Source organism: Staphylococcus sp. acrmy, from assembly GCF_022690565.1.
Classification (GTDB): domain Bacteria; phylum Bacillota; class Bacilli; order Staphylococcales; family Staphylococcaceae; genus Staphylococcus; species Staphylococcus caledonicus.
Genome location: NZ_JALCVE010000003.1, coordinates 1 through 57,671 on the forward strand (window position 1 = coordinate 1; position 57,671 = coordinate 57,671).

The 57,671-nt window shown below is 32.4% G+C and carries 57 protein-coding genes, 1 other RNA gene and 1 riboswitch (1 of these 59 running past the window's edge); of the genes, 15 read left to right on the forward strand and 43 right to left on the reverse strand.

The window, feature by feature from the left end:
* The coding region (locus tag FH144_RS03475) for a substrate-binding domain-containing protein (RefSeq protein ID WP_242313699.1) at positions 1-434 on the reverse strand (434 nt) is incomplete at its 3' end.
* Positions 435-710: 276 nt separating this feature from the next.
* A complete protein-coding gene (gene cvfB / locus FH144_RS03480) occupies positions 711-1,607 on the reverse strand; it encodes an RNA-binding virulence regulatory protein CvfB (RefSeq protein ID WP_242313702.1) in 897 nt (298 codons plus the stop codon).
* Between the two features lie 154 nt (positions 1,608-1,761).
* Between cvfB and FH144_RS03485 the strand changes: the two genes are divergently transcribed.
* From FH144_RS03485 to lysA, 8 genes are all read left to right on the forward strand, one after another.
* Positions 1,762-3,366, forward strand: coding sequence for an ABC-F family ATP-binding cassette domain-containing protein (locus FH144_RS03485; protein ID WP_107507947.1), 1,605 nt, complete (start codon positions 1,762-1,764; stop codon positions 3,364-3,366).
* Between the two features lie 186 nt (positions 3,367-3,552).
* A riboswitch (Lysine riboswitch) is annotated at positions 3,553-3,729 on the forward strand.
* 116 nt (positions 3,730-3,845) lie between these two features.
* Entirely contained in the window at positions 3,846-4,835 is a 990-nt protein-coding gene (locus tag FH144_RS03490; RefSeq protein ID WP_242313703.1) for an aspartate-semialdehyde dehydrogenase, read from the forward strand.
* Between the two features lies 1 nt (position 4,836).
* Positions 4,837-5,721 (forward strand): 4-hydroxy-tetrahydrodipicolinate synthase, encoded by an 885-nt coding sequence (gene dapA, locus FH144_RS03495; protein WP_242313704.1) that lies wholly within the window; start codon positions 4,837-4,839, stop codon positions 5,719-5,721.
* A complete protein-coding gene (dapB, locus tag FH144_RS03500; protein ID WP_107507944.1) occupies positions 5,721-6,446 on the forward strand; it encodes a 4-hydroxy-tetrahydrodipicolinate reductase in 726 nt (241 codons plus the stop codon). The genes dapA and dapB overlap by 1 nt, the downstream gene beginning before the upstream one ends.
* Before the next feature lie 30 nt (positions 6,447-6,476).
* Positions 6,477-7,196, forward strand: a complete 720-nt coding sequence (dapD, locus tag FH144_RS03505; protein ID WP_242313707.1) for a 2,3,4,5-tetrahydropyridine-2,6-dicarboxylate N-acetyltransferase — start codon at positions 6,477-6,479, stop codon at positions 7,194-7,196.
* Positions 7,197-7,441: 245 nt separating this feature from the next.
* On the forward strand, positions 7,442-8,596 hold the full coding sequence (locus FH144_RS03510) for a M20 metallopeptidase family protein (RefSeq protein ID WP_242313708.1): 1,155 nt from the start codon (positions 7,442-7,444) through the stop codon (positions 8,594-8,596).
* Between the two features lie 3 nt (positions 8,597-8,599).
* On the forward strand, positions 8,600-9,676 hold the full coding sequence (locus FH144_RS03515) for an alanine racemase (protein ID WP_242313711.1): 1,077 nt from the start codon (positions 8,600-8,602) through the stop codon (positions 9,674-9,676).
* 2 nt (positions 9,677-9,678) lie between these two features.
* A complete protein-coding gene (gene lysA / locus FH144_RS03520; RefSeq protein WP_242313713.1) occupies positions 9,679-10,944 on the forward strand; it encodes a diaminopimelate decarboxylase in 1,266 nt (421 codons plus the stop codon).
* Between the two features lie 121 nt (positions 10,945-11,065).
* Here lysA and cspA read toward each other — a convergent pair whose 3' ends face one another.
* Together cspA and msaA are read right to left on the reverse strand one after the other, a co-directional pair.
* Entirely contained in the window at positions 11,066-11,266 is a 201-nt protein-coding gene (gene cspA / locus FH144_RS03525) for a cold shock protein CspA (protein ID WP_002433901.1), read from the reverse strand.
* Positions 11,267-11,470: 204 nt separating this feature from the next.
* Positions 11,471-11,779 carry a regulatory protein MsaA gene (gene msaA / locus FH144_RS03530; protein ID WP_242313715.1) on the reverse strand — a complete coding sequence of 103 codons (309 nt, stop codon included), beginning with the start codon at positions 11,777-11,779 and terminating at the stop codon, positions 11,471-11,473.
* Between the two features lie 164 nt (positions 11,780-11,943).
* On the opposite strand from msaA, the gene FH144_RS03535 reads away from it, so the two are divergent.
* From FH144_RS03535 to FH144_RS03545, 3 genes are read left to right on the forward strand one after another with little or no spacing between them, the layout of a single operon-like run.
* The gene (locus tag FH144_RS03535; RefSeq protein WP_242313717.1) at positions 11,944-12,213 is read left to right on the forward strand and encodes an acylphosphatase; all 270 of its coding nucleotides are present in this window, start codon (positions 11,944-11,946) and stop codon (positions 12,211-12,213) included.
* A 21-nt stretch (positions 12,214-12,234) separates the two neighbouring features.
* A complete protein-coding gene (locus FH144_RS03540; RefSeq protein ID WP_242313719.1) occupies positions 12,235-12,861 on the forward strand; it encodes a 5-bromo-4-chloroindolyl phosphate hydrolysis family protein in 627 nt (208 codons plus the stop codon).
* Positions 12,862-12,886: 25 nt separating this feature from the next.
* Complete coding sequence (locus tag FH144_RS03545; protein WP_242313721.1) at positions 12,887-14,071, forward strand: toxic anion resistance protein; 1,185 nt, start codon at positions 12,887-12,889, stop codon at positions 14,069-14,071.
* A 46-nt stretch (positions 14,072-14,117) separates the two neighbouring features.
* Here FH144_RS03545 and FH144_RS03550 read toward each other — a convergent pair whose 3' ends face one another.
* The 26 genes from FH144_RS03550 to FH144_RS03675 all read right to left on the reverse strand — a co-directional run bounded on the left by FH144_RS03550 (position 14,118) and on the right by FH144_RS03675 (position 39,955).
* Positions 14,118-15,530, reverse strand: a complete 1,413-nt coding sequence (locus FH144_RS03550; RefSeq protein WP_242313723.1) for a DHA2 family efflux MFS transporter permease subunit — start codon at positions 15,528-15,530, stop codon at positions 14,118-14,120.
* Between the two features lie 115 nt (positions 15,531-15,645).
* Positions 15,646-16,095: a winged helix DNA-binding protein gene (locus FH144_RS03555; protein ID WP_242313726.1), complete on the reverse strand. Its 450-nt coding sequence runs from the start codon at positions 16,093-16,095 to the stop codon at positions 15,646-15,648.
* Positions 16,096-16,253: 158 nt separating this feature from the next.
* A complete protein-coding gene (brnQ3, locus tag FH144_RS03560) occupies positions 16,254-17,597 on the reverse strand; it encodes a branched-chain amino acid-like transporter carrier protein BrnQ3 (protein ID WP_242313728.1) in 1,344 nt (447 codons plus the stop codon).
* A gap of 127 nt (positions 17,598-17,724) precedes the next feature.
* The gene (locus FH144_RS03565) at positions 17,725-19,614 is read right to left on the reverse strand and encodes a vWA domain-containing protein (RefSeq protein WP_107507932.1); all 1,890 of its coding nucleotides are present in this window, start codon (positions 19,612-19,614) and stop codon (positions 17,725-17,727) included.
* 12 nt (positions 19,615-19,626) lie between these two features.
* Positions 19,627-20,418: an ATP-binding protein gene (locus FH144_RS03570; protein ID WP_242313730.1), complete on the reverse strand. Its 792-nt coding sequence runs from the start codon at positions 20,416-20,418 to the stop codon at positions 19,627-19,629.
* 144 nt (positions 20,419-20,562) lie between these two features.
* Entirely contained in the window at positions 20,563-20,766 is a 204-nt protein-coding gene (locus tag FH144_RS03575) for a DUF6501 family protein (RefSeq protein ID WP_107507957.1), read from the reverse strand.
* Between the two features lie 67 nt (positions 20,767-20,833).
* Positions 20,834-21,643 (reverse strand): VOC family protein, encoded by an 810-nt coding sequence (locus tag FH144_RS03580; protein WP_242313733.1) that lies wholly within the window; start codon positions 21,641-21,643, stop codon positions 20,834-20,836.
* 702 nt (positions 21,644-22,345) lie between these two features.
* Entirely contained in the window at positions 22,346-23,638 is a 1,293-nt protein-coding gene (odhB, locus tag FH144_RS03585) for a 2-oxoglutarate dehydrogenase complex dihydrolipoyllysine-residue succinyltransferase (protein ID WP_242313735.1), read from the reverse strand.
* Positions 23,639-23,649: 11 nt separating this feature from the next.
* Positions 23,650-26,457 (reverse strand): 2-oxoglutarate dehydrogenase E1 component, encoded by a 2,808-nt coding sequence (locus FH144_RS03590; protein ID WP_242313737.1) that lies wholly within the window; start codon positions 26,455-26,457, stop codon positions 23,650-23,652.
* A 287-nt stretch (positions 26,458-26,744) separates the two neighbouring features.
* A complete protein-coding gene (locus FH144_RS03595; protein WP_242313739.1) occupies positions 26,745-28,106 on the reverse strand; it encodes a HAMP domain-containing sensor histidine kinase in 1,362 nt (453 codons plus the stop codon).
* The gene (locus tag FH144_RS03600; protein WP_107507926.1) at positions 28,103-28,762 is read right to left on the reverse strand and encodes a response regulator transcription factor; all 660 of its coding nucleotides are present in this window, start codon (positions 28,760-28,762) and stop codon (positions 28,103-28,105) included. Before FH144_RS03600 ends, FH144_RS03595 begins: the two co-directional genes overlap by 4 nt.
* Before the next feature lie 835 nt (positions 28,763-29,597).
* Positions 29,598-30,221 carry a phosphatase PAP2 family protein gene (locus FH144_RS03605; RefSeq protein WP_198611413.1) on the reverse strand — a complete coding sequence of 208 codons (624 nt, stop codon included), beginning with the start codon at positions 30,219-30,221 and terminating at the stop codon, positions 29,598-29,600.
* 18 nt (positions 30,222-30,239) lie between these two features.
* A complete protein-coding gene (locus FH144_RS03610; RefSeq protein ID WP_242313743.1) occupies positions 30,240-31,307 on the reverse strand; it encodes an undecaprenyldiphospho-muramoylpentapeptide beta-N-acetylglucosaminyltransferase in 1,068 nt (355 codons plus the stop codon).
* An 18-nt stretch (positions 31,308-31,325) separates the two neighbouring features.
* Entirely contained in the window at positions 31,326-31,829 is a 504-nt protein-coding gene (locus tag FH144_RS03615) for a GNAT family N-acetyltransferase (protein WP_242313745.1), read from the reverse strand.
* A gap of 23 nt (positions 31,830-31,852) precedes the next feature.
* Complete coding sequence (locus FH144_RS03620; RefSeq protein ID WP_242313748.1) at positions 31,853-33,325, reverse strand: S41 family peptidase; 1,473 nt, start codon at positions 33,323-33,325, stop codon at positions 31,853-31,855.
* 161 nt (positions 33,326-33,486) lie between these two features.
* Positions 33,487-33,708: a YozE family protein gene (locus tag FH144_RS03625; RefSeq protein ID WP_242313750.1), complete on the reverse strand. Its 222-nt coding sequence runs from the start codon at positions 33,706-33,708 to the stop codon at positions 33,487-33,489.
* On the reverse strand, positions 33,708-34,208 hold the full coding sequence (locus FH144_RS03630) for a PTS sugar transporter subunit IIA (protein ID WP_107507920.1): 501 nt from the start codon (positions 34,206-34,208) through the stop codon (positions 33,708-33,710). Before FH144_RS03630 ends, FH144_RS03625 begins: the two co-directional genes overlap by 1 nt.
* Positions 34,209-34,220: 12 nt before the next feature.
* Positions 34,221-34,649 carry a peptide-methionine (R)-S-oxide reductase MsrB gene (msrB, locus tag FH144_RS03635; protein ID WP_107507919.1) on the reverse strand — a complete coding sequence of 143 codons (429 nt, stop codon included), beginning with the start codon at positions 34,647-34,649 and terminating at the stop codon, positions 34,221-34,223.
* Positions 34,642-35,169, reverse strand: a complete 528-nt coding sequence (msrA, locus tag FH144_RS03640) for a peptide-methionine (S)-S-oxide reductase MsrA (protein WP_242313752.1) — start codon at positions 35,167-35,169, stop codon at positions 34,642-34,644. Before msrA ends, msrB begins: the two co-directional genes overlap by 8 nt.
* A 109-nt stretch (positions 35,170-35,278) precedes the next feature.
* The gene (locus FH144_RS03645) at positions 35,279-36,124 is read right to left on the reverse strand and encodes a DegV family protein (RefSeq protein WP_198611417.1); all 846 of its coding nucleotides are present in this window, start codon (positions 36,122-36,124) and stop codon (positions 35,279-35,281) included.
* A 30-nt stretch (positions 36,125-36,154) separates the two neighbouring features.
* Positions 36,155-36,631 carry a dihydrofolate reductase gene (locus tag FH144_RS03650; protein WP_198611418.1) on the reverse strand — a complete coding sequence of 159 codons (477 nt, stop codon included), beginning with the start codon at positions 36,629-36,631 and terminating at the stop codon, positions 36,155-36,157.
* 53 nt (positions 36,632-36,684) lie between these two features.
* Positions 36,685-37,641, reverse strand: a complete 957-nt coding sequence (locus tag FH144_RS03655; protein WP_064137603.1) for a thymidylate synthase — start codon at positions 37,639-37,641, stop codon at positions 36,685-36,687.
* Between the two features lie 238 nt (positions 37,642-37,879).
* The gene (gene brxA, locus FH144_RS03660; RefSeq protein WP_242313754.1) at positions 37,880-38,314 is read right to left on the reverse strand and encodes a bacilliredoxin BrxA; all 435 of its coding nucleotides are present in this window, start codon (positions 38,312-38,314) and stop codon (positions 37,880-37,882) included.
* A gap of 27 nt (positions 38,315-38,341) precedes the next feature.
* Positions 38,342-39,469 (reverse strand): conserved virulence factor C family protein, encoded by a 1,128-nt coding sequence (locus FH144_RS03665; protein WP_242313755.1) that lies wholly within the window; start codon positions 39,467-39,469, stop codon positions 38,342-38,344.
* A 26-nt stretch (positions 39,470-39,495) separates the two neighbouring features.
* The gene (locus FH144_RS03670; RefSeq protein WP_198611422.1) at positions 39,496-39,747 is read right to left on the reverse strand and encodes a NifU N-terminal domain-containing protein; all 252 of its coding nucleotides are present in this window, start codon (positions 39,745-39,747) and stop codon (positions 39,496-39,498) included.
* A 13-nt stretch (positions 39,748-39,760) separates the two neighbouring features.
* Positions 39,761-39,955, reverse strand: coding sequence for a zinc-finger domain-containing protein (locus tag FH144_RS03675; protein ID WP_103165854.1), 195 nt, complete (start codon positions 39,953-39,955; stop codon positions 39,761-39,763).
* 449 nt (positions 39,956-40,404) lie between these two features.
* On the opposite strand from FH144_RS03675, the gene FH144_RS03680 reads away from it, so the two are divergent.
* Both FH144_RS03680 and FH144_RS03685 read left to right on the forward strand, forming a co-directional pair.
* Positions 40,405-41,109, forward strand: coding sequence for a queuosine precursor transporter (locus tag FH144_RS03680; RefSeq protein WP_242313756.1), 705 nt, complete (start codon positions 40,405-40,407; stop codon positions 41,107-41,109).
* A gap of 111 nt (positions 41,110-41,220) precedes the next feature.
* Entirely contained in the window at positions 41,221-41,616 is a 396-nt protein-coding gene (locus tag FH144_RS03685) for a ribonuclease HI family protein (protein ID WP_107507910.1), read from the forward strand.
* A 105-nt stretch (positions 41,617-41,721) separates the two neighbouring features.
* On the opposite strand, the gene FH144_RS03690 is transcribed toward FH144_RS03685, so the two are convergent.
* The 8 genes from FH144_RS03690 to FH144_RS03725 form a co-directional block, all read right to left on the reverse strand.
* Positions 41,722-42,600 (reverse strand): 5'-3' exonuclease, encoded by an 879-nt coding sequence (locus FH144_RS03690; protein WP_107507909.1) that lies wholly within the window; start codon positions 42,598-42,600, stop codon positions 41,722-41,724.
* A 16-nt stretch (positions 42,601-42,616) separates the two neighbouring features.
* Positions 42,617-46,060, reverse strand: coding sequence for a dynamin family protein (locus tag FH144_RS03695; protein ID WP_242313759.1), 3,444 nt, complete (start codon positions 46,058-46,060; stop codon positions 42,617-42,619).
* Positions 46,061-46,363: 303 nt separating this feature from the next.
* Positions 46,364-47,002 (reverse strand): SDR family oxidoreductase, encoded by a 639-nt coding sequence (locus FH144_RS03700; protein WP_242313761.1) that lies wholly within the window; start codon positions 47,000-47,002, stop codon positions 46,364-46,366.
* 206 nt (positions 47,003-47,208) lie between these two features.
* Positions 47,209-48,339 (reverse strand): THUMP domain-containing class I SAM-dependent RNA methyltransferase, encoded by a 1,131-nt coding sequence (locus tag FH144_RS03705; protein ID WP_198611428.1) that lies wholly within the window; start codon positions 48,337-48,339, stop codon positions 47,209-47,211.
* Between the two features lie 120 nt (positions 48,340-48,459).
* Positions 48,460-48,843: RNase P RNA component class B (gene rnpB, locus FH144_RS03710), an RNA gene on the reverse strand.
* A 128-nt stretch (positions 48,844-48,971) separates the two neighbouring features.
* On the reverse strand, positions 48,972-49,307 hold the full coding sequence (gpsB, locus tag FH144_RS03715; RefSeq protein ID WP_107508464.1) for a cell division regulator GpsB: 336 nt from the start codon (positions 49,305-49,307) through the stop codon (positions 48,972-48,974).
* A gap of 10 nt (positions 49,308-49,317) precedes the next feature.
* Positions 49,318-49,881 carry an SLOG family protein gene (locus tag FH144_RS03720; protein ID WP_107508465.1) on the reverse strand — a complete coding sequence of 188 codons (564 nt, stop codon included), beginning with the start codon at positions 49,879-49,881 and terminating at the stop codon, positions 49,318-49,320.
* A 10-nt stretch (positions 49,882-49,891) separates the two neighbouring features.
* Positions 49,892-50,230: a DUF1798 family protein gene (locus FH144_RS03725; protein WP_242313763.1), complete on the reverse strand. Its 339-nt coding sequence runs from the start codon at positions 50,228-50,230 to the stop codon at positions 49,892-49,894.
* A 322-nt stretch (positions 50,231-50,552) separates the two neighbouring features.
* Here FH144_RS03725 and recU point away from each other — a divergent pair, with 322 nt between their 5' ends.
* Both recU and FH144_RS03735 read left to right on the forward strand, forming a co-directional pair.
* On the forward strand, positions 50,553-51,179 hold the full coding sequence (gene recU / locus FH144_RS03730; RefSeq protein ID WP_242314117.1) for a Holliday junction resolvase RecU: 627 nt from the start codon (positions 50,553-50,555) through the stop codon (positions 51,177-51,179).
* On the forward strand, positions 51,176-53,485 hold the full coding sequence (locus FH144_RS03735) for a transglycosylase domain-containing protein (protein WP_242313765.1): 2,310 nt from the start codon (positions 51,176-51,178) through the stop codon (positions 53,483-53,485). The genes recU and FH144_RS03735 overlap by 4 nt, the downstream gene beginning before the upstream one ends.
* A 151-nt stretch (positions 53,486-53,636) precedes the next feature.
* Here FH144_RS03735 and FH144_RS03740 read toward each other — a convergent pair whose 3' ends face one another.
* From FH144_RS03740 to FH144_RS03760, 5 genes are all read right to left on the reverse strand, one after another.
* Complete coding sequence (locus tag FH144_RS03740; RefSeq protein WP_107508468.1) at positions 53,637-53,966, reverse strand: YpoC family protein; 330 nt, start codon at positions 53,964-53,966, stop codon at positions 53,637-53,639.
* 19 nt (positions 53,967-53,985) lie between these two features.
* Entirely contained in the window at positions 53,986-54,630 is a 645-nt protein-coding gene (gene nth, locus FH144_RS03745) for an endonuclease III (protein WP_107508469.1), read from the reverse strand.
* Positions 54,620-55,306 (reverse strand): DnaD domain-containing protein, encoded by a 687-nt coding sequence (locus FH144_RS03750; protein WP_198611433.1) that lies wholly within the window; start codon positions 55,304-55,306, stop codon positions 54,620-54,622. Before FH144_RS03750 ends, nth begins: the two co-directional genes overlap by 11 nt.
* Positions 55,307-55,443: 137 nt before the next feature.
* Positions 55,444-56,736, reverse strand: a complete 1,293-nt coding sequence (gene asnS / locus FH144_RS03755) for an asparagine--tRNA ligase (RefSeq protein ID WP_242313767.1) — start codon at positions 56,734-56,736, stop codon at positions 55,444-55,446.
* A gap of 111 nt (positions 56,737-56,847) precedes the next feature.
* Positions 56,848-57,671 carry the final stretch of a helicase C-terminal domain-containing protein gene (locus FH144_RS03760; RefSeq protein WP_242313769.1) on the reverse strand. Its footprint extends 1,879 nt past the window's final position, so only the last 824 of its 2,703 coding nucleotides appear in the window; the start codon falls outside the window, past its right edge — the gene reads right to left on this strand; its stop codon occupies positions 56,848-56,850.

The window sequence follows — 57,671 nt, forward strand, 5'->3', positions numbered from 1 at the left end:
AAGATTATATTCAATTGGTCTTTAGATAATTCATTTACGAAATCATTATCTTTGTTAACTGTAACTGTTACACCATCTTGTGCAATTTTGAATTCTTTATATTTAATACCTTTATCTTCTAATTTTTGTTTTTCTTCATCTTTAATAGGTCTAGAAGCTTGTGAGAAATCAGTTTCACCGGCGATGAATTTTTCAAAGCCAGCACCAGTACCTGCTTGACCAGATGAGATAGTTGCGTTTGGATGGTCTTTTGCCCATTTTTCATTTAATTTTTCAACGATTGGAGCTACTGTAGATGAACCTTCACCTTTTGCTTGACCTTTAAGATCTTTGCCATCTCCTGAACCGCTACCACTACTATCGCCACCGCCACATGCGCCTAATAATACCGAAGCGCCTAAAACAGTTGTACCGACTAATTGCCATTTTTTCATTGAAACATCCTCCTAATATAAATAACCCAAATTGTTATATGTATTTCTTACAATGCCTATATTACATACCTTTTGTTAATATAAAATAGATTAAATGTAAAGGTTTTGTTAAGATGATAGAAAATTCAATATGGTAAATAAAAAAACTTTATAAAATAAAAAACATTCACTGATTAAGCTATAACTTAAACAATGAATGTTTTGTAATAATAGTAAATTGTTTGTATTTGTTTGTAGCGGCGAAACTTAATAATAGAAGAAAACCGTCTCTATTCATTATTGTTCTGCATGACTCCAACCTTTTTTGGTTAGTGAAATTTTGCCAGTTTCAATGTTGATCATTTTTTGTTTATAAAGATGACCAATCGCTCGTTTAAAAGAACCTTTACTCATGTTAAAGACTTCTTTAATCGCCTCAGGACTAGATTTATCCCAGAATGGAAGCTCTCCTTCGTATTCAACTAATAAATCGAAAATAATTTGACCATCTTCATCTAATCGTTCATGTGCTAAAGGTAAAAATGAACCATTTAGTTCACCTTTCTCATTGTGACCGATAATTCTTACTTCTACTTCCTCACCTAGGCGAGGTTCGTATTTACGCTCTGATTCATGCACAAAAATTTTATAACCATCTTCTGATAATAGGAAACTTCCTACACGTAATAAGCGATAAGGACGTGCTTTGATTAATTTATTTTGTTGGCTATCGTCAAGTACTGGAGTAAACATACTCTCAACGATAGTTTCGCTTGCTAAACGTGCGAACATTTGATTTTCTCTATCTATTCTCATAGTTACTAATACATAATCGCCTACTTGAGGCCATAATGATTTAACTTTAGGGAGGTCTTCCCAAGGAATTAATACTTCTCTAGGTAATCCTACGTCAACACGAGCGCCGTCACGATCTGTTTTTAGCACTTTTGCAAAATCATATTTATCTTTAGTAATGTCAGGCATGTTTTGAGTAGCAAATAACTCGCCTGAACGGTTAGGGTAAATAAAGAAACTATATTCTTCTCCTACTTCTAATTCATCTTCATCATTGATTTCAGATTGATTTAATTTAACTTGTTCATTGTTAGGCCCTTTTAAAAGGTAAGTAGAACCTTCTAAGCCGGTTACTTCTAAGAACTCTATTGAACCAACGATATCTTTATCTAATGCCATAATATTCTCCTTCAAGGGTTTGTATTCTTACCTATTATAACACGCTTGATAGAAACTAGCATTTCACTCTTTCAGTTTTAGATTAGGTCGAAACTCAAAAGATAATATGATATAATTTTTCCGTTAGATAAACGATTAATAAAGGAGTAAATGCATGTTACAAGTAACTGATGTAAGTTTACGTTTCGGCGATCGTAAACTATTTGAAGATGTAAATATTAAATTTACAGAAGGTAATTGTTATGGACTTATTGGGGCAAATGGTGCTGGTAAATCTACATTTTTAAAAATATTATCTGGAGAATTAGATTCTCAAACTGGCCATGTATCAATGGGTAAAGACGAACGTTTAGCAGTTTTAAAACAGGACCACTTCGCTTATGAAGATGAGCGTGTTTTAGACGTAGTGATTAAAGGCCATGAACGTTTATATGAAGTAATGAAAGAAAAAGATGAAATTTATATGAAACCAGATTTCAGTGATGAAGATGGTATTCGCGCTGCTGAATTAGAAGGCGAATTTGCTGAAATGAACGGTTGGAACGCTGAAGCGGATGCTGGTTCCCTACTTTCTGGTTTAGGAATTTCTGCTGACTTACAAGATAAGCAAATGTCAGAATTAGAAAACAACCAAAAAGTGAAAGTGTTATTAGCCCAAAGTTTATTTGGAGAGCCAGATGTATTATTACTTGATGAGCCTACCAATGGTTTAGATATCCCTGCCATCAACTGGTTAGAAGACTTCTTAATTCATTTTGATAATACTGTAATTGTGGTATCCCACGATCGTCACTTCTTAAATAATGTGTGTACGCATATTGCAGATTTAGACTTTGGTAAAATCAAGTTATATGTCGGTAACTATGATTTCTGGTATCAATCAAGTCAATTAGCCCAAAAGATGGCTCAAGAACAAAATAAGAAAAAAGAAGAAAAAATGAAAGAATTACAAGACTTTATCGCTCGTTTCTCTGCTAACGCTTCTAAATCAAAACAAGCGACTAGTCGTAAAAAACAATTAGAAAAAATTGAATTAGATGATATTCAACCATCTTCTAGACGTTATCCATACGTTAAATTCACTCCAGAACGTGAAATTGGTAATGATTTATTGACTGTTGAAGGTCTTTCAAAAACAATTGATGGTGAAAAAGTATTAGATAATATTTCGTTTACTATGAATCCAAATGATAAAGCTATTCTAATTGGAGATAGTGAGATTGCTAAATCAACATTATTAAAAATACTAGCTGGCGAAATGGAACCTGATGAAGGTTCATTTAAATGGGGTGTCACAACTTCATTAAGCTATTTCCCTAAAGATAATTCAGAATTCTTTGAGGGTGTAGACATGAACTTGGTTGACTGGTTACGTCAATATGCACCTGAAGACGAACAAACAGAAACATTCTTACGTGGTTTCTTAGGTCGTATGTTATTTAGTGGCGAAGAAGTTAAGAAAAAAGCGAGTGTGCTTTCAGGTGGTGAGAAAGTACGTTGTATGTTAAGTAAAATGATGCTTTCAAGTGCTAATGTATTATTACTTGATGAACCTACGAACCACCTTGATTTAGAAAGTATAACTGCTGTCAACGATGGTTTGAAATCATTTAAAGGTTCAATCATCTTTACTTCATATGACTTTGAATTCATTAATACGATTTCAAATCGTGTCATTGATTTAAATCAACCTGGTGGTCTATCTAAAGAAGTACCTTATGAAGAATATCTTCAAGAAATTGGTATATTACAAAAATAGTCTTTTAAATAAATATAGCTTGTCCCCTTTTAGATTAAGTTTAAGGGAACAAGCTATTTTTCTATTTAGGCAAATAGTTTTTCTCATATAATAGCACAGACTAATTTTCAGTCTTTTCCAAAAAATCACAATTATCTGTTTACATAAATATTTAGCTTATGTATAATGTAACTCATAACAATTAAATAAAATCGATGAGGCGCATCAATCATCAGTATATATTAGGTTAACTGTCTGCAACAGCTAATATTGAAAGGGTGCGATGCCGAAGTAAATTATAAACGCAGTTATAATTTATTGGACTTTATGGTTAAGAGCTAAGAGTTTGTCATTATTATTTGATAATGGAGTGCATCACTTATATATATTATGAGTAAGTTCGTGCATTTCGAACTTACTTTTTTTATATCGCATGTCTCCACATAATATTTATAATTAATTTTTCGAAAATTCAAAAAAGAACAATGGAGTGACTTTTCATGACAAGAATAGCAGTAGTTGGTGCAACAGGATTAGTTGGAACAAAAATGTTAGAAACTATCGATCGTAAGCATATTAAATTTGACGAATTAGTATTATTTTCATCTGCAAAATCTGCAGGTAAAGAGATTAGTTTCCAAGGACAAACATACATTGTTCAAGAACTTACTGAACAAGCGGCAGGTGAAAAATATGATTACGTTTTAATGAGTGCTGGTGGCGGAACAAGCGCACAATTCGCCCCTATCTTTGAACAAGTGGGAGCAATCGTGATTGATAACTCTAGCCAATGGCGAATGACTGAAGATATTGACTTAATTGTTCCTGAAGTCAATGAACCTCAATTTAAACGTGGAATTATCGCTAATCCTAACTGTTCAACAATTCAATCAGTAGTACCTTTAAAAGTATTACAAGATAAATTTGGCTTGAAACGTGTGGCCTATACAACATATCAAGCAGTTTCTGGTTCAGGTGTTAAGGGTAAAAGAGATTTAATTGAAGGCGCAAATGGTAAAGCTCCAGAAGCTTATCCCCACCCTATTTATAACAATGTGTTACCACATATTGATGTGTTCTTAGAGGATGGCTATACCAAAGAAGAACAAAAAATGATTGATGAAACACGTAAAATTTTACATGAGCCAGACTTACGAGTAACAGCAACATGTGCGCGTGTGCCAGTTCAAGATAGTCATAGTGTGGAAATTGACGTGACACTCGATAAAGAAGCAACGGTTCAAGAAATTAAAGATTTATTTGAAAATGACAACCGAGTAGTTCTAGTAGATAATCCTGATAATAATGAATATCCTCAAGCGATTAATTCAACTGGTAAAGATGAAGTGTTCGTGGGTAGAATCCGCCGTGATGATTCTTTAGATAATACATTCCACGTATGGTGTACATCTGACAACTTACTTAAAGGCGCGGCATTAAATGCAGTACAAGTATTGGAGCAAGTCATTAATTTAAAAGGAGCTAGATAATATGACGCATATCTTTGAAGGCGTAGGTGTAGCATTAGCTACTCCATTTACAAATAATGAAGTTGATTATAACGCATTAGAAAAACATGTAGACTTTTTATTAGAAAATAATGTACAAGCTATTATTGTTAATGGGACTACGGCAGAAAGCCCTACTTTGACGGAAGATGAAAAAGAATCAGTACTTGAAGCGGTCGTTAAACAAGTTAATCACCAAGTTGCTATTATTGCGGGAACTGGGACAAATAATACTGAAAAATCTATCCAAGCCTCATTACGTGCTAAAGCGCTCGGTGCTGATGCGATTATGTTAATCACTCCGTACTATAATAAAACGAATCAACGAGGACTTGTTAAGCATTTTGAAACGATTGCTAATAAAGTTCAGTTGCCTGTGGTGTTATATAATGTGCCTTCAAGAACGAATATGACGATTAATCCAGAAACTGTTGAAACACTAAGTCATCACCAATATATTGTAGCAATCAAAGATGCCACTAATGATTTTGATTACTACGAAGAAGTTAAAAAACGTATTAATCAAGATGAATTTGCTTTATATAGTGGTAATGATGATAACATTGTAGAGTTTTATAATCGCGGGGGTAACGGTGTTATTTCAGTAATTGCAAATGTGATTCCTAAAGAGTTTCAAGCGCTATACGATGCTAAACAAAGTGGAGAAGATATTTCAAAAGAGTTTGAAGCAGTTGGTAAATTATTAAACGCATTATCAGTAGATGTTAACCCAATTCTAATTAAAGCGTTAACGAGTTATTTAGGGTTCGGTAACTATGAATTACGTTTACCACTCTTGCCTTTAGAAGTTGAAGATACAAAAGCATTAGTAAATACGTATAAACAGTTTAAAGCGGGTGAACTTTAATGAGAATTTTATTAATTGGTTACGGGGCAATGAACCAACGTGTTGCACGACTTGCCGAAGAGAAAGGTCATGAAATTATTGGTGTAATAGAACCTGAACATAATGAGGCTACACCATATACACATTTTGATCATATCGCTGATGCTCAAGACAAAGCAGATGTAGCTATTGATTTTTCTAATCCGAACTTACTATTACCTCTTTTAGATGAAGCGTTTGAGTTACCTTTAGTGATTGCAACTACAGGTGAAAAAGAAGCTATTGTAAAAAAACTTGAAGAATTAGCGTCACGCATGCCAGTATTCTTTAGTGCCAATATGAGTTATGGTGTCCATGCACTTACTAAAATATTAGAAGCTGCAGTTCCCCTATTACAAGATTTTGATATTGAGTTAACTGAAGCGCACCACAATAAAAAGGTAGATGCACCAAGTGGTACGTTAATTAAATTGTATGATGCGATTAAAGAAGCACGAGAAAACATTACTCCAGTTTATAATAGACATGAACGTAATGAAAAACGTACTAAAGATGAGATCGGTATTCATGCAATTCGCGGCGGTACAATCGTCGGTGAACATGATATCTTATTTGCCGGTATTGATGAAACAATCACTATTTCTCATAAGGCACAATCTAAAGACATTTTCGCTAACGGTGCAATTAATGCCGGTGAAAAATTAATTAAATTACCTAATGGTTATTATACATTTGATAATCTATAAAAATATAATTTTCAAGGAGAGACTAAACTTATGGTACAACACTTGTCAGCAGAAGAAATCATTCAATATATTAGCGATGCTAAGAAATCAACACCATTAAAAGTATATGCAAATGGTAATTTTGAAGATGTAACCTTTCCACAAACATTTAAAGTATTTGGTTCAGAAAATTCAAAAGTAATTTTCTGTGAGGCAGATGAATGGAAAGAATTTTATGATAGCTATCAAGCTAATATTGACGAATTAGAGATAGAAATGGATCGTCGTAATTCAGCGATTCCACTTAAAGATTTAACGAATACCAACGCACGTATTGAACCAGGTGCGTTTATTCGTGAACAAGCTATTATTAAAGATGGCGCTGTAGTAATGATGGGCGCAACAATTAATATCGGTGCTGTTGTCGGTGAAGGTACTATGATAGATATGAATGCTACATTAGGTGGCCGTGCTACAACTGGTAAAAATGTCCATGTTGGCGCAGGCGCAGTATTAGCGGGTGTTATTGAACCACCAAGTGCCTCTCCAGTAGTTATTGAAGATAATGTTTTAATTGGAGCCAATGCAGTTATCCTTGAAGGTGTGCGTGTGGGTGAAGGTGCGATTGTGGCTGCAGGTGCAATTGTAACCCAAGATGTTCCCGCTGGTGCTGTTGTTGCTGGTACCCCTGCTAAAGTAATTAAACAAACTTCTGAAGTTGAAGATTCGAAACGAGAAATTGTTTCAGCTTTAAGAAAGTTAAATGACTAAAAGTTAATTTAATAGAAAATTATTTTGAGTTAAGAACTATATTGAATTAATCCCTACTAATTATAAGATTAAGAGCCTAGAACATTTGACTAAATAAATGTTTCGGGCTCTTAACCATATTTATATTTTTGTGACATTAATTTTATCAGTTTTCCAGACACATTATTGATGCCTCACTCTCCCATGATTAAGCTAAGCTTTACATATAAAATTTTTAACGAAAAATAAGTTAAAGGAATGATATTATGAGCGAATTAGAATTTGTAACTAAACATAGAAGACATTTACATCAACACCCTGAGTTAAGTCTTCACGAATATGAAACAACACAACATATTATTCAATTTTTAGAAGAATTAGATGTGCCACATCAACGACCTTTAGAAACTGGCGCAATTGCATATTTAGAAGGTAATAGTGATCACACTATCGCTTTTCGTGCTGATATCGATGCTTTACCTATCTTTGAAGAAAATGAAGTGGACTACCGCAGTCAAACAGATAATGTGATGCATGCTTGTGGCCATGATGGTCATACAACAGCGTTAATGCTATTTATGAAACGTTGTAAAACTATGGCAGACCGTAATGAACTACCTCATAATGTTGTCTTTATCTTTCAACCTGCTGAAGAAACTGGCGGTGGCGCACATCGTTTAATTAAAGCAGGTGCATTTAAAGATTACCCTATCGAAGCGGTCTTCGGCATTCATGTGAATCCTTTTGCAAAAGAAGGACAAGTAGTCATTAGAGATGAAGAAATTACTGCTAGTGCTACTGAATATAGATTCTTTTTAAAAGGATTATCAAGCCATGTTGCCGATAAAGAACAGGGACACTCATGTGGTGAAGCACTGTTACATGTACTTAACCAAGTTGGACAAATTCAACAATATCATTTAAATGGATTAAAACGAAATATTGTTCATATGGGGCACTTTGAAGCTGGCGAAGCCATTAATACAGTACCTAGTAATGGTTATCTTGAAGGCACAATTAGAACATATGATCCTGAAGACTTAAGAGTTGTAACTGCTCAAATGCAAAAGATAGCTGACAGTGTGAGCTTATTGTTTAATGTAGAATGTGAAGTTAAATTTGAAGAAGGATATCCACCTACTATGAACAGCCCAAAATTGCGTGCTAGCGTTGAACGAGCTATTCAAGATGCGAATTTAGAGGTTATAGATAAACCTCTACCTTTCTTGTTCGGGGAAGATTTTAGTTTTTATGGTCAACATTTAGCGCCCTCTTATTTTGCTTTTGTAGGTACACGAAATGATGATAAAGGCTTTGTAACAGGTCTACATACTCCTACCTTTAATTTTGATGAAAAGGTTTTAATTTATGTAGCAAATTATTATGAACAATTATTAAAAAATTACGGAAAGGAGTCATAGACTGTGACAGCAACTTGGTCAGTGGATACAGAACGATTTTATCAAAATGTAGTTAAAGTAAAAAATGGTAATTCAATCATGGCGGTAGTTAAAAATAATGCCTACCATTATGAATTAGAATTTGCTGTAAAAACTTTTTTAAAAGCTGGGATAACTACATTTAGTACTACATCTTTAAAGGAAGCAGTGAAAATACGTTCACTTGCTCCTAAAGCAACTATCTTTTTAATGAATGCAGTATATGATTTTGAAACGGTTAGAAAGTATCAAATTCAAATGACTTTACCTTCACTAGAATACTATTATCAATATAAAAGTGATTTACAAGGGATTAATGTCCATTTAGAATTTGAAAATTTATTACATCGCTCTGGATTTAAATCATTAGATGAAATTAAAGAAGTAATCGTAGATCATCAAAATAACCAAAGTCATCAAAAAATGAATATTGTAGGATTATGGACTCATTTTGGTTATGCTGATGAGTTTGATGTGCCGGAATATACGGTGGAACGAGAAGCGTGGTTGAATGTAGTTAACACTTTATTAAATGAAGACTATCATTTTGATATGATTCATTCACAAAATAGTGCAAGCTATTATCGTGAAGGACGCGCCCTTCTTCCTCATCATACACATGCACGTGTGGGCATAGCGTTATATGGTTCTCGTCCGTATAGCAATTTAGATGAACAAGAAATTAATCAGGCACTCACAGTTAAAGCTAATGTAATTCAAGTACGAGAAGTTAATCATGGTGACTATTGTGGTTACAGCTTTGCTTTTGAGGCAACAAAAAATCATACACGTTTAGCAGTTGTGGATATTGGCTATGGAGACGGTATTCTTAAGTCTCGCGCAAAACATGAAGCATTAATAAATGGCAAACGTTACCCTATCCGAGCTTTAATGATGAGTCATATGTTTGTAGAAGTAAATGATGAAGTCCATGCACAAGATGAAGTGATATTATATAATGAAGATATACGCATTGATGAATACACTTTCAAGGGCGTAGGCGCTAACTCAGAACAACTTAGTGCAATGAATCATGATTCTCTCATAAAGGAGTATAGATAAAGATGGCAGTTAAATATAATGAGTATGGTGAATTAACAATGGCGGGCACAAGCTTAAAAACGCTTGCTCAAAGTTTTGGGACACCTACTATTGTGTACGATGAAGACGAAATTCGCAATCAAATGCGTAGATATCATAAAGCTTTTCAAGAAAGCGGATTAAAATATAATATTTCTTATGCATCTAAAGCATTTACTTGTATTCAAATGGTAAAACTTGTGCAAGAAGAAGACTTACAGTTAGACGTGGTGTCTGAAGGGGAATTATACACAGCTCTAGAGGCTAAATTCGATCCTAGCAAGATTCATTTCCATGGTAACAATAAAGCTAAACGTGAGATTCAGTACGCGTTAGAAAATGGCGTAGGTTATTTTGTAATTGATTCGCTTGAAGAAATTGATTTAATTGATAGATATGCGAGTGATACTGTTAATGTTGTAATTCGTGTAAATCCTGGCGTAGAGGCTCATACACATGAATTTATTCAAACTGGACAAGAAGATAGTAAATTTGGCTTATCAATTCGTCATGGTTTAGCACTTGAAGCAGTTAATAAAGTGCGTGATTCTAAACGTTTACATTTAAAAGGTGTGCACTTCCATATAGGCTCTCAAATCGAAGGCACTGAAGCAATGATTGAAACTGCGAAGATTGTATTAAATTGGTTACATGAAAATGACATTAAAGTCGAGTTGCTTAACTTAGGCGGAGGATTTGGAATTAAATATCTTGAAAGCGATGTAAGTTTCCCTATTGAAGAAGGCATTGGTGAAATTACTAACGCTATTAAACATGAAGTTGAACGTTTAAATTATGACATGCCAGAAATTGGTATCGAACCAGGTCGTTCAATTGTAGGTGAAGCCGGTATTACATTATATGAAGTAGGAACAATTAAAGATATTCCAAATGTAAATAAATATATTTCAATTGACGGTGGTATGAGTGATCATATTAGAACTGCTTTATATGATGCTAAATATCAAGCCTTATTAGTAAATCGTCATGAAGAAGCGGATGACACTGTAACGATTGCAGGTAAACTATGTGAATCTGGAGATATCATTATTCGTGATGCGCAGTTACCTTCATCAGTTGCACGCGGTGATTATTTAGCTATATTATCTACTGGCGCATATCATTACTCAATGGCTTCTAATTATAATCAAATGCAAAAACCACCTGTCTTCTTCTTAAAAGATGGAAAAGCACGTGAAGTTATTAAACGTCAATCACTAAGACAATTAATCATTAATGATACAAAATAAATTGATGAAAAGCCTTATTCTACTATTTCAGTAGAATAAGGCTTTTTATAATTGTAGAAATAAAAAAACACCTTACATCTTGGTAAGGTGTTACTAAAGTCAATATTTAACAATCTATTTATTATAGTTTAACAACGTTTGCAGCTTGAGGACCGCGGTCGCCTTCAACTACTTCAAATTCAACTGATTGACCTTCTTCTAATGATTTGTAACCATCTTGGTTAATTGCTGAGAAGTGTACGAATACGTCGTTTTCTCCTTCAACTTCGATAAAACCAAAACCTTTTTCAGCGTTAAACCATTTTACTGTACCTTGTTTCATAATTCTGAAACCTCCAAGACTAAAATTCATTCAATATGCATTATTCGCATATTACAAAAAATACATGTGACAATTATGTATTAATAACACAACCTATAAATAACTCTTACAAATATTCTTTGCAATATGGAATAAAACCATTGCTTATTAGTTATTATATGTTAATTCGTACTAAATTGCAATACAATTATAGAAAATTGTCATTTAATTAATTTTTGGGAGATTATAATAAACATCTTTATTATTTAAAACAATAAAACTATAAAATATTTGCAAATCTTCATCGCAATCCTCACAAAAATTTAAATCACAATTATTATAAAAAGCGTGAATATTGTATTTCCCAACTACATAATTATCATAATATTGCATACTTTGTTTAATCAATTTCTCATAATTTTCAATCATAGTTTCGTAATCATCAAATTGATGTTTTTCAATAATTTTATCTGTCCAGTCGCTAAATAACCACCATCCCTCATAGTCAGCTCGAATCTTTGCAACTGTCCACATTGTAAATTCCCCTCTCAAATTAGCCTATAACAAGTATTTTAACTTTTTTACATTTGAATTCAAGTTTAATGGCTCATACTTTTGACCGATGTAGAGCGAAATGTGATAGTAAATATTAGTTTTTTAATACAAAAATTCGTATAATATATTTAAGAGGTGATACTATGCAACATAAGCATTTACGAGTTTTTGGAACAGTTCAGGGAGTAGGCTTCCGTTACTATACACAAAGATTAGCACACAAATATCATATAGTAGGAACAGTTGAAAATGTAGAAGACTATGTAGATATATATGCTCAAGGTGAAAAACAAGACTTAGAGCAATTTATTGATGCAGTAAAAAATGGTGCCTCACCTGTTTCTTCGGTGACTGACTATGATATCGAAGATTTAAATTCCAACGATCAATATTCAGATTTTAAATCGATTTAATTATATAAAGGAAGATGAATTTTGAAATATAATATTTCTCGACTTTTAGGTGTAATTGTAGGCGTTCCAGTAGCATTTGTTTCCTGGATGGTCAGCGTCTTTGGGTTTGACCTTTCATTTATAATAGATGGATTAATAGGCGTCGGCATGTTTTTCGTCTCTTACTTCCCTACTCAAAGAATTACATCTAATAAGTATTTAGCTGAAATTGGATTATCGCGTAGAGATTATCGTTTTGTGAGAACTCACTTAAACCAGGCACAAGATAAAATTAGAAATATCTTAAAATCATTTATCAATGTGAGATCTCTAAAAGATTTTCGCCAAATTAATGATATTTATAGAATTTCTAAATCAATTCATTTCGCAGTCAAGCAAAGACCTGCTTTATTTTTTAAAGTAGAAAGCTTCTTTTACTCACATATAGATAACGCCTTAAATTTAATCGATTCATATACGCGTCTTTCAAAAATGCCTAAGAAAACTATCGAAGAGAAACAAAAATTAGAACAAACACGTATTACTCTAGATGAGGTAAAACGTACATTAATTGCAGATTTAAAACGCATTAACGAAGAGGATTACGAGCGATTAGATGTAGAAATGGAACTCAATCGTTTAGAACAATCACGTCGTAAAGATTCTTAAATAAAGAAATGGAGCGAATTTTTAAATGACTCGAGAAGAACAATTTATCAACTCACATCCATTAGATGATTATATAGAGCAACAGGATTTAAATCAATCTAATAAAAATGAGGTTACTCCAAATGCTATAGCTGAAGAAACTGAACTTCAATTTAGTGATAAAGAGCTTCAAAAGATTGAAACTATCAGTCAGCAAATTAAACCACTAGATGACGAAGGCTTATTATCATTCGGTTCCCACTTACAACAAAATATGTCTAAATTTTCTCATCGTATGTTAGATGAGGTGCAAACTAAAGATGTAGGACCTATTGGTGACACGCTTGATCAACTTATGTCTAAGCTTAAAGCGGTCAACCCTGATGAGTTGAATCCTGAAAAACAATCTAAAATTAAACGTTTATTTAAAAGAACGAAAGCTTCTATAAATGAAGTGTTTTCTAGAATGCAATCAGTAAGTTCACAAGTTGATCGTATTACAATTCAATTAGATAAACATAAAGCAAATTTATCTAAGGATATTCAACTATTAAATAGTTTATATGACCAAAACAAAGAATATTTTGATGATGTGTCATTATATATTGCAGCTGCGAAACACAAAAAGCGTGAAATACAAACTAACGATATTCCTAAATTGCAACAACATGCTGAACAAACAGGCAATCAAATGGATATTCAGGCAGTCGCTGATATGGAACAATTCGTAGACCGTTTAGATAAACGTATTTATGATTTACAATTATCAAGACAAATAGCAATTCAAACTGCTCCTCAAATACGAATGATTCAAAATGTAAATCAGGCATTAGCAGAAAAAATTCAAAGCTCAATATTAACAAGTATTCCATTGTGGAAGAATCAGATGGCAATAGCACTTACATTGATGAGACAACGAAATGCAGTATCTGCTCAACGTGCGGTTACAGATACGACTAATGATTTATTAACTCAAAATGCAGCGATGCTAAAACAAAATGCTATCGAAACAGCCACTGAAAATGAACGTGGCATTGTTGATATTGAAACATTGAAAACAACTCAAAGTGATATCATCGAAACGATTGAACAAACCTTACAAATTCAAGCAAATGGTCGTCAAAAACGCCAAGAAGCTGAAAAAGAATTATTAGGTCTAGAGAATGAGTTAAAACAACATGTTTTATCTATTAAAGAACCTAATATGCAAAAACTTGATAATAAATATTAATATAAAACAGCAATTTCTATTGAAATATAATAGAAATTACTGTTTTTTAATCATTTTTGGACGTATTCTTTTTTACAAATAGTGAACAAATCAATCCTATAACCGTTAAGACGGTTAAGTACCAAAAAGTATGTTCTGCTCCATATGCTATAAGTGAAGGCCCAGATAGTTGAGTAGTTCCTTCTGATACACTTTTCATAGATATAATATAAATTGTAATAGCGATAGTCGTTCCAGCAGAGCCCCCTACTTGAATTAAAGTAGTAATAGTTGCGGAACCATCTGGATATAATTCTTTTGGCAATTGATTCAATGCATTAGTTTGAGCTGGCATCATAATCATTGTGACGCCAATAAACATCACTATAAAAGTGAGGATAATTACCCATATAGGTGTTGTTGCAGAAATTGTTAATGCAAAAATAAGCATGGCAATAAAAAGAATGACGAATCCTAGCGTTCCAAATAATTTTGCTCCTAGCTTATCGAATAACTTGCCTATTATGGGTGAAAGAACTAGATTGATCGCGTTTCCAGGTAGAAGAATTAAACCAGCCATTATGGAACTAAAGAACAATGCTCCTTTAATGTAGATTGGAAGTATAATACCTGTTCCTAAAATACATAAAATAACTAGAAAGACCATAGCAGCACCCAAATTAAACATTGGATATTTAAATACTCGTAAATTTAACATTGGGGAAGAAATACTGAATTGTCTTCTAACAAATAATGCTAATGAGACTATACCGATTAATAATGGGCCCCATACTGCCATTTGAGCGAATGACATTTCTGCCATCATATTTAATCCTAAAATAATACCTGAAAAACTAATCGTTGATAATATAATTGAGAAGATATCCACTTTAGGTTTAGTGATTTTAGCTACATTTTCCACTTTAATAAAGGCAATAAATAATATAATTATATATAATAAGGCGCTAATCCAAAATATATAATGCCAACTTAAACTAGAAATAATTACCCCTGCGATTGTCGGTCCTAACGCTGGGCCTGCAGTCATCACTAGCCCCATCATCCCCATGATAACTCCTCTTTTTTCTATAGGGAAAATGAGCATCAATACGGTTACCATTAATGGTAGTAGTATGCCTGTGCCTAGCGCTTGAATAATGCGTCCTAACAATAATATTGAAAATGTAGGAGCTACTGCAGCAGTTAAAACCCCTATCAATGACAATGTAACGCCTGAAACGATTAATGTCTTAGTACTAAACCATTTCATTAAATATACTGATATGGGTACTAAGCACGCCATCGTTAATAAGTAGCCTGTTGTAAGCCACTGAGCTAAAACTGCGGTAATATGAAAATTTTTCATGATGTTAGTTAAAGCCATGTTTAAAGCTGTTTCACTAAAAAGCCCCATAAACCCGCCTAACATTAATACGAAAGCAAACATTTTTGGACTACGTACTTTTACTTGAGCTGTCATTTCATACCTCTTTCTTTATATTCTTCCTTTAAAAGACTTACTTAATATAGCAAAGAGGTTTTCATTTTGTCAACTTAGTTGACAAAATTAAGGGATCAGAATCAACAATATATATCTAGTTAACTTTAAAATCTTCTAAATGCCAATCTGTTCCTAGATAGGTTTTTAATAATTTCATATTTTCGGCACCAATTTGTGTTTGAATATAAAGTTCGATTTGATGTTTTATATTTATATATTTCTCACAACAACTTTCTCCATATTGTGTCAATGCTACGCTTTTTTCTTTTTTATTGCCTTCAACATCACTAACAGTAACGATATTTTTTTCTTGTAAATTTTTAACTGCTTTATGAATGGCTTGACGAGATAAATTCATCCAGTCATTTAATTGAGACAAGCTAGACGTTCTTTTATAAATGATTGTAATTACGTACCATTGTGAACTTGATAAGTGATTGTCTATTATTTCATCATTAGTTAATTTTTCTATCATTGTTCTTAGCTCACCGTGACGCTCACTCATTAAATCTACGAAATCTAAATTTTCATGTATTTTCTTCATATCAGTCACCTTTTTATTTACTTTAATTTTTATTATAAGCTCTTATACTTTAAAATTCCCGTCAAAGCTGTGTGTAATTTTAGACATATTAAAACCAGTCTAGAACACTGTAAATGTACTAGACTGGTGAGATAAAAGTATATTCTCAAATAAAAAGCTTACTCTTTTTGGTATACAATATAATCTTGTTTAACAAATTTAGCTACGATATATCCGACTATAGTCGCTAAAATAGCAATTGGGAACCATTCTAAAGAATATTGCTTTAACGGTAACGCATCTATAAATGACATCTTTATCCAACCACTTGTATTAATTACACTTAATACTGAGACAATCGTCACTATTACAATGGGTATTTGTTGTGCAATAGGTTTTGTAGGTATTAATCGAGCCATTAAAATAAGCAGAACTACAGTGATTGCCACTGGATAAATGATACTTAAAACTGGCACAGACATTGTAATCACAGAATTTAAACCTAGATTTGCTAAAATAAAGCTGATTAAAGTAAAGAATACAGCATAAATTTTATAGGAAATTTTAGGGAAGATTCTATGGAAATATTGACTTACTGATACGATTAAACCACAAGCTGTAGTTAAACAAGCCAACGCTACAATAATTCCAAGCATATATTTTCCGAATACACCAAAGCCATTTGCAGCAATGGTCGTTAAGAGATAAACGCCGACATTTTGATCTTTAGATACAAGGTCTTTCAACGTACTCTCTGGTACATGCATGTGATTTCCAATATAACCTAAGGAAACATAAATAAAAACAAGCGCTACAGCTGCAATTAAGCCAGCCATCACAGTTTGTTTAAAGATATTATCTGCATGTTGAACACCAGTTGCTTTAATAGCATTAACCACAATCATAGAGAAAGCGATAGCCGCAATAGCATCCATGGTTAAATAACCTTCAGTAAAGCCCTTTGAAAAGCTTTCCAATCCAGAACTATATGCTTCCGGATTACCATGAGACGAGCCATTTCCACTAAAATCTACAAATCCTTTAACAATCATTGCTAAGATAGTAAGTAATAACAATGGTGTTAAAAGTGAGCCAATGCGGTCAACTATTTTCCCGGGATTAATACATAAATATAAAACGACTAGGAAATAAATGAGTGTAAATATAAATAAAGCTAATTTACTATTAGTATGTGCAATAGGCGTAATCGTCATCTCAAACGATGTCGAAGCCGTACGCGGTATTGCAAATAAAGGACCAATAGTTAAATAAATTATAATTAAAAAAGTAATTGAGAATTTAGGTGAAATTTTATTAAGTGAACCTACGTACCCTTGTTTATCAAGCGCGCCTACAATAACACCCAGTAATGGTAAACCAATACCGGTAAGGCAAAAGGCTACAACTGCGGGCCAAAAAAATTGTCCACTATCTTGTCCTAAATTCGGTGGAAAAATGAGATTACCTGCACCAAAGAACATGGCGAACAAAGTAAAACCAATTATCCAAGTGTTCTTGTTCATAGAATTGCTCCTTTTTATGTATATGTGTGCAATATTTAACATTCTAGCACAAAAAGGAATTACAAGTCTATGTAATTTCAGAAAATTTGAAAATCTGAAATATATATAATTTATATAATATCCATAATTAGAATGATTTTAATAATAATTTTTTCAGCAATGGAGATAAATGACTTGGTAAATTCTCTACACCTTCAACAAATAGCGCATATTGACCATAAATATTGTGGATAGTTTGTTCAATGTCTTCAGTAATTGCGTCTTGGCTTAAAAAGACATTAAATACTTCGATACCATATTTACGAGCCATTTCTACAGCCTCATAAGTATCTAAAATTCCATCTTGCGCATAATTATAGGCAGATGGCTCTCCATCAGAGAATACAATTAAGAAGCGTTGATTGTGACTTCTTCTTAATAAACGTTCACTTGCTACCCTTATAGCGACACCATCACGATTGTCGTCTTGAGGGCTTAATGACATAATACGTGGCCCATTTTTCTCCATAGTAGAATAATCATAACCGATAATTTCATCGATAATATTCGGTTGTTTATTATCATCAGCTTCAAATGCGTCTTCATTAAAAGCTAAAATCTCATGTTTTACATTGAGTGATTTTAAAGTTTCATGGAAGAGTACTACACCTTTAATTGTTTCTTCCATTTTATCGAACATACTCGCTGATGCGTCGATCAATAATGTGAAAGTGGCATCGAACGTCTTACTTAAGTCTTGTTTTTTATAAAATAGCTTGTATTGATCATCTATAAACCAATTAGTTAAATCACGTTGTAAACGGCCTTTAGTTAAATTATGACGCTCATCGACATGTTCACGGTCGATAGTTTTTTTAATAATTTGAATTAAATCCTTAGTTTCAAATTGAACGTCATTTTTAGCATTTTGATATTCACTGAGATATTCTGGCTCAATATCAGGTACTTTCCATTCTATTTCAACGTTATTATTAATCCCTTTAAGTGCAAAAGCAGCATTTTGACCTACTGCGCCGCCCTCTTCATTATCTAATGTACTCTCAGATCCACGTCCTTTTTTAGTCATCATATCAGTCATATCATCTGTAGAATCGCCTTCACGGGCAGTGTCATTATCGCCAATAACGTCACTATTTTCGCCTTCGTGTAATTCCATTTCAAGATAAGCGCCACCTTCAGACTTACTATCTTGAGCATTAGTTTCAGCCTCAGCCGTTTCAGCTTCAGATTCTTCATTTGTATTATCTTGTCCATCTACGTTACTTGCATCCGTACGTTTAATATCCTCAAATGTTAAGTCGTGAATTGCTTCGTAGACTCTACGTGGAAGATGATAATATTCATTAAGCATATCTTTGGTTAACATATCATCGATTTGAAACATGATTCGTTGAGCGAGATACATATTGTCTTCTGATGTTTCATTTTGGAAAAAGTTAGGCAAATACTGAAACATATGATTTAAGATATCATCTAATTGTGGATGAATCGTCGGGATATCAAAGAAGTTTTGACTTAAAAATGCGCGTTCCAAATATAAGAATAATAAATCAGTATATACTGTTTTAGTCTTGTAAAATTTGATTTGAGACTCCGTATATGATAAACGCGTTTGTAGACGTAAATCGATTAATTTAGCGGTACTTGGACGTTCATTTTTAATATGGTTAAATACACGCATATCTTCTAATAAACGAAAAATTTGATGATATAACTTTGGATGAGCAAATTCATCCTCATGTAAGACCTCATTAACGATTGATTCATCCATCATTTCATAGCCGTATGCTGCTAGCATGACATCGGTTTTCAATCCAGCACTTTCAATCTCTTTTGGACGATGAGACCAGAACCAACTAGTGATAAGTGTATTATTGATAGGATCATAATAAGGGAATTTTTGTATTTTAACTTGTGTTTGTTCGTTTTTTAGTAGCAAGCGAGCTAAGTCTTGTAACATCATGACTTGTTTGGCGTCTAATTGCTCATCATTAAATTTTATAAAACGATCACTCATAATAGCCCCTCTTTAAAAGTTTAATTCGATAGCATTTTTAATTGCTTGTTGTTCACGTTCATCTTCTAATTTATCGATAATTGTACGTTGAATTGCACGTTCGATTGGCATAACCGTAATTAAATCACTTAAGTCGATTAACGCACGTATACTTGCTGCTTCTTCTGAAATTTGACCTTGTTTAGACATTGTACGTAAATCTTCGTTAAATTTGATAATTTGTTCGATAATTTTATCATCTTGCAATCTACTTTGTTGTTTAATAACGTTTTTCAGAATATCGCCGTCGATGTAATCTACTTGAATTACCACGAAACGGTTTTTCAAGGCTTCGTTCATAGGTAAAGTACCTACATACCCTTCATTAATTGCAGCAATAACGTTGAAGCCAGGTGCAGCTTTGATAACTTCTCCAGTAAATGGGTTAGTTAATTGACGTCTATAGTCGAGCACGCCATTTAAGATAGGTAATGTTTCTGGCTTAGCCATGTTAATTTCGTCAATGTATAGAATATGACCTTCACGCATAGATTTAATAACTGGGCCATCAATAAATACTATTTCTTGTTGACCTTCTTCATTAGTTTTAATCGTTTTAAATCCTAGTAAACTTTCAGCATCTAAATCTACAGAGCAGTTAACTTGATGCATTGGTGTATTGACTTCTTGACCTAATGTTTCGGCTAATTTAGTTTTACCTGAGCCTGTTGGTCCTTTTAATAAAATATTTTTATTTAAACTAAACAATGCTTTAGCATCATTAAATACAGATTCATCTGAATTAATATATTGATTTTGTATCATTTTAAATTTACTCTCTCCTTTTTAACATGAAAAATAGCCCATGAGGCGGAGTTAAAGTGCTTAGGAACGTTAGAATCATTATATAATGATAAACTCCTATCCTCTGAGCATATATTCTAAATGTAGTTACAATGATTAAACTAATTATACTTCTTTAAAATAATCTTTAAAATAGCCGCCAACTTTACCTGAATTATCAATAATTTGATAGTATTCTTCTGTTTCATTAATTACATCATATTGTTGTCCGATAGTTAACATATTAGAAACCGTAAATTTCTTAGCATCAGTATTGACTACTTCTACCTTTTTAATTGGTGTACGTTCCTTCCATGTTTCATGTAACATTGCCATATTAAAATCCTCCATTAATGTTAAAGTAATAATTTATTAAAATTCAGCTCAATGCTGATAATTATTTGTTGTCTAAAGTATAAATAAATGAGATACCACTATTTTCAGTAATCCTTAAAGATTTAGCATCTCCTTGATCCAATGACTGGTAAGGAATGCCAATCTCGTCCAACTCTTGTTGTGCTTTATTAAACTCTTCTATTGAGTTAGCGCTAAATTCAACTTGTTCAACAATGCCTTCTTCTTTTAATTCAACCGATTCGTCAGGTTGATATAGATGAATTTCTCCACCTAAACCTCCTTCACCAATTCGAAATACTTGAATAATTTGGTCTGAGAATTCGGTTGACTCATATTCTGCATAATGAGTTAAGTTAAAAACATTTTTGAAAATTGAAGCAGTGACCGGCAACTCATTAACCTTAATAATTACAGGACCAAGGCCTTGTAACTGATGGAGCGGATTGACTGAACTATCAAAGGTTGGTGTACCTAAACCAACTCCGGTATTATGTTCATTAGAATAAATATCGAAAATTTGATGATTCGCATCTTTAAAATCAAAATGTTTGTTTCCATTTAATTCAGTTACCGGATTAAAATCAATATGATGTTCTTTTAAAATAGATTGATATTCATCCAAACCTGAATCAGTTGGTGTTCTTAACCCTACACTTGAGATATGTTGATTCTCATATTCAGGATTAGCAACCTCTACAAAATGAAGTCTAGTACCTGGATTTAAATCAGCATCCCCGAAACGTAAAGCCTGATTCTTAGATGCAACATTTAATCCTAAAACATCTTTAAATAATTCTTTCGTTTTAGAAAGATCGCTTGTGCCTATCGTGACACTTCTAAGTCCGCTCATTTATTGACACCCCTAATATTTGTCTTTTCCAATATATTATAACGCATTTTAAATACGATTTATATGATGAGGTATTGGGTCAAAGATATAATGATTGTAAAGATTATTAACGAACTATAATTAATTAAAAGTTGTTTAAAGTTCGATAATTTTAAATTGATATTTTGTATAAAGAATTACAAAAATAACTCCCCTACTTTTATTTTATTAGTGAGGGGAGTTGGTCGTTTATTTCTTTTTGCACTAAAGAATAGTGAGTTTGAATTGCTTTAAAGTTCGTTATTTACCATTTTGTAAATATATAAGCTAAATAACTTAATACTTATATTTAGCTTTTAACAACACTAAACAACTATGATTCATACTTTTATGCTAGATAAGTTGTAATTATATTATAAACCATTTTACTTTAATTAAATGAAAGTTTAGTCCCTAACCTGCAGATGTGTATAGTTATGGTTATGTTATTGCAATATTGAAAATTAAGTCTATATTTGCCTTGTTATATAGCATAGACAAGGATAAGACTTTTCAGAAGCCCGGTTCCAGATATCCACTCCTTTAGCTCGAATTATATCTTAAAATAGCATATAGGCTTATCTAAAAGAGTGATAAGAACATAAAAAATCCAATTGAAATTGCGACATCTCAATTGGGTTTTAAGTCATTTATATTTCAAACTTTAATTTGATTATATTTGAATTAGCTTTCGAGTAGTAAGTCTTCAGGGCTTTCAATTAACTCTTTAATTGTTTTTAGGAAACCAACTGCTTCCTTACCATCGATAATTCTGTGATCATAACTTAAAGCGATATACATCATTGGTCTGTTTTCAATAGTATCTTTATCAATCGCGATAGGACGTGTAATAATTGAATGCATTCCCAATATCGCTGCTTGATTACCATTAATAATTGGAGTACTCATCATTGATCCAAATACGCCACCATTAGTGATAGTAAATGAACCATTAACCATGTCGTCTAAGCCAAGTTTTTTATCACGTGCTTTTACAGCTAAATCTGCAATTGCATTTTCAAGTTCAGCAAAATTTTTCTTATCACAATCTCTAACGAAAGGTACCAATAAACCATCGTCAGTTGATACAGCAATACCGATATCATAGTATTGTTTAGTAATCATATCGTCGCCGTCAATTTCAGCATTAACTTCAGGATATTTCTTCAATGCTGCTACTGCTGCTTTTGTAAAGAATGACATGAAACCTAATTTAGTACCATCGTGGTCTTTAATAAATTGTTCTTTTTTACGTTTACGTAATGCCATAACATTTGTCATATCAACTTCATTAAATGTTGTTAACATTGCAGTATTATTAGATACTTCTAATAATTTCTTAGCAGCAGTTTTCTTTCTACGTGACATTTTTTCACGAATTACTGGTTTATTAGGAGCGCTTGATGATTTTTTAGATTCTTCTTTTTTGCTTGGTTCTGATGCTTTATTAGAAGATTGTGTTTGACTAGCTTTTTGATTATTATCGATATCATCTTTGCGTAAAATGTCATTACCTTTTCCAGAAACTGAACTTAAATCAACACCATTTTCGCGTGCGTGACGACGTGCAGAAGGTGTCGCATTAACACGTTGATTAGATGATGTTTCTTCAGTTGATTCATCAGTTGCTTTTTCTGATGTGTCTTTTGATTCTTCTTTAGATTCAGTTGGCGCATTATCTTTATCTTCAGTAGTGTCTTCAGCTTTCTTATCATCTTGATTGTCTGAAGAGTTATTACCACTGCCTTCCCCAACAGTAGCAATGACTTGACCCACTTCAACTGTATCTCCTTCAGAAGCGAGTTGTTCTTGTAAAATACCTTCTTCTTCTGATACAACTTCAACATTGACTTTATCAGTTTCTAATTCAAGAATGGCTTCTCCTTTTTCAACGCTATCTCCTACGTTCTTTAACCATTCTGCAATCGTACCTTCCGTAATAGATTCTGCTAATTCTGGAACTTTTACCTCTGGCATAGTATTTCCCCCTAGTTATTTTTCATACTACTTTCAATAATTTTATTTTGAACAAGCTTATGAATTTCTCCATCACCTTCAGCTGGTGCCGCACGTTGAATTCTACCGTGATAGCTTAGGTTATATTGATCGCCTACAAGAGATTTTAAGTATGGATAAACAAATAACCATGCACCTTGGTTTTTAGGCTCTTCTTGAACCCATGAAACTGTTTCAAGATTTGGTAATTCGTTTAACACTTCTTTAATTTCCTCTTCAGGAAATGGATATAATCTTTCGACAGCTACTAACAAAATAGACTCATCAGAATTTTTAGCTAAATGTTCTTTTAAATCAATTAACATCTTACCTGAAGCTAAAATGACTTTTGTAACTTTATCTTTATTAGCTTCATCAACGATAATTGGTTTAAAACCACCTGATATAAATTGGTCAATTGGTTGAGCCACTGTTTTGTTTCTTAATAAACTTTTAGGTGACATAACAATTAATGGTCTCATAGCCTCTGTATTTAGACTTTTAGCTTGAGCTCTTAATAAATGGAAGTAGTTACTAGAACTTGATAAGTTAACTACTGTACTATTATTTTCAGCTGCAAGTTGTAAAAATCTTTCAAGACGAGCTGATGAATGTTCCGCCCCTTGGCCTTCAAATGCATGAGGTAAAAATAGAGTCAAACCACTGCGTTCTCCCCATTTAGCACGTGCAGAAGACATAAAGTTATCAAAGATCATTTGAGCCATATTTGAGAAATCACCGTATTGTGCTTCCCAAATATTCATACTGTTTTTATTCTCAACATTGTAACCATATTCAAAACCAACAACAGCTGCTTCTGACAACGGACTATTATGAACTTCAAATGTTGCTTTTTGATCCGGCACATGATGTAAAGGAGTGAATGTATCTCCATTTTCTTCATCATGTAATACAGCATGTCTATGACTGAATGTTCCTCTTTCGCTATCTTGGCCAGTTAAACGCACTGATATGCCGTCTTGAACAATAGTCGCAAACGCAAGTTGTTCTGCTTGAGCCCAGTCGACTAAACCATCTTCTTTTTCAAATGGCTCTCTACGTTTTTCAAGAACTTTATTAAGCTTTTTCAAAACATGAAAATCTTCTGGATATGTTAACATCGCATCATTAATTTCTTTTAAATGCTCGAATGAGAAATCTGTATCATCACTTTGTAAAGGAAGTTCAAGTGATTCAGGTTTTTCCATATCTGGATTATCCATTTTATCAGTTTTATCGATTTTATCTTGAGCAGCACGCATTTCTTTTTGCACGTTATCCATTATTTCATCCATTTGTTCTTGAGTTATAACGCCTTCATCTACTAATTTTTTACCGTAGATAATTTCAACAGAATCATGTTTACGAATACTTTGATATTGAACAGGATTAGTGATTGATGGTTCATCCATTTCGTTATGCCCGTAACGACGGTAACCTACTAAATCAATTACAAAGTCTTTATGGAACTCTTTTCTAAATTCCATAGCAATATCAATCGCTTCGATGGTTGCTTCAACATCGTCCGCATTAACATGTAATATTGGAACATCATAACCTTTAGCAATATCTGTAGAATAAGTTGTTGAACGACCGTCGATAGGTTCAGTAGTAAAGCCAATTCGGTTATTCGTAATGATATGTAATGCACCACCAGTAGAATAACCATCAAGATTACTTAAGTTCATCGTTTCAAAATTAATACCTTGTCCTGGATATGCTGCGTCCCCATGGATAATAATTGGCATAGCCTTATGGAAATCAGTCGTAGGACCACCATGATGTTGTGTATTATCTTGTGAAGCACGTGTTCTACCAATTACTACTGGTGCCACGACTTCTAAATGACTTGGGTTATTTGCTAATGAAATACGTTGTTCAATACCATATGAAGATGTAGTTTTAACGCCACCTAAGTGGTATTTAACATCGCCAGTCCATCCAGCAGTTAGTTCTAAACTGCCATCTTCCGGTAAGAATTTCATAGGGTCTGTATGCATAAACTCAGAAATCATCATTTCATAAGGTTTCTCAAGTACATGAGTTAATACGTTTAAGCGACCTCTATGGGCCATACCAATTTGAATATTCTGAATTTCGACTTCTGCAGCACGTTTTAATGTTTGTTGAAGCATTAATACTAATGAATCTACACCTTCAATAGAGAAACGTTTAGCTCCAACAAAGTTTTTGTGTAAATATTTTTCAAAACCTCCAACATGAGCTAAAGTATCAAATAATTGTTTTTTCTCGTCATTATTAATAGTAGCTCGGTAAGGTGTTTCAATACGACGTTTTAACCATGTACGTTCTTTATTATTGTTAATATGGTTATATTCGAATGCAATCGATCCCTTATATCGCTTCTCCATGCGTTCGATTGCTTCATATGCGTTATCATAAATATCACTGAAATGATCTGAGACAATACTTGAAGAAATGTTCTCTAATGTTTCTTTGTCTAAGTTAAAATCTTTCATTGTCAGTTTTGGAACGTTGGTTCTTTCAGGAGTATTTACAGGATAAATAGCCGCCATCAAATGGCCGTATTGACGTATATTATCGATTAAGCGCATAATGCGTTTGATGGTGTCATCACTTGCTGATGAGCCACTCCCTTCAGTGGCAGGCTGTGCCTGAATATTTGCTTCACCATTTTTAATTGTACTAAAAAGAACTTGTAAATCATCTGGTACAGAAGTAGGATCTTGTAAATAATCATCATATAAATCAAGCATAAGTCCTAAATTTGCACCAAAGTTTACAGGAGCTTCCGTAACATCCTTGTTATCCTTTGCCATAATGTACCCTCCACAAAATAGTTAAACCGCTTACATGACAATAATAGCACTATTTACCACTTTGATAAAGTCTATTAACTGAATATTATGGAAAAACAATGAGGTTAAGACAAAACATATAGCTAATAGCAAAATTAAGTGAGAGAGTGGTACAGAAATCTTAATGTCTCACACTCAATTCCTTAAAATGTTTACTATAGCTCTTGCTTCGGTTACCTTAATTAATTGATTGGTTTACAAAGCATTCACGATGATTGTCTTAACCCCATATTTATATATAGATAATATTATTTGAATATAATTTTAAACTTAGTGTATTTATTGACTTCACTTTCAACTAATATATAGCCACCGTATTGTTGAACAATTTTTTCAGCGATAGATAATCCTAATCCATTCCCACCTTGACTTCTCGCTCGGGATTTATCCACCCTATAAAAACGATCAAAAATGAAATCTTGGTCTTCTTTAGGAATACCTAGTCCGTGATCAGTGATTTCAATACTAGTTTGTTTATTACGTAAGTTTGTTTTGATATGAACATGTTTATTATCTTTATCGTATTTCATCGCATTATCTATAAAAATTAATAAGAGTTGTTCAAATTGATGACGATTAATTTTTAACGTTAATGGTTTGTTAGCTAAATCTGTTTCAAATTTATAGTCAGGATGTAATTGTTTCAACGATTTAATACGAGAACGTATTTCATCATTGATATTTATTTCTTCAGATTCTAAGATTTGGCTATTCACCTTATCTTTTGTTAAAAGTAATAATTCCTCAACAAGTTTTGTAATCCGATTCATTTCTTCTAATGAAATATTAAGTGATTCTTCTAAAATTGCCGGGTCTTTTTTACCCCATCTTTGAATTAAATTTAAATGTCCTTGTATAATTTGTAAAGGAGTTCGTAACTCGTGTGAAGCATCCTCAACAAACTGTCTTTGTTGATTAAAAGAGTCTTCAATTTGATACATCATATCATTAAAGGTATCAATTAAATTGTCTGTTTCTTCATAATTCGTATTAAGTTCTAATTTCTTCTGAAAACCATCACGTTTAATCTGATTCATCTTATTAGACATCGTTACTAATGGTTTCGTGATTTGAGTTGAGAAGATGTAACTAATACCGCCAGTAATAATAGTAGCTAGTAACCCAAAAGCAATTGCTACCACGTATAGAGATCGTACTACATTATTGTAGCCTTCTAAGGAGTGTACGAGCACGCTATAACCTTCGAAATAACGTGTGTGAATAGGTTCGGTTAAAATGAGATATTGTACACCTTCATTGCGTTTCACTTGGATATGTTCTATCTTTGTGAAATTAATTGAAGGTTTAAAATTCATACCATTTTCATTTGAAGTTTGCATAATTTGTTTGCCATCTCGATCATAAATGATAGCTTCTTCAAAGTTCTCTAGTGACGCACTTAAGTCTAATGTAGATATATTATTAATGGATTTAGTTTGTATTAAATTTACGATATCACTTAAACTATGCTCAGCTTCATCGATTTCGCCATGTCTTAATGTATCTTTAAGAAAAAAGATAATGATTAAGCAAAACAAAATAATTGTAGTGAACATTATGAGGGTAGTTATCATCATCCATTTGTATTGTAAAGTACGTTTTTTAATCATCTAATCACATACCCTACGCCACGAACTGTTTCGATTGTCTTTTCTTTGCCAAATGGTTTTAATTTATTTCTTAAATAACGAATGTAAACATCTACTACATTTGTTTCAACTTCACTGTCATATCCCCACACATGATCGAGGATTTGCTCTCTTTGTAAAACATGATTACGGTTTGTGGCTAACAAATATAGCAAATCATATTCTGTTTTAGTAAAATCCAATTGTTGACCCTCTATAGTCACTTTAAAGGCATCAATATCTATTTTAATTCCATTTATATCAATAATATCTTTTTGTGGTTGTCGGCGTAGCACGGCACGTATACGGGCAAATAATTCTTCTATTTCGAATGGTTTGACGATGTAATCATCAGCACCATAGTCTAAGCCTGTTACCTTATCATACGTATCACTCTTTGCAGTAATAATGATAATAGGTGTACTTTGTTGTTGACGCACACGACGACATATTTCTAACCCATTAATATTAGGTAACATTAAATCTAATATAATTAAGTCGTAATTATTGCTAAGTGCTTTATCTAGACCAGCTTGGCCTTCATATTCAATATCTACACTGTAGTTATCATGAGTTAATTCTAACTCTAAGAAACGAGCTAAATTTTGTTCATCTTCAACAATTAATATATTTGTCATTGTTTAAAAACACCTCTTATTTAATATGAAAAAAGTTAGGACTATAAGTATGTATAATAGAACGTTGTTAATCCTAAATGATGAGCAAAATTATCACTCAAGATTGGCAATTTATGATTTGTTCTGACAAAACGTCTAATTTTAAAAGCCCTTTTTAAATAAAAGTAAATATAGTGATATCTAAGACTTTTTAAATTGAGTATGGGATACGTCAATCATTTCCATAAAGAGACTGAAACATAAATATAAAAAATGGAGCAGTTGGCAGTAATGGTCTGAAATGAAATTAAGACATTAATAATTTGGACTTTTGAAAACCGATAAACGATGTTTTATAAGTAGGATTCTGTCCCACTCATTAGATTTCTGTCTCGTTCCCACTCTTTTAAGCTATTTTGCATAGACTATATTTTATCACATAAAAGCTTAAAAATAAGCGTTTCATTTGAAATGATATGACAGTTTAACGAAGTATAAGGTATGAAAATTTTAAAATGCAAAATTTAATTGAGAATTTTTCGCATTTATAATTGACAATGATTCTCAGTACTGTATAATAATATTTGAAAATGATTATCAATACCGACTAAGACAATTCCCCCCACATATATTTCGTTCTTAAAGGATTGATCATTTTCAAGTTATTCCCCTTTTATATGCCCGTAAAAGACTAACGTTAAAGTTTTCAAATTAACTTTGAACGTTTTAATTAAAGCAGTGAATCTAATGCCGAGATTCACTGCTTTTTTATATGTTTATTAATATGCATTAGTTACAAATAGAAAAAAGACTGAAACATTGTGAAAATGTCTCAGCCTCGCTCGCATAAAATCTGTTAACTTGATGAAGGATACAATTGCTTTTTCAAAATTAAAGTTGAAAGTACAATACAAAATGCTCCACCAATAATTCCGGCAATTACATCAGTTGGATAGTGAACACCTAAATATACTCTAGAAATAGAAATGAGCATAATAAAGAGTGCGCAAAGTCCAATTAATACACCTTTGTAACTTCCTGACATTCGTCGATTAGCTATAAATATAGCGCTACCGAAGAATGAGGTTGAACCCATAGCATGGCCACTAGGAAAACTAAATCCTGTGATATCAATAAGACGTAATAAAGTAGGACGTTCACGGTCAAAGATATTTTTTAGCACTGGATTAATAATACTAGATAAAATCATGACAATTACAAAAAATAAAGTTTCGATTCTATATTTTTTAAGCATTAGATAGGCCACTAGCATTAATGATAAACAGACCATAGCCCATACTTCGCCGATTTTAGTAGCACCTAGTAAGATTGAAGTTGTTATAAAACTCTCTGACGAGTATATAAATTCATAAACTTCATTATCTACCCATTTGCCTAGGCGTGATTCATGGAAAAAGGCAATAATTCCAAATATTAATGTAAAAATAATAAGTAAGGTAATACGCTTTGTACGATTCATTGTGTGCGCCTCCCAAGCTTATAAAGCATCTTTTAAAATTTTATTGAATAAATCTTCTTTTGTATAACTTTCTTTGTAAGTTTCCATTTGTTTAATTATAGCGTCACGATTAGCTTCTATGTCTTTTAATTGCTCTAATAATTTAATTTGAGTTAATTGATCTTCAGGAATGAATCTTCCGTAACCTTTTGATTCGAAATTCTTAGCGTTATCAATTTGGTCACCACGTGATTGATCTAATCCTAAAGGAATTAACAACATAGGAATGCGTAAAGTTAAAAATTCATAGATTGCATTGGAACCAGCACGACTTACCACAGTATCTGTAATTGCTAATAAGTCTGTAAGTTCTTCTTTAACAAATTCATATTGGATATATCCTTTTTTATCATATGAGTTGTCTACTAAACCATGACCTGTTAAGTGAATGATTTGATAATCGTGTAATAAAGCTTCTAAATTTTCACGAATAGCTTCATTTAATTTTTTACTACCTAAGCTGCCACCCATAACTAGTAAAACTTTTTTAGAATTATCAAAACCAGTAAGTTGATAACCACGATCTTTTTGGCCTTCTTTTAAGTCTTCACGAATTGTAGCGCCCACAAAATCAGCTTTTTCCCGTGGTAAATATTTTAATGTATCTTCAAAGGTAGTATAGATTTTTTTAGCAAATTTCAACGAGATTTTATTTGCTAGTCCAGGCGTTAAATCAGATTCATGAATAATCGTAGGAATATTTAAAGAGCGTGCAGCTATTACAACTGGTACTGAAACGAACCCACCTTTAGAAAATAATATATCGGGCTTTTCACGTTTAAGCACCTTGCGTGCATCGAGTACACCTTTTAACACTTTAAAAATATCCTTTGCATTATCAAAAGATAAATATCTACGTAATTTACCGCTAGATATGGGATGGTATTTAACATTAGGTAATTGAGTTTCTATCATTTCACGTTCAATACCCTCTTTAGACCCAATATAGAACGCTTCGTGTCCTTTTTCGGTAGCAGTTGGTATTAGACTTAAGTTTACTGAAACATGTCCAACTGTACCGCCACCGGTAAATGCTATTTTAGCCATAGTTATTAACCTCTATTCTTATAAGTTTTTATAGTATGCATAGAAAGGTGCGCCTCTATCAAATGGATGATAGTCTATTTCTGCTTCGCCAACCTTTTCAAAACCAAATTTCTCAAAAAGTCCTTGAGCAGGTTTATTTAAAGCAAATGTATCAGTTAATATAACATGGATGCCATGCTCTTCAACTAAATTGACTGCGAAGTCGAAAAGTTGAGTGGCTGCACCTTTATAGTTTTGTGAACCAGCTAATCTATGAATGACATAAGCGCCTTCTCTATCAACTGGCCATTCTAAATCATCATACCATTCTGATTGTTGTTGGTCGACCACTATAAAACCATAAATTGTGCTTTTTTCTTCTAACACGTATAGTGTTTTAGCGTTAATATCTTCTTCAAAATGTTCAGTCACAGGATATTTATCATCCCATTGGTTATTATCAAATTCTTGCATTAATTCTTTTGCTTCTTGGACTAACGTTTCAATTTGGGAGATATCCTCCATAGTACCTAATCTAATCATTTGTTTAAATACACCTCTTTACTTTATTTAAGTTTATCTATTAATTTATCTAATACTGTATCTTCTTTGTTAGATTTTTCAACTAATAACTGTGTGAATTTCTCATTAGTTTTGGTATCAAATTTACCATTTGTTGTTAAATTGTGCTCGTTTTGGAATTGCTTAATAGCTTGTTCTAAATCTGTATCAAATTGATTAGACTCGTCGTTAGTGTGATATCCTAGCGCGTCTAAACCTATTTTTATTGATTTAATATTTTTATTACTGTCACCGACTGAATATGTTTTATCAGTTGGAATGACACTTATAGATTGATATTTAGGAGAGCTAATTTTAACATCTGGTTGGATTCCTTTGCCATGGATATAATGACCATCAGGAGTTAACCATTTCATTTGCGTATATTTTAATAATGAGCCGTCTTTAAATTCACGTGTAGTTTGTACTATACCTTTACCAAATGTTTTAGAGCCATATACTTTCGCTTTATTGTAATCTTTCATGGCTCCAGTAAAGACTTCAGAAGCACTTGCAGAACCTTCATTAACTAATATACTCACTTTCATATCTTTTGCTTCTTTTAATGAGTTGTTTGACGTCGTAATAGGTTCTGTATCATCACCTTTTTTAAGCTTAACGACTGTTTGATCTTTATCAATAAAGATATTAGCCATTTTGACAGCTTCATCTAATAGTCCACCCGGATTATTTCTTAAATCTAATACGATATCACGGACACCATCTTTGTGGGATTTGATAATAGAGGATTTTAATTCTCCGGCAGTGTTTTCTTGAAATTTATTAATTGTAAAGACGCCAACGTTATTTTTCTTTTTGTATTCAACACTTTTAACGTGAATTTTATCACGTTTAATATCGATATCTTTTTCTTGAGAACCACGCTTAATAGTAAGTGTCACTGTTGTACCTTCTTTACCTCTTACCATTTTAACGATTTGGTCTAATGGTTTATCTTTAGTAGATTTACCATTCACTTTAGTGACTACATCTTTTGGTTTAATACCAGCTTTTTCGGCAGGAGAATCTTTCATTGGACTTGTAATCATAATTTGTTTATCTTTCTTTTGCATTTCTGCGCCTATTCCTACGAAGTCACCAGACACATCTTCATTGAAACTTTTAGTTTTATCTTTCGTCATATATTCTGAATATGGATCATCTAATTCTTTAACCATACCGTTAATAGCTGCTTCTGTTAATTTATCAGAATTTTGCTTTTTATAATAATCATTGTTTAAAGTTTTATAAGCATATTCTATTTTTTTCATTTCTTTAGCTTCACTTTTAGTTAATCCACTAATTTTGTGACTAATTCCAATAGTAGCTGCGACTGTTATGCCAGCTGTGATAAGAATAGTAACTAATAATAATAATATGAATTGCCAAACTTTTAAGCGTACTTTTTTATTTGATGATGTCGTTTCTTCTGATTTAGATCTATTATTATCATTATATTCTTCAGATTTGTTACTCATAAAACCACTTCCTCTTGTAACCTCTATGTATTTATATTGAATGATGTCGAAAAGATATTACTAGTATGTCTTTATTTTAAATTAAACGCAACTTAAAAGGGATGATTTTATAGACGCAATATAAAAGCTGAGACGTTAAGGGTCTCAGCTTTTGTCTTAACTTAGAATTTTAACCATTCTTGATATTCAGCGTACAAATCATCAAAGATAGACATTGGTAATGTGATATCACTTTGCATTTCAATATAATCGGATAATTTGTTGAAGTCACTCTCATGCTTAGGAAACGATAAATCATTAAAGATTTCTTCTGCTAGTTCCCCTTTACTATCTTTGCGACTTCTTGCTGTTAAAGCAAATTGATAAAATGAATGATCTTTCATTAGCTCATTGTCACATCAACGATTTTAGTTTCACCTTTGATAACTGCTTGTGCATCATTGATATAAATAGATTCAGTTTGATCAGAATTTGTAATAATAATTGGTGAAATAACATCTTTAGCATTATTTCTAATAAATTCTAAATCAAATTTAAGAAGCGGGTCACCGACTTGAACCGTATCTCCACTATTTACTAAAATTTCAAAGCCTTCTCCATCTAATTGGACAGTGTCTAAACCAATGTGTACTAAAAGTTCTAAACCATTATCTGCCTTTAATCCAATTGCGTGTTTAGTTGGAAAGACATTATCAACTTTACCTTCTATAGGTGATACAACTTCACCTTCAGTAGGATTAATTCCAAAGCCTTCGCCCATCATTTTTTGTGCAAAAACAGGGTCGGGAATTTCTTCGATATTTACATACTCACCTGTAATTGGTGCATAAATTTCAATGTTTTTATCTACTTCTTTACCTTTTCCAAATAATTTTTTAAACATTAACTGTCACTCCTATTTTTCAAAGTATGGTATTAAATCACCGTATCCAAGTTCTTCTAGTTTTTCGTATGGAATAAATTGGATAGCTGCCGAATTGATGCAGTAGCGTAATCCGCCTTGATCCTTAGGGCCATCATTAAACACGTGGCCTAAGTGGCTGTTGGCACCTTCTGATCTGACTTCAGTTCTAACCATTCCAAATGTTTTATCCACAAGTTCAATTATTTCATCATCATCAATAGATTTTGAAAAACTTGGCCATCCGCAATCTGATTCGAATTTTTCTTCAGATGTAAAAAGTGGTTTACCTGAAATTTTATCGACATAAATGCCTTTATCAAAATGATTCCAGTATTCATTTTGAAATGGTGGTTCTGTACCATTTTCTTGCGTTACTAAATATTCCATTTCATTTAATTCATTTTTATTTTTTTTAATCATTTTGAGACCCCCAATGTGATTCGATAAATGCTTTGCGGCCTGACCCACGTTGGTATTGTTCGTAATGCATTGGATTTTTCTTATAATAGTCTTGATGATAATCTTCAGCTGGGTAAAAGTTTTTATAAGGAAGAATAGGTGTCACAACAGGTTTCTTGAACACACCTTCTTCGTTAAGTTGTTGTATCTTTAGCTCAGCAGCCTTTTTTTGATGTTCATCATGATAAAAAATGGCTGGTTCATAGCTCTCGCCTCTATCAAAGAATTGTCCACTATTGTCAGTTGGATCAAATGTTTTAAAATAGACGTCTAAAATATTTTCGAAGGACGTGATTTCTGAATTATAAGTGATTTGAACTGCCTCTCTGTGACTAGTTTGATTTGTACAAACTTGCTCATAAGTAGGATTTTCAACGTGTCCGCCACTATAACCAGACACTACACTTTCAATGCCAGGATAAGATGTGAAAGGTTTTACTAAACACCAAAAGCATCCTCCTGCGAATGTTGCGTATGCCATATAATTACCTCCTCTATCATTACTTAAATTTACGATAATATTAGCTTAATTTAAAGTAATTTACTCAGCTATGTCTCGTAACTCCCAAGTAAGTATAGATAAAAGTGTATTATTTCGCTTCTCTAACTACAACTAGACCAATAGCGCCTTGGCCAGTATGAGTAGTCACAACGGGTGTAGTTACATTAACATCATACTCATGTTTACCGAAAGCATCGTCAAATTGAGTTTTAAGCTTTTCGACAAATTCAATTACATTCGCATGGGCTACACCAATTGATTTGATTTTATGTTTGTCTATAAATTCTGAAATTTCTTTTTTCAAATATTGAATACTTGAGTTTTGTGTACGTGAATTATGAACAATTTCAAGATAGCCATCTTCAAGTGTACCAATAGGTTTGATTTTCATAATATTACCAATAAAACCTTTAGTCTTACTAATTCGTCCACCTTTAATTAGTTGATTTAATTGGCCAATCACTACAAACAGTTTAATATTTTTTTGTAATTCTTGAATTTTAGTGACAATTTCATTTGTTGAGAGATTAGTGTTTACTAATTCTACTAATCGTTGAATTTGATAACCTAAACCAAATGAGATGGATTTAGAATCGATGACTGTGACGTTGGCATCGACCATATCACTCGCTTGAAGCGCAGTTTGGTAAGTGCCACTAAGACCAGAAGCCATGTGAATACTAATAATTTCGACATCTTCTTGGCCTAATTGTTCATATAGTTCAATGAACTTGCCGATGGGCGGTTGACTTGTTTTAACATCTGCATCTTCTTCTATTCTTTGAATATAATCTTTAGATGAAATATCAATTTGGTCTACATATGATTGTCCGTCGATAGTTAAACTCAAAGGGACAACATGTATATTGTGTTGTGTTAAATAGTCTTGTGATAAATCTGATGTAGAATCAGTCACAATTATTTGTTTAGTCATAACTGCCTCCGCTTAATAATTTATTTTTATTTATTTTCTTACAAGATGTAAAAAGGTGTGTGGAATTTTATTTTTTTCATCTAATTGACCTTCTTCTGATGAAGCAATTTCCCACTCTTCAAATGTATAAGGTGGGAAGAATGTGTCACCTTGATGTTTACCTTCAACAACAGTGATATACATATCATCCACCTTATCCATCATTTCTTCAAAGAGTGTTTGTCCCCCAAATATAAAAATATGACCTTCTAACTCATAAATTTCATCAATTGAATGAATGACATCCACACCTTCTACGTTAAAAGAAGTATCGTGAGTTAAAACGACATTTCTTCTGTTAGGTAGTGGTTTACCAATTGATTCAAAAGTTCTTCTTCCCATCACTAAAGTATTACCGGTAGAAAGTTTTTTTACATGTTTTAAATCGTTTGGTAAGTGCCAAGGTAATGCGTTATTGTAACCAATCACTCGTTGTTGGTCATGTGCTACTAGAATTGATAAAGTCATGATCTTACCTCCAGGTTTTATATTTGAGTATATTTATATAATTAGTAAATTTATCATACTGCTATTGGAGCTTTAATTGATGGATGAGATTCATAATTTACTATTTCTAAATCTTCATAATTAATATCAAAAATAGATGCATCCGAATTAATCTTTAAAGTCGGTGGAGTAAAACCATCTCTAGATAGCTGTGTTTGAATAGCGTCAATATGATTTGAGTAAATATGAGCGTCGCCAAATGTGTGAATAAACTCTCCAACTTCAAGATTGCATTCTTTAGCGATAAGATGAGTTAGAAGTGCATAACTAGCAATATTGAATGGAACGCCTAGAAAAATATCAGCACTACGTTGATAGAGTTGGCAACTTAACTTACCCTCTTGAACATAAAATTGAAACATTGTGTGGCAAGGAGGTAAAGCCATAGTATCAATTTCGGTAGGGTTCCATGCCGATACAATATGTCGACGAGAATTAGGGTTTTCTTTGATTTGTTGAATCACCGTTTTAAGTTGATCAAAGTGATTACCTTCTTTATCTACCCAATCACGCCATTGCTTACCATAAACATTTCCTAAATCACCATATTTTTTCGCAAATTCATCATCATTAAGAATTTGTTGTTTAAACTTTTTCATTTCTTCTTTATAAAGCTCATTAAATGCTTCATCTTGGAGTGCTCTATGTCCAAAATTACTCATATCTGGACCTTTATAATCACTTGATTGAATATACTTTTCAAAAGCCCATTCATTCCAAATATTATTATTGTATTTAAGTAAGTACTGAATATTCGTATCACCTTTTATAAACCACAATAATTCAGTAGCGATTAGTTTAAACGATACTTTTTTAGTAGTTAACAAAGGAAAGCCTTTAGACAAATCGAATCTTAACTGATGACCGAATTTTGATATCGTACCTGTATGTGTTCTATCATCACGTTGTCTGCCAAGCTCTAAAATCTCTTCGCATAAACTATGATACGCTGAATCAAATGGATTTAGCATATTTTCATCTCCTAGAATTATTTATATTAATGTTTATTATACTAGAAAACTGATACTTATAAAATTAAATGTAGGTCAATTTCTCAATTTTAAATATGATAAAAAAACGTCTAACTATAATTTATCGATTAATTTAATAAATTATAATTAGACGTTAAGTGAGATTGGGTCACCGTATATTGGATTCCTAGAGCTCATTTTATTAATGTCTCAGTCTCATTTTAAATAAAGTTACGATTTAGCAATTTTCATCAAAAGCGTCTTTAATATCCATACAAATATCTTGGATGTCACGTCCTTCAATATGTTCACGAGGGATAAAATGTTTTAATTCTGTCCCTTTAAATAATGCATATGAAGGGCTTGAAGGTACTTGTTGAATATATTCGCGCATTGTTTGCGTTGCTTCTTTATCTTGACCAGCAAATACTGTGATTTTATTTGTCGGTTTTTTCTCATTTTGTTCAGCAACTGCCACAGCGGATGGACGTGCTAAGCCAGCTGCACAACCACATGTTGAGTTGATAACTACGAAAGTCGTATCATTATCATTTACGTTATTCATGTAATTAGATACATCTTCACTTGTTTCTAAGCTTTCAAAGCCATTGTCAGTTAGTTCTGAACGCATTTGTTGTGCTAATTCATGCATATATTGTTCATATGGATTCATAATTATTACTCTCCTATTTTGGTTAGCTTAATTGTTTTCACTAGTTTTATTTCGATTGGCTATTTGTTTCCATACAGATCCTAAAGCTTCATCCCCATTTTCAATGCGAGAGATAGCCATTTCTATCTGTAATTTCACTTCGTACGCAGGGTCATCTACGTGTGATTTTAAGGCGTTTAATTGGGCTTTGCCACCTTCATCAAAAATAAACATTGCAGCTCTCCAACGAACGATTTTTTGTGGATCATCAAGTGCCTTTTCCATTTCTGGTAATGCTTCCTTGAATCCTAAATCACTAAGACAATCTCCTGCAGTACGTCTTACGGCCGGACTTTTATCGTTTAAGCCTTCGTACAAGTATGGAAGTACGTCTTTAGTTTCAATCATTCCTAATAGGACAACTGCTTGACGTCTAAGTGGTGCCTTATCTTCTTTTAAAGCTTGTTGTAATAGCGGCGTATCATCCATAGTAGGCGTCGGAAAATCTTTCAACATACGTAAACGTGTTTTCCAATTAGTTGTTTCATTATACTCTTCTAAAGTGACGTGTTTATATTGTTGTTTAGGCACGATAATATCTTGAGATAAAGCTATATTGACTAATTCTTCAATTCTATGAGTAGGATACAAGGCAATTACTTCTTCATATACATCGTTCATAACTTGGTCAAGGTCACCATAACGCACGCCTAAATCTTGCCACTTACGTAAAAATACAATGTTGTCGCCTTCTTTTTGTGCTTTTAACATACTATCAACATACTCATCAGGTAGTTGCTTACGTTGCTCTTCAGTTGAAGAAGTCAGTTTGATTTGATAAGGAATATCTTTGAAAGTTAAAACTTCTGCTTTAATTTCTCCAAAATGATCATCTGGTTGATAAGATTCTAAAGAAGTTTCTTCCTTATTCAACGTAGATGTAATATCAGGTAATACATCTTCCCATTTAGCTTTAGGTTGTTTATCGATAGCTAAGAAGTCCATAACATAAAAAATAGATTTTACACCGTCAAGTGCTAGTAAGTCATTGATGAAATTGGGATGTTCTGTACTAGTTTCAGTGTAAGTATTAGATTTATTATCTTCTCTTTTTTCTGATAATACTATTTTCATAGTATTTGGACTTGGCGTTGGCTCGACACGTAAAATTTCCATATGCTTCCCCTTTCTAGATTGAAATATTATTCGAAAGTGGATTGGATTTTAGGTAGTAAGTCATCCCAATCTGCGTCATCATCTTTATCTACTGAGATAAAATCCATAACATAAAAAACTGACTTTACACCTTCGATTTCAAATAATCGGTTAATAAAATCAGGTTGTCCCTCTTTAGCAGAAGTAAATGTGTTAGATTTATTATCTTCTCTTTTTTCATTTAAATTAATCTTCATTGTATTATGATTAGGTGTTTCTTCGATTGATACGATTTGCATATTCAATTACCTCCTATTGAAGTTCATTTCCTAATTGTTTAATCTGTTTGCCAATTGAACATTCAGAAATACAAAAGTGATGTGCTTGTGTCTTACCTTCAGTTTTTCTAATGTGTGTTTTAAGTAAACAGTTATTGCAATAAGTATTCATTAAATCATCAATTTTATCAATTGCTTTTTGTTCGGAATGTGTAAGTATAACAGTCACTCCTTGTACACAATTTCGTTTATTATAAGCATGAAATTATTATAACTTACTTTGTATTTATTTTGAAATAATAGGAAACGGGAAAGTAATCTAGGGAGTAGGACAGAAATCTAGGGAGCGGCGACAGAAATCTAGGGAGCGGGACTGAAATCTAATGTAATTTCTAAGATTTCGTAGTCCCGCCCCGGCAAGGTTGACTAGAAATGAAGGCAGTGAGGCTCGAACGCATTTTCATCTCAGACAACTACTGCCTAATCACATAGATTAGGAGATGATAATTTTTTGCTCATCGTTCGGTTCTGCTCAAATCCTAAACACTTTTGTCTCTACCTCTCTTAGTTTTTCAATTATTATGAGACCTATTGCAACAAGATAACTTTTAATATAAAATGAATAAGTTGTTTTGCGGTTTCTAAACACCCGCACTATCAAAATTTAGGAGGACAATCATGTATAATGAAATCTTTGGAGTAGCTACATTTTTAGTTACTTTTATTTTAATGGTTATAATGTTTCGTTGTTTTGGGAAGCATGGTTTACTTGCTTGGGTAGCGATCGGTATGGTTATTGCGAATATCCAAGTAATAAAGACTGTAGATATTTTTGGTATTTCAGCTACATTAGGTAATGTAATGTTTGCTTCGATTTATTTAGCAACAGATATTTTAAATGACATCTATGGACGTAAGGTGGCTAAACGTGCAGTTTGGTTAGGATTTTCATCTACATTAGTAATGATTATCGTAATGCAAATGTCACTGCATTTTATACCAGCCCCTGAAGACATGGCGCAAAAGTCACTTTCAACTATTTTTGATCTTGTCCCTAGAATAGCACTTGGTTCTATCGTTGCTTACATTATTGGTCAACACGTGGATGTATTTATATTTTCAGCAATTAAGAAGATATTTAACTCAGATAAAACATTTATTATTAGAGCTTATGGTAGTACTATCTTAAGTTCTATTATAGATACTGCGTTATTTGTCACTATTGCATTTGTTGGTACGTTACCGGCAACAGTAGTTTTCCAAATCTTTATCACGACATATTTCCTTAAATTGTTATCAACTATATTTAATGTTCCATTTGGATATATTGCTAAATCAATGTATCGTAAAGGACATATTCATAAATTAGATGAAGGATATTAATTAGTAGTGAGGTTGTGACATCATTTACCGATGTTCGCATGCACAAAGTATTAATGTCTCAGTCTCACTTTATTATTAGAATAAATCTACTTTTCGAAAAGGTGTTATAATATGGCGAAAATTTATTTTGATGCAGCATCGAGTGGTAATCCTGGCATAAGCACTTGTGGGATAGTTATTAAGGAAGATGATATGAAACATACTTTTACTCATGAGCTAGGTATATTAGACAATCATAGCGCGGAATGGGCTGCCCTTATCCATGCGCTAGAACATGCTCGTGAATTAAACGTGACTAACGCTTTATTGTATACAGATTCTAAGTTAATTGAAGATAGCGTGAATCAAGGTTATGTGAAAAATATTCGCTTTAAGCCCTACTTTGAAAATATGGAAATTTTAGAACATAGTTTTGAATTATTGTTTGTAAAATGGGTCCCACGTGATCAAAATAAAGAAGCAAACCAATTAGCACAACAATTCTTATATAAAATAACTAAGAAATAACTTTAAACCATATACTAAATGCTCTCATCAACGTTAAACGTTTGAATGAGAGCATTTTTATGTGCATTAAATAGCTTTTATTAGAACAATTTATTCAATAATAGCTTAAAGGTTCGATGAAATATATTTACCTGAAATATATAATTCGTGTTCATTACAAATTGAAAGAATATGATTAAGTGAATGTGCATACGTCATTTCGTTATACAATTCTTCAGTATCAATTGGAACCTCTGTATAGATTTCAGCAAGTCGCTTAGAGAGTATTAAATTCTCTTTATCATTATTAATCTTTTTTTGTTGTGCCGGTGTAAGCTGGTCAAGATGTTCAAGAACATTGTCCACACTTCCGTAAGTTTGAATTAACTTAAGCGCTGTCTTTTCCCCTATTCCTTTTACACCAGGATAACCATCAGCTGAATCCCCCATAAATGCTTTAATATCGATAAGTTGAAGCGGATTTAATTCATATTCTTCAATAAATCTAGAAAGTGTATAACGGTTATAAATAGTAAATCCTTTTTTGATTAACCAAACTTCTACATTATCATTGATACATTGTAATATATCTTTATCCCCCGTGATAATATGAACTTCATTATCAGTTGAGTAAGCTTTCGCTAAAGTGCCTATCACATCATCAGCTTCATAATTAGTAACGCCAACGTTCACGAAACCAAATTGTTCTGATATTTCTTTTACATAATTAAACTGAGGAATGAGCTCATCAGGTGGTGCAGCTCGGTTTTGTTTATACATGTCATACATTTCATTTCTGAAAGTATCTTGACCCATATCCCAACATACCGCTACATGGCTTGGATTAATTTCTTTAATTGCTGTGAAAATATGACGTACGAACCCTTGAATTCCATTGGTAGGTATTCCTTCTGAATTGTACATAAATTGGTTGTGTAAGCTAGTGGCGTAAAAATGTCTGAATAGTAACGCCATGCCATCAACTAGTAGGACACGTTGTGTCATTTAATGTGCCTTCTTTCTACTTTATTAAAGCATTTAAATCTTTATTAACATCTTGTAGTTGTTGAATTAAAGAATCATCCATATCAAATGAAAGTAAATCATTGATCTGTTCTTGAATATCTTGTTCGATATCAATAAATTGTTCCTCAGCTTCTGCAGTTAATTTTGCTACAAAGTCTATTAAAGCTTGTCTGAGTTCGCCTAGTTGATTTTGTAACAACTCAAGTGTATTTTGACTAATCATTTCTTGTATTTCACGTTGTGAATTAGGATTTAGAATCTTTCTTTTAGTAAGTTGTTTTGGTAATGCTGCCATTAAAGCATTTAAATCAATTCGTAAGTATGCTGTATCACCGAAACTAGGTTTAATTTCGAAATCTGAATGTACGAGTACATGTAATTGATTTAATTTTTTAATAGTAGGTACAACTTGTTCATTTAACTGTTGGTTAAAGTATTTTTTAATTCTTTCGATTAATAAACTTTGTTCTAAATATAATCGTTGATGAATCTGATCTAAGAATGCTTTAGAAGAAATTTTCTTTTCAGCATTAAAGTCATTATTTTGAGTCATTTGACTGTTATATATACTTTTAACGTCATCTAATAATTGAAGTTTTAAACGTTTATTTAAATGATAGATTTGATCTTCAACTTCATTTGTCGTGTGCTGTTCACTAGTAAACAGTAATTGGTTAGATAAACGTTGCTTATTCTTATAAGCGTTTAATTTATTTTGGCGTTCAGTAATTTGCTCTTTATTATGATGGAATTCATTAATCATTTGATCGAATGATTGACTCATTTGTTCGAGTTGACTAATCATTTGTTGTTCTAAAATTGTTTTAGAGTCTATCTCCACAAACTGTTGGATACTTGCACGTAATTCATTGATACCGTCGTCACCGTCTTGTAACGCACGTCTGCTAGAAACACCAAATATATCTGAATTTAAATTTGCTTGATTTAACGCATCTTTAACATAGTATTTAACAGCATTTAAATCATTTTCATTCTCTGCTAAATCTACAGCATTGATAACCATTTTGAAAGCTTGATTTTCGTTCAGTTGATTCATATCTTTCATATGTTCGATAAACGCTTTATCGTTATCTGTAAATGAATGATTGAAATAACTCACATATAAAATTAAATCAGAAGAGGTTAGAATTTGTTCTGTTTCGTTTGTATGGCGTTGGTTATTTGAATGTAATCCTAATGAATCGACGATGATTTTGCCTTTTAACCATTCTATTGGTAAGTGAAGATGTACTGTTTTAACAAACGTAGCGTATTCATCTTTAGCACTCCATTTCTTAACTTCTTCTTGAGAAATAGTGTGGGTAACCCCTTGTTCTAACATTTCGTTATACATTGAGTAATGTTTTTTTACTGCATTAATAAAAGCTAGCTGATTTTTTTCTAATTTTTGTTTTAGTGCTTCAACATCACTGTTGATAAATGTTTCTAAAGAATCGTAAGAAATATTATGATATTCAATCATTTGATTTAATTCATTAAGTAATTGTTCTTTAGTTTTTAGTGTGATTTTACTATTGTCTCCATAAGATAATTCTGTAGTAGCAGCCGTTGTAGGATTAGGAGAACTTACTAAATATTGACCACCTAATAATGCGTTAATTAAACTACTTTTCCCAGCACTAAATGTTCCGAATACACCTATTTTAATCACTTTATTATCAAGGCGTTGTAACGTTTCTTCTATATCGCTTTTTGTTCTTTCGAAAAGTGGAACAGGTTTAACTAACTCTAACGCTGCTCGAATATCTACTTCTTGTTTTGAACTTGCACTTTGAGTATTAGCGGATGTATCATCTGCGTAATTATTATTTAGAGCATTTTCGCTTAAATCATAATTTGCTTCAGTTCTACCGATTAATTTATCTAGTGAATCTTCCATATGAATGTAATAATGTTGATAATTTTGAGTGGTTAATGATTCTCTTAAATTCTTAATTTCGATAAAACGTTCATACACTTGCAAATCTTCATTTTCAGTTGTAGACAGTTCATTTGCTTGTGTATTATTTATCGCTTTTTCGAATAATGGGTTAGATTGTTTTTCAACATAGTTACTAATCGCTTTTAATACGTCATCGCTAAAAGTTAAGACATAAGTATTGCTTATATTAGTTTGCGGTTGATATATATTTGAAATTAAGTCACTACTGATTTCATAGTGTTGATTTAAAATTTCATTATTAACCTTCGTGTTATTAATAAAACGTGTCAGGAATGACATATCTTCTCTTAAAGGTTGACGTACTTGTTGATTGACTTTATCTTGTAATTTCTCGGTTACTATTTTTAGACGATTTTGTTGTTCTTCTTCTTTTTTCTTTTTCTTGTTAAATAACCCGCCTACTTTAAATTCAGACGACATACTTTCTAAATATGAACGAATATCCTCTCGCATATCATGCGTCATAATATAAGCATTTTCTAAGATGTCTTTACGTTTTTGTTTTAAAAAGCTAAATAATTGATCAGGATTATTTAATAATTGAGCTTCTTCACTAATTGCTTGATTCTGATTAAATTGCGCATAGGCCTGTTCAAATTCATCTTCATTTATATTTAATTGATCTAGTATATCTTGGAGTTCGTTTTGAATATATCCTAATTGAGCTTCAGTAATAAATTTTACAGTACGGTTAACATAGTCTTCTATAGACTCACGATGGTGATCTTTTTCCACTAAATAGTCCGATAATTGTTGGAGTTCATTTTCAGGATGGTCAAATTTAGAGACATAAAAAATTCTTGTTAAATCAATACCCCAGTCATTAATGGATTGATTGACACTTTCTTTAAAAGTTTGGAAAGTAATTTCATCTTCATTATGTTTATCAATTTGATTAATAACAAAAATGACTGGAATACCAATATCATTCATACGTTTCATAAATTGGAAATTCAGCGCAGATTGTACATGGTTGTAATCTACCGTATAAAACAAAATGTTACTCGTATACATGAATTGTTCAGTTGTTGTTTGATGCGTAGCAACATTAGAGTCAATACCTGGCGTATCTTGTAACGTAAAACCATTATGAAATTTAGCAGATGGGAATTTAATTTCGACAGATTCAACATCCACGTTTAAACGATTCATCTGCTTCACTTCGTCATAGGTTTTTAATTTTGTATATTGTTGATTTTCTAAATTAGCAATAATCCCTTTATCATCTGATACAGAGACTATGGCTGTATTACTCGTGGTAGGTACCGGAGAACTAGGTAGTATATCTTGTTCGAGTAATAAATTTATAAGTGTTGATTTACCAGCTGAAAAGTGACCAACAAGTGAAACGGTATATTGATTTAAATATACTTTTTTAATCACTTGATTGATTGTATGTATTAAAGCAGTGTTATTGGATTTTTCTACTTCTTTTTTTAATTTATATAAAATATCTAATTGTTCATGATTTGCCATACTTCTATCCCCTTTATCCAATCATTCTAAATATAATGAAAATTAACCAGTGCATATCTTCATGATTGCAATTTTTCAGGCTAATTAATTATGCAATAATTGACTAAAATAAAAAACTTCACCTCGAGTCTGCTTTTCACTTTAGTCATTATTATTGTAAAAGAATTAAAACACTATCTAATTTTAATTGAAAGATTATTAATTCTTATATAGTTAGAATGGTAAAATCAAAGCCTTCACCCTTGTTTGATTTCATTGATTAAATTTTATCATATTGGGGGGATGAAACAAATATATAGATTACTAGTTAAACCAAGCCGGTTTGTCACCATCAGTATTAGGTTTATTGACACCGATATTTTGTTTTGAATATAGTTCAGGATTTTTAGCAATTCGAACAGCCAAGCTGGCAACACTACGTCTTGAAACTTCTGTCCCTTTAAATTCTGAGTTTTTATCTGTTACTTCGTAATCAGTTTCGTTTTTGAAAGTTAACCAAGCTGGACGAATGATAGTGTGATCTATGTTAGAATCTTCGATAATATCACTCGCTTTACGATATTTAACTAACTTATCGCCAAATTGTTCTTTATTAAATTCGTTAAACTTCGGTGGTAATTCATCATAAATACCTGGAGCAGCAATAAATATTAAGCGTTGGACATTTTTGCTATTCATAGCGTCTATAATTGCTTTAGCTTCGATATCCAATGAACCTGATAAGCTAGCAAAAACAATATCCACGTTATCTAATGCTTGTTCTAAATCTTCAACATTTTTAGCATCACCTTCATAAACAGTTATTCTATTTGAAGCATAGTCTGGTAGACGATGTGCATTTCTTAGAAATAAATCAACATTAAAATTAGAATCTTCTAGAAATATTTTAGTAGCCTCCATTGAGACTTTTCCGTTAGCACCAATAATTAAAATAGTTTGCATATTTTTCTCTCCCAACTAAGATGTGATATTGAGTTATGTTATATATAATGAAACACTCTTAATACTACTTTACATCAGTAATATTAAGAGTGCTAATAAATTGTTTAAATTAATTAAATATTATCTAATTAGTTAAGAAAAATTTACAAATTTAATAAAAAATATACTCAATATTTATTGTTATTAATCATGTGGTATTATATTTATTATTTGTTGAATCTTTCGCCCCAATATTGATAATAAGTACATTCAATATAACCATTAAATAGTTTACGTCGTTTAGTGGCTTTTTTATTAACTAAATACTCAAATTCTTTGTTACTTGTCAGAATATAAGTTGAAAGATAAGGATGATCTTTCATTAATTTACCAATATAACGATACATTTCTTCAACTTCTTCTCTATCACCAATACGTTCACCATATGGCGGGTTGCCTACAAGCGCCATAGGTTCTTCGCTATCAATAGTAAGTGTATTAACATCTTTAACACTAAATTGAATAATATCACCTAGACCGACTTCTTCAGCGTTACGTTTGGCAATGTCTATCATTTCAGGGTCAATATCTGAAGCATATACTTGTACGGGCTTATCATAATCAGCCTGTTTGTCAGCTTCGTCACGCATTTCATCATAAATATTTGGAGGCATAACATTCCATTCTTCTGATACAAAGTCTCGATTGAATCCTGGAGCGATATTTTGAGCAATAAGACATGCTTCAATCGCGATTGTCCCAGAACCACAGAAAGGATCGATAAATGGCGTATCACCTTTCCAGTTTGCTAAGCGAACTAGACTAGCAGCTAGTGTTTCTTTAATAGGTGCCTCACCTTGCGCTAAACGATAACCTCGTCTGTTTAAGCCAGAACCTGAAGTATCAATAGTTAATAGAACATTATCTTTTAATATAGAGACTTCTACAGGATATTTTGCGCCACTTTCATTTAACCAACCTTTTTCGTTATAAGCATGTTTTAAACGTTCAACAATCGCTTTTTTAGTAATCGCTTGGCAGTCAGGCACGCTATAAAGCGTAGATTTAACACTACGTCCTTGAACAGGAAACTGCCCTTCTTTATCTATAATGTTTTCCCAAGGCAATGCTTTTGTTTGTTCGAAAAGCTCATCAAATGTTTTTGCCTCAAAACGACCTACAACAATTTTAATTCGGTCAGCTGTACGCAACCATAGATTACACTTTACAATTGCTTTAGCATCACCTTCAAAAAAAATACGACCATTTTCAACTTGTGTTTCATAACCAAGTTCTTGTACTTCTTTAGCGACAATCGCTTCTAAACCCATCGGACATACCGCAAGTAATTGAAACATCCACTTATCTCCTTTATTTATATGATTAATTTTTATGTTAACAGAATTTGATTTAGTTATGTATATTTACAAAAAATAAAAGCTCTCCCGTTAAATGGAGAGCTAAACTAGTCATGATATTTCTGTAAGCCATGTTCTGTACCATTGTACTCATAACGTACACTAGTTGTACTGGTACTCAGGTGGTAACCATCTGTCTACAAATCTTTATTAAATGAATAAAGACGTCTCGTTTATACGTTGAATTCCGCTAAACAAGTGCTCCTACCTAATTTGGATTGCTCACTCGAGGGGTTTACCGCGTTCCACCCTTTATATTTCTATAAAGGCTACGTCACTGTGGCACTTTCAAACTATTCTAACCATATCCTAAGACGTAGGTTATTTCGTTGCCGTCAAATTAATGCCTTGATTTATTGTTTCATCAAGCACGAACACTACAGTCATCTCAGACTGTGTGAGCATGGACTTTCCTCTATATTTCTATAGCGATTACCCAAAATATCACTTTTGCGATTATAACACAGTTTTAAATACTATAACAGATAATTTCTAGGCAATATATTTAATAAGGTGAATTAACTACCATTTTAAATATAGCCTTGTTATGAATCAACGAACCCAATCTAATATTATTTACCAAAAACAGCTTTTTCAAGATTAGAAATTCTTTTTAAAATATCTACATTGTTCGATGAACTCGTATTATTTGAAGAGAAAGATTTGTTATCAGAAGGTCTTGATGTTGCAACTCTTAATCTTAACTCTTCAACTTCTTTTTTTAATTTGTTATTTTCTTCAGATAATTTTACAACTTCATTATTCATATCAGCCATTTTTTGATAATCAGTAATAATATCATCTAAAAAAGCATCCACTTCTTCACGACGATAGCCACGGGCCATTGTTTTCTCGAAATCTTTTTCATAGATATCTTTTGCTGAAAGTTTTAAAGAAACATCTGCCATTTTTTCCACCTCATTCGAAACTTTGATATTGTTCCCACTGTAAGTCATTTATAAATTCAGTGAGTTCATCAAACGCCACAATATCACAAGTATAGTTTGTTTTTTTCATAAAATCAACTAACATCCTTTTGAAGAATTTAGGGCTTCCTTCTTGTTCTTCGTCATAAATTAGTAATGACATATCAGAATGGTCTAACATAAATTGATCAGTTTGTTTAAATTGGTGCGGTCCTTCATATTCAGTATGATGTACACTTTCTAAAAAATCAGCTTCTTGAGCTATTTTATTATATTTAGCTTGGTTTTGTTCGTTCCATTTTGAAGTATGCCCATAAAATGGAGTAATTATGCCTAATTTTAAATCGGGATAAGATTCACGAAGTTCAATGACTACTTCAGCGGTCCAAAGCTCAATACCTATTTGACCTTGAATTAGCACCCATTCTAACCCTTCATCTAAATACTGTTCTAATTTATGTTTGATAAAAGCTTTTAGATAAGTTACTTCTGGTATATCTTCTTTGAAAATATTCAATTCAAAAGATTTGTACCCAGTTACATACACCGTTTTCAAATTAAGAACCTCACTCTTCCTTACTACTTTGAAGTATATAATTTAAATCATAATTAACAGCTTTTAATTTTTCAGTAAATAGCTTTCTACTTGTTCTTTGAAAATGACAATCCACCGATAATTCTTTAATGGAGTTGATTAATAAATCAAATTTTTTACTATTCATATAAGGTAAATTAATAATCTCATCCTTATATTCAGTTAAATCTTGTAATTTTTTATCAATATGTTGGGCGTAGGGATACACTGTTTCATAAAAATCAAAGTCTTGATTTGTAACTTTTACTTCATTATAGCGTCTTTCTATGGTGTAAAGTTCAAGTAACATCTCATTAATAAGTTCATACATAAAGACGCCTCCTACTTCACTATAATTTATCATAATTAAAAGGAAGCGTCATGTAGTTGTACTATCTTAAATTAAAGGAAATATTGTTTTAACGGGTAAAGCACGTTAAAATAAAGAAAGTTAATAATGAAAATAATCGTCTAGGACTTTTTAAATTATTTTTGTTATTGTCTAATAATGGTTTGGTTGCCCTACTTACAGTAATAAAGGTTTACAGTGTAGGACTAGGAATAAGTAAGTAGAAAGGAATACTTAATTATTTAATGATATAATGGTTGAGTTTCGTTCTACTATAGTTAACCAAACTAGTGTGGTGAATACAGTGAATTATCCTAATGGGAAACCTTTCAAGGGAAATACGACTAAGGCCGGAAGAAATTCTTCTTCTAACTCTAGTAAGATAGAGTATGGTAGTCGAGGTATGTCTCTTGAAAAAGATATTGAACTATCAAACGATTTTTACTTAAAACATGGCAAAGCGGTGATTCATAAAAAACCTACGCCAGTACAAATTGTTAATGTTCATTATCCCAAACGAAGTAAGGCTGTTATAAATGAAGCCTATTTTCGTACACCTTCAACGACTGACTACAATGGCGTTTATCAAGGCCATTATATTGATTTTGAAGCAAAAGAAACGAAGAACAAAACTTCTTTTCCTTTGAATAATATTCATGATCATCAGGTTGAACATATGAAAAACGCTTATTTTCAAAAAGGTATTGTGTTTCTATTAATAAGATTCAAAACGCTTGATGAAATATATTTATTACCCTTTTCAAGATTTCAAAAATTTTGGGATAGATATAAAAATGAAATAAAAAAATCAATAACAGTTGAAGAAATAAGAAAAAATAGTTACTATATTCCTTATCAATATCAACCAAGATTAGATTACCTCAAAGTTGTTGATAAGTTGATATTAGATGAAAGTGAGGACCGCGTATGACGGAGAATAAAGGATCTTCTCAGCCGAAAAACGGTAAAAATGGGAAATCCAAAGCAAAAAAGAATAAGAGTGTTAAAAGAACGATTATTAAAATAATAGGCTTTTTATTAATTGCTTTTATCGTATTAGCTCTACTAGGTATTTTGTTATTTGCGTATTATGCTTGGAAAGCTCCAGCATTTACTGAATCTAAATTACAAGACCCTAAACCGGCGGAAATTTATGACAAAAACGGTGATTTGGTTAAAAAATTAGATAACGGCGCAAGAAGAGAACATGTTGATTTGAAAGAAGTACCTAAAGACATGAGAAATGCTGTATTAGCAACTGAGGATAATCGTTTCTATGACCACGGTGCATTAGACTATAAACGTTTGTTCGGCGCAGTTGGTAAGAACTTGACAGGTGGTTTTGGTTCACAGGGTGCTTCAACTTTAACTCAACAAGTAGTTAAACGTGCTTTCCTTAGTGAAGAAAAATCAATCGGTCGTAAAGCTCAAGAAGCATACCTATCTTATCGTTTAGAGCAAGAGTACAGTAAGGATGAAATCTTCCAAATGTACTTAAATAAAATTTATTACTCTGACGGTGTGTATGGTGTTAAAGCTGCAGCTAAATATTACTTCGACAAAGATTTAAAAGATTTAAATTTAGCTGAAAAAGCATACTTAGCTGGACTACCACAAGTTCCAAACCTTTATAATATTTACGATAATCCTAAACAAGCTGAAAGTCGTAAAGATACAGTATTATACTTAATGCACTATCACCACAGAATTACTGATAAAGAATGGAAAGATGCTAAAAAAATCTCATTAGAAGATAATTTAGTAAAACGTAGTACTAAAGAACGTCAAATTGGTACAAATAATGAAGATTCTGAATACGACTCATATGTTAACTTTGTTAAATCTGAGTTAATGAATAATAAACACTTTAAAAACAAAAATTTAAGTGATTTATTACAAAGTGGTATTAAAATCTACACTAACATGGACAAAGACGTTCAAAAAACATTACAAGATCGTATTAATAATGGTAACTACTACAAAAATGATGACCAACGAGTTGGATCAACAATTCTTGATAGTAAAACTAGTGGCCTTGTAGCAATTTCAGGTGGCCGTAACTTTAAAGATGTTGTTGATAATAATGCTGCAACAGACGCACATCTAACAGGTTCATCATTAAAACCATTCTTAGCATATGGTCCAGCCATTGAAAATATGCAATGGGCTACAAACCATTCTATTCAAGACGAATCAAGTTATTCTATTGCTGGCGGTACGTTCCAAAACTATGATACTAAAGGTCATGGTGACGTTACAGCGTATGATGCTTTAAGACAAAGTTTCAATATTCCAGCATTAAAAACTTGGCAAAGCGTTAACTCTAACGCTGGTAAAGATGCAGTTAAAGACTTTGCATCAAATGTTGGCCTAGATTATCAAAGTGATCTTGGTCCTGCAGATGTATTAGGTGGTGGCGCATCTGAGTTCTCACCTACTCAATTAGCTTCAGCTTTCGCTTCAATTGCGAATGGTGGTACTTATAATAATGCCCACTCTATTCAAAAAGTCGTAACTGCTGATGATGACACTATCGAATTTGACCATACGAGTCATAAAGCTATGAAAGACTACACGTCTTACATGTTAGCTGAAATGTTAACTGGTACATTTAAAGCTTATGGTTCTGCATACGGTCATGGCGTATCTGGTGTTACAATGGGTGCTAAAACTGGTACTAGTACTTATGGTACTGAAGTTAACCAACAATATAACTTACCAGATAACGCAGCTAAAGATGTTTGGATTAACGGTTTCACTCCTAAATATACTATGTCAATATGGATGGGATTCAGTGAAATTAAAGAAGGCGGAACAAACTCATTCTTAGGACATTCAGAACAAGAATATCCACAATATTTATATGAGGATGTAATGTCTGATATCACTTCAAGTAGTGATGGTGACTTCAAAAAACCAGATTCAGTTAATGGTTCTGATGCAGATGACTTATCTGTAAGTGGTCACCCTGATGATAATACAACTAACCGCAAAGTGTATGGTAGTAATGGATCTAGCGATAGCGGAGATTCTAGCAGTTCAAGCTCATCAAGCAGCTCAAGCAGTTCAAGTAGTTCAAGCAATTCAGGTAACTCAAACAGTTCATCTAACGGCTCTACTTCAACTACAAATAACAACTCTACTAACTCTACTACACAAAGCAGTAACAGTGTAGGCGGTACATTATCTAACATTTTCCATTTGAATAGTATATTTGATGTAAAAAAATCATCATAATATAGCATAACTATAGGAGCTTAAGCATTGCGCTTAGACTCCTTTTTTGATGAAAATAATTATATAAACGAAAAAGCTTTTTACAATAATTTCACGACATGGTTAAACCTATTGGTCTTAAAACATGTTGTTATTGTAAAAAGCTTTCTTTTTAATTGCGACGTTTTTTTCTAATTTGGTATGAAGCATTCATTTTAATTAGTTCATTTTTCAATGTTTTCATCTGACTGTATCCCATAAAGTGATATTTTCTAGCTAACATGTAGTTGTATCGTTCTTCAAAATTCATAGGAACGACCGGGTATTCGTCCAAATCTTCAAAATTAATATATTCAATTTCATTAATTTGTTTAAAGAATTGAATAATAAGTTCAAAGTATTTATCAATTATAGGTTTAGCTTCAGGACTTTTTAAAGCTCTTTGACTAGAAAATACATCAAGCTGTGCTTCAATATCTTCAAATTCTTGTTTATTAATCATCTTATCAAGCTTCCTTTAGTTATGCTTTCATACGCTTTTGCCCTTCTCTACAATCTTCAAGTAAAGGGCAAATATCACATTTAGGCTTACGAGCAATACAGTGATAACGACCGAAAAAGATAAGCTGATGGTGGCTTTTACTCCAACGTTCACGCGGAATAATATCACATAAACGATCTTCAACTTGAGTGACATTATCTTTCCAACGATTAATACCTAACCTTTTGGATACACGTTCAACATGGGTATCTACTGCTAATGATGGTTCATCAAACGCCACGCTCATCACTACATTTGCTGTTTTACGCCCAACTCCTGCAAGACTTTCAAGTTCTTTATGCGTTTGAGGTATATGCCCATCAAATTTATCCAAAAGAGAGCGACAAAGTTTTTGTATATTTTTAGATTTATTACGATATAAACCTATAGAGCGTATATCTTCTTGCAATTCTTCAATATCTACATTTAGATAATCTTCAGGCGTTTTATATTTCTTGAAAAGTGAGCGAGTAACCTTATTCACCAAGTTATCGGTACATTGAGCAGAGAGTAGCACAGCAATTGTTAATTCAAAAGCATTATCATGTTTTAATTCACATTGCGCATCAGGAAACATATCGGCAATTACATCAATCATTTCGAGTGCCTTTTTCTTACTTATCATCTAAGTTCTCTCCATTTAACCAGTCAAATTTAGGGACGTGTGTAACTGTATGTTTCATTTTGGGTTGATTGAATTTTTCCCTTATTTTTTTGGATTCTTCAGTTGTCGTTACATTGTTTTTCTTCCAGTTTAATAATATACGGTCCACGTATTTAAAGCTAAGTTTATCATGACTATAAGCTTCATCTAATGCTGCACGTATTAAAGAAAAATCGTGTTGGTCGACATCTATCCATTGATTCAAAGTTTCAATTTCATATGGTGATAAAGGTCTAGCAAATAATTGTTCAATATACTGGAATAAGTCTTTGAAATTTTGTTGAGAAGTTGATTGCTTATTATCTGTTTCTTCTTGAATTAATATTTTATTTAATTTGTCATAAAAGCTATCTAAATTCATGTATTCTGTAAATTTGCCTTCTTCATCCTTTTTTACTTGAAGTTGTAATAAATCTCGTTGTATTAAATGTTGGATGACAGAAGTTACTTCACGGGGTTCCATGTTAGAACCTCTTTTTAAAAATTCAATAGACGGTTGTTTATTTGAAGTTTCAGAGGCATATATTAGTTTAATTAAGATGACTAAATCTTTCTCGGACAGTCCTAATTCATCGTAATGGTCAAATAATTCTCGTCTAACCACTACCGGACGAGTTTTAAGTTGCAATTTATCCAAGATATTACCCCCTTTTTTAATAAATATCTACTAACAATTTAAAAGTAATCATTAACGTTTGTTGAATGACTTACTCCTAAATGAATAAGCCTAGAACATTTCAAGATAAATGTCCCAGGCTCAATATTATATAAATCTTATGGATATAAACGATTTAATAAACGTGGGAATGGAGATGTTTCTCTTACATGGTCAACACCTGAAATCCAAGCTACAGTACGTTCTAAACCTAATCCAAATCCACTATGAGGTACACTACCGTAACGACGTAAATCTAAATAGTAATTATAGCTTTCAGGGTCTAAATGATGTTCATCAATACGTTGTTCTAGTAATTCTAAATCGTTTATACGTTCAGAACCACCGATGATTTCACCATAACCTTCTGGTGCTATTAAATCTGCACACAATACTGTATCTTCATTTTCAGGATTTGGTTGCATATAAAATGGTTTAATTTTAGTTGGATAATTTGTGATAAATACTGGTAAATCATAATGATTTGCAATAGCTGTTTCATGAGGCGCACCGAAATCTTCGCCCCATTCAATATCATCAAACCCTTCTTCTTTTAAGAATTTGACCGCATCATCATAAGAAATTCTTGGGAATGGTGTTGCTACTTTTTCTAATTTACTAGTATCTCTATCTAACGCTTTTAACTCTAATTTACAGTTTTTTAAAATTGATTGAACAACGTGTGCGACATATTGTTCTTGAACTTCTAAGCTTTCAGCGTGATTCGTAAACGCCATTTCAGGTTCAATCATCCAGAATTCAATTAAATGACGTCGTGTTTTAGATTTTTCTGCTCTAAAAGTTGGACCAAATGAGAACACACGGCCATGTGCCATAGCAGCAGCTTCCATGTATAATTGACCACTTTGTGATAAGAATGCATTTTCATCAAAATATTTTGTATGGAAAAGCTCACTTGTACCCTCTGGTGCACTTGCAGTTAAGATCGGAGGATCTATTTTTGTAAATCCATTGTCATTAAAGAATTCATATGTTGCTCTAATGATTTCATTTCTAATTTTCATAACTGCATGTTGTTTCTTAGAACGTAACCATAAATGACGGTGGTCCATTAAGAATTCAGTACCATGATTTTTTGGAGTAATCGGGTAATCGTGTGCTTCATGGATAACCTCTATAGATTTAACTTGCATTTCATAACCTAAATCTGAACGATTATCTTCTGTAATAACCCCACTCACGTATAATGAAGATTCTTGAGTAATCTCTTTAGCTAATTGGAAAGTTTCTTCATCAACTTCAGACTTAACTACTACTCCTTGCATGAAACCATTGCCATCACGTAATTGTAAGAAGGCAATTTTACCACTAGAACGTTTATTAGTTAACCAAGCGCCAATTGTCACTTCTTGGTTAAGATATTGTTTTGCTTGTTTAATCGTTGTTTTCATAACCAATCTCCTAATTGAAATTTCTTTATATTCAATACCTATTTATTTTAACAAAATAGATAGTGAAGTTCTAGCACATGAGCGTATTGAATACGTATTATCACTCAAATGCTAGCCGTTTTTATTGATATCTTGTTGTATTTTTTGAAGTAACTTACTAAATTGTTTAATATCGCCCTTTTTTTGGCTATAATTTTCAAGAGTTTGAGCGAAAAAGTTCTTATAATTACTATTTACAAGTCGATCATCGAAAGAGACGATTAATCCCTTATCATTTTCATTACGTATTAAGCGGCCTAAACCTTGTCTAAAACGTGTCACGGCATCAGGTAATACATAATCTTTAAATGTAGATTCAAATTCAGAATTCATTAACCAGTGTTTTGTATTGTATTTATTCATAAATGGTAATTTCGCAATCATAACACACTTAATGCCTTTAGCTTGATAATCAAAACCTTCAAAGAACGTAGAAGTACCAAGTAATATTGATTTTTCAAAGTTATTAAATTGTTGGACAATCTTATAGTTCTGATTTTGTTGTTGTGTTAAGACAACGTAATCCTCAAATGCAGGTAACTCATTTAATAATTCTTGAACCATAAGCATCATACGATAACTTGTGAAAAGTACTAAGCACTTAGATTCAGTTATAGTGATATATTCTTGAAGATAGTCTACTATAGACGCAACGTAATCATCGATATTCTTAAAGTTATATGATGCCACATCACTTGGTATATAAACATTCGTATTGTTGTGTTTGGAAAGTGGTGACTGAACTTGGTACGTGTTAAAGTGAATATCTTCGTTAAACCAATTTTTAAAGGCATCGAAAGAACGATTGAAAGTTAAAGTACCAGAAATAAAAGTTAAAGAATTAAACTTGTCTAAAACTCTAGTCGTTAACACATCTTTCACGTCATAATCTTTGA

Bases quoted from the DNA above. Each gene is read 5' to 3' on its own strand.
- FH144_RS03590 (WP_242313737.1), bottom strand. From the start codon at position 26,457: ATGGCAAAGGATAACAAGGATGTTACGGAAGCTCCTGTAAACTTTGGT.
- FH144_RS03620 (WP_242313748.1), bottom strand. From the start codon at position 33,325: ATGAGTAACAAATCTGAAGAATATAATGATAATAATAGATCTAAATCA.
- FH144_RS03550 (WP_242313723.1), bottom strand. From the start codon at position 15,530: ATGACAGCTCAAGTAAAAGTACGTAGTCCAAAAATGTTTGCTTTCGTA.
- odhB (WP_242313735.1), bottom strand. From the start codon at position 23,638: ATGCCAGAGGTAAAAGTTCCAGAATTAGCAGAATCTATTACGGAAGGT.
- FH144_RS03630 (WP_107507920.1), bottom strand. From the start codon at position 34,208: ATGTTTAAAAAATTATTTGGAAAAGGTAAAGAAGTAGATAAAAACATT.
- FH144_RS03740 (WP_107508468.1), bottom strand. From the start codon at position 53,966: ATGATTAATAAACAAGAATTTGAAGATATTGAAGCACAGCTTGATGTA.
- nth (WP_107508469.1), bottom strand. From the start codon at position 54,630: ATGATAAGTAAGAAAAAGGCACTCGAAATGATTGATGTAATTGCCGAT.
- FH144_RS03695 (WP_242313759.1), bottom strand. From the start codon at position 46,060: ATGGCAAATCATGAACAATTAGATATTTTATATAAATTAAAAAAAGAA.
- lysA (WP_242313713.1), top strand. From the start codon at position 9,679: ATGGCAGTTAAATATAATGAGTATGGTGAATTAACAATGGCGGGCACA.
- FH144_RS03680 (WP_242313756.1), top strand. From the start codon at position 40,405: ATGTATAATGAAATCTTTGGAGTAGCTACATTTTTAGTTACTTTTATT.
- FH144_RS03690 (WP_107507909.1), bottom strand. From the start codon at position 42,600: ATGACACAACGTGTCCTACTAGTTGATGGCATGGCGTTACTATTCAGA.
- asnS (WP_242313767.1), bottom strand. From the start codon at position 56,736: ATGAAAACAACGATTAAACAAGCAAAACAATATCTTAACCAAGAAGTG.
- FH144_RS03685 (WP_107507910.1), top strand. From the start codon at position 41,221: ATGGCGAAAATTTATTTTGATGCAGCATCGAGTGGTAATCCTGGCATA.
- FH144_RS03665 (WP_242313755.1), bottom strand. From the start codon at position 39,469: ATGGAAATTTTACGTGTCGAGCCAACGCCAAGTCCAAATACTATGAAA.
- FH144_RS03580 (WP_242313733.1), bottom strand. From the start codon at position 21,643: ATGAGCGGACTTAGAAGTGTCACGATAGGCACAAGCGATCTTTCTAAA.
- FH144_RS03600 (WP_107507926.1), bottom strand. From the start codon at position 28,762: ATGACAAATATATTAATTGTTGAAGATGAACAAAATTTAGCTCGTTTC.
- dapD (WP_242313707.1), top strand. From the start codon at position 6,477: ATGGTACAACACTTGTCAGCAGAAGAAATCATTCAATATATTAGCGAT.
- FH144_RS03610 (WP_242313743.1), bottom strand. From the start codon at position 31,307: ATGGCTAAAATAGCATTTACCGGTGGCGGTACAGTTGGACATGTTTCA.
- brnQ3 (WP_242313728.1), bottom strand. From the start codon at position 17,597: ATGAACAAGAACACTTGGATAATTGGTTTTACTTTGTTCGCCATGTTC.
- FH144_RS03670 (WP_198611422.1), bottom strand. From the start codon at position 39,747: ATGCAAATCGTATCAATCGAAGAAACACCTAATCATAATACAATGAAG.
- dapB (WP_107507944.1), top strand. From the start codon at position 5,721: ATGAGAATTTTATTAATTGGTTACGGGGCAATGAACCAACGTGTTGCA.
- FH144_RS03545 (WP_242313721.1), top strand. From the start codon at position 12,887: ATGACTCGAGAAGAACAATTTATCAACTCACATCCATTAGATGATTAT.
- cvfB (WP_242313702.1), bottom strand. From the start codon at position 1,607: ATGGCATTAGATAAAGATATCGTTGGTTCAATAGAGTTCTTAGAAGTA.
- FH144_RS03605 (WP_198611413.1), bottom strand. From the start codon at position 30,221: ATGAATCGTACAAAGCGTATTACCTTACTTATTATTTTTACATTAATA.
- FH144_RS03485 (WP_107507947.1), top strand. From the start codon at position 1,762: ATGTTACAAGTAACTGATGTAAGTTTACGTTTCGGCGATCGTAAACTA.
- FH144_RS03655 (WP_064137603.1), bottom strand. From the start codon at position 37,641: ATGCTAAATCCATTTGATTCAGCGTATCATAGTTTATGCGAAGAGATT.
- FH144_RS03615 (WP_242313745.1), bottom strand. From the start codon at position 31,829: ATGATTAGATTAGGTACTATGGAGGATATCTCCCAAATTGAAACGTTA.
- FH144_RS03645 (WP_198611417.1), bottom strand. From the start codon at position 36,124: ATGACTAAACAAATAATTGTGACTGATTCTACATCAGATTTATCACAA.
- FH144_RS03735 (WP_242313765.1), top strand. From the start codon at position 51,176: ATGACGGAGAATAAAGGATCTTCTCAGCCGAAAAACGGTAAAAATGGG.
- cspA (WP_002433901.1), bottom strand. From the start codon at position 11,266: ATGAAACAAGGTACAGTAAAATGGTTTAACGCTGAAAAAGGTTTTGGT.
- FH144_RS03555 (WP_242313726.1), bottom strand. From the start codon at position 16,095: ATGAAGAAAATACATGAAAATTTAGATTTCGTAGATTTAATGAGTGAG.
- FH144_RS03650 (WP_198611418.1), bottom strand. From the start codon at position 36,631: ATGACTTTATCAATTCTAGTAGCACATGACCAACAACGAGTGATTGGT.
- FH144_RS03725 (WP_242313763.1), bottom strand. From the start codon at position 50,230: ATGTATGAACTTATTAATGAGATGTTACTTGAACTTTACACCATAGAA.
- msrB (WP_107507919.1), bottom strand. From the start codon at position 34,649: ATGATTAAAAAAAATAAAAATGAATTAAATGAAATGGAATATTTAGTA.
- FH144_RS03700 (WP_242313761.1), bottom strand. From the start codon at position 47,002: ATGCAAACTATTTTAATTATTGGTGCTAACGGAAAAGTCTCAATGGAG.
- msaA (WP_242313715.1), bottom strand. From the start codon at position 11,779: ATGTGGACAGTTGCAAAGATTCGAGCTGACTATGAGGGATGGTGGTTA.
- FH144_RS03490 (WP_242313703.1), top strand. From the start codon at position 3,846: ATGACAAGAATAGCAGTAGTTGGTGCAACAGGATTAGTTGGAACAAAA.
- FH144_RS03705 (WP_198611428.1), bottom strand. From the start codon at position 48,339: ATGTTTCAATTACTTGCGGTATGTCCGATGGGTTTAGAAGCGATTGTC.
- FH144_RS03570 (WP_242313730.1), bottom strand. From the start codon at position 20,418: ATGATACAAAATCAATATATTAATTCAGATGAATCTGTATTTAATGAT.
- FH144_RS03575 (WP_107507957.1), bottom strand. From the start codon at position 20,766: ATGTTACATGAAACATGGAAGGAACGTACACCAATTAAAAAGGTAGAA.
- FH144_RS03565 (WP_107507932.1), bottom strand. From the start codon at position 19,614: ATGAGTGATCGTTTTATAAAATTTAATGATGAGCAATTAGACGCCAAA.
- FH144_RS03535 (WP_242313717.1), top strand. From the start codon at position 11,944: ATGCAACATAAGCATTTACGAGTTTTTGGAACAGTTCAGGGAGTAGGC.
- FH144_RS03510 (WP_242313708.1), top strand. From the start codon at position 7,442: ATGAGCGAATTAGAATTTGTAACTAAACATAGAAGACATTTACATCAA.
- gpsB (WP_107508464.1), bottom strand. From the start codon at position 49,307: ATGGCAGATGTTTCTTTAAAACTTTCAGCAAAAGATATCTATGAAAAA.
- msrA (WP_242313752.1), bottom strand. From the start codon at position 35,169: ATGGCATACGCAACATTCGCAGGAGGATGCTTTTGGTGTTTAGTAAAA.
- FH144_RS03625 (WP_242313750.1), bottom strand. From the start codon at position 33,708: ATGAAAGATCATTCATTTTATCAATTTGCTTTAACAGCAAGAAGTCGC.
- dapA (WP_242313704.1), top strand. From the start codon at position 4,837: ATGACGCATATCTTTGAAGGCGTAGGTGTAGCATTAGCTACTCCATTT.
- FH144_RS03595 (WP_242313739.1), bottom strand. From the start codon at position 28,106: ATGATTAAAAAACGTACTTTACAATACAAATGGATGATGATAACTACC.
- brxA (WP_242313754.1), bottom strand. From the start codon at position 38,314: ATGAATCCATATGAACAATATATGCATGAATTAGCACAACAAATGCGT.